At 71.4% G+C, this 55472-nt stretch carries 55 protein-coding genes and 1 pseudogene (2 of these 56 running past the window's edge); 27 read left to right on the top strand and 29 right to left on the bottom strand.

Features of this window, described 5'->3' with window-relative positions; genetic code table 11:
• The 4 genes from ACQEV1_RS14525 to ACQEV1_RS14510 all read left to right on the top strand — a co-directional run.
• On the top strand, positions 1-368 hold the 3' portion of the coding sequence (locus tag ACQEV1_RS14525) for an ABC transporter permease (protein WP_285618129.1). 289 nt of this gene lie to the left of the window's left edge; 368 of the gene's 657 nt are visible here — the last part of the coding sequence; its start codon lies beyond the left edge, outside the window; the stop codon is at positions 366-368.
• The gene (locus tag ACQEV1_RS14520; protein ID WP_285618130.1) at positions 352-1356 is read left to right on the top strand and encodes an ABC transporter ATP-binding protein; all 1005 of its coding nucleotides are present in this window, start codon (positions 352-354) and stop codon (positions 1354-1356) included. The genes ACQEV1_RS14525 and ACQEV1_RS14520 overlap by 17 nt, the downstream gene beginning before the upstream one ends.
• Positions 1349-2137, top strand: coding sequence for an ABC transporter permease (locus tag ACQEV1_RS14515; RefSeq protein WP_285618131.1), 789 nt, complete (start codon positions 1349-1351; stop codon positions 2135-2137). The genes ACQEV1_RS14520 and ACQEV1_RS14515 overlap by 8 nt, the downstream gene beginning before the upstream one ends.
• A 96-nt stretch (positions 2138-2233) precedes the next feature.
• On the top strand, positions 2234-3154 hold the full coding sequence (locus tag ACQEV1_RS14510) for a glycine betaine ABC transporter substrate-binding protein (RefSeq protein ID WP_285618133.1): 921 nt from the start codon (positions 2234-2236) through the stop codon (positions 3152-3154).
• Positions 3155-3158: 4 nt separating this feature from the next.
• On the opposite strand, the gene ACQEV1_RS14505 is transcribed toward ACQEV1_RS14510, so the two are convergent.
• Positions 3159-3803 (bottom strand): response regulator, encoded by a 645-nt coding sequence (locus ACQEV1_RS14505; protein ID WP_285618134.1) that lies wholly within the window; start codon positions 3801-3803, stop codon positions 3159-3161.
• A complete protein-coding gene (locus tag ACQEV1_RS14500) occupies positions 3800-4954 on the bottom strand; it encodes a sensor histidine kinase (protein ID WP_433394303.1) in 1155 nt (384 codons plus the stop codon). The genes ACQEV1_RS14505 and ACQEV1_RS14500 overlap by 4 nt, the downstream gene beginning before the upstream one ends.
• 162 nt (positions 4955-5116) lie before the next feature.
• Here ACQEV1_RS14500 and ACQEV1_RS14495 point away from each other — a divergent pair, with 162 nt between their 5' ends.
• Both ACQEV1_RS14495 and ACQEV1_RS14490 read left to right on the top strand, forming a co-directional pair.
• A complete protein-coding gene (locus ACQEV1_RS14495) occupies positions 5117-5830 on the top strand; it encodes an ABC transporter ATP-binding protein (protein WP_433394301.1) in 714 nt (237 codons plus the stop codon).
• Positions 5831-5895: 65 nt separating this feature from the next.
• The gene (locus ACQEV1_RS14490) at positions 5896-6627 is read left to right on the top strand and encodes a hypothetical protein (RefSeq protein ID WP_433394299.1); all 732 of its coding nucleotides are present in this window, start codon (positions 5896-5898) and stop codon (positions 6625-6627) included.
• Positions 6628-6640: 13 nt separating this feature from the next.
• Here the strand turns inward: ACQEV1_RS14490 and ACQEV1_RS14485 are convergent, their stop codons facing one another.
• Positions 6641-8533 carry a glycine betaine ABC transporter substrate-binding protein gene (locus ACQEV1_RS14485; protein ID WP_433394297.1) on the bottom strand — a complete coding sequence of 631 codons (1893 nt, stop codon included), beginning with the start codon at positions 8531-8533 and terminating at the stop codon, positions 6641-6643.
• A 364-nt stretch (positions 8534-8897) separates the two neighbouring features.
• Here ACQEV1_RS14485 and ACQEV1_RS14480 point away from each other — a divergent pair, with 364 nt between their 5' ends.
• From ACQEV1_RS14480 to ACQEV1_RS14455, 6 genes are all read left to right on the top strand, one after another.
• On the top strand, positions 8898-9692 hold the full coding sequence (locus tag ACQEV1_RS14480; RefSeq protein WP_285618142.1) for a DeoR/GlpR family DNA-binding transcription regulator: 795 nt from the start codon (positions 8898-8900) through the stop codon (positions 9690-9692).
• Complete coding sequence (locus ACQEV1_RS14475) at positions 9689-12415, top strand: family 78 glycoside hydrolase catalytic domain (protein WP_433394295.1); 2727 nt, start codon at positions 9689-9691, stop codon at positions 12413-12415. Before ACQEV1_RS14480 ends, ACQEV1_RS14475 begins: the two co-directional genes overlap by 4 nt.
• Entirely contained in the window at positions 12412-13692 is a 1281-nt protein-coding gene (locus ACQEV1_RS14470; RefSeq protein WP_433394293.1) for an ABC transporter substrate-binding protein, read from the top strand. The genes ACQEV1_RS14475 and ACQEV1_RS14470 overlap by 4 nt, the downstream gene beginning before the upstream one ends.
• Positions 13689-14627 (top strand): carbohydrate ABC transporter permease, encoded by a 939-nt coding sequence (locus ACQEV1_RS14465; RefSeq protein ID WP_285618147.1) that lies wholly within the window; start codon positions 13689-13691, stop codon positions 14625-14627. Before ACQEV1_RS14470 ends, ACQEV1_RS14465 begins: the two co-directional genes overlap by 4 nt.
• Before the next feature lie 67 nt (positions 14628-14694).
• On the top strand, positions 14695-15525 hold the full coding sequence (locus tag ACQEV1_RS14460) for a carbohydrate ABC transporter permease (RefSeq protein ID WP_285618149.1): 831 nt from the start codon (positions 14695-14697) through the stop codon (positions 15523-15525).
• Positions 15522-19247 (top strand): glycosylhydrolase-like jelly roll fold domain-containing protein, encoded by a 3726-nt coding sequence (locus tag ACQEV1_RS14455; protein WP_433394290.1) that lies wholly within the window; start codon positions 15522-15524, stop codon positions 19245-19247. Before ACQEV1_RS14460 ends, ACQEV1_RS14455 begins: the two co-directional genes overlap by 4 nt.
• Here the strand turns inward: ACQEV1_RS14455 and ACQEV1_RS14450 are convergent.
• Entirely contained in the window at positions 19237-19326 is a 90-nt protein-coding gene (locus ACQEV1_RS14450) for a DUF397 domain-containing protein (protein ID WP_433405901.1), read from the bottom strand. The two genes, ACQEV1_RS14455 and ACQEV1_RS14450, sit on opposite strands and share 11 nt — an antisense overlap.
• 2 nt (positions 19327-19328) lie before the next feature.
• A complete protein-coding gene (locus tag ACQEV1_RS14445; protein WP_433394288.1) occupies positions 19329-20135 on the bottom strand; it encodes a Scr1 family TA system antitoxin-like transcriptional regulator in 807 nt (268 codons plus the stop codon).
• A gap of 103 nt (positions 20136-20238) precedes the next feature.
• Between ACQEV1_RS14445 and ACQEV1_RS14440 the strand changes: the two genes are divergently transcribed.
• Positions 20239-20637 carry an ATP-binding protein gene (locus ACQEV1_RS14440; protein ID WP_433394286.1) on the top strand — a complete coding sequence of 133 codons (399 nt, stop codon included), beginning with the start codon at positions 20239-20241 and terminating at the stop codon, positions 20635-20637.
• On the top strand, positions 20561-21007 hold the full coding sequence (locus tag ACQEV1_RS14435) for a helix-turn-helix domain-containing protein (protein ID WP_433394284.1): 447 nt from the start codon (positions 20561-20563) through the stop codon (positions 21005-21007). The genes ACQEV1_RS14440 and ACQEV1_RS14435 overlap by 77 nt, the downstream gene beginning before the upstream one ends.
• Before the next feature lie 105 nt (positions 21008-21112).
• On the opposite strand, the gene ACQEV1_RS14430 is transcribed toward ACQEV1_RS14435, so the two are convergent.
• On the bottom strand, positions 21113-21871 hold the full coding sequence (locus ACQEV1_RS14430) for a TetR family transcriptional regulator (protein WP_433394282.1): 759 nt from the start codon (positions 21869-21871) through the stop codon (positions 21113-21115).
• A gap of 82 nt (positions 21872-21953) precedes the next feature.
• Between ACQEV1_RS14430 and ACQEV1_RS14425 the strand changes: the two genes are divergently transcribed.
• The 3 genes from ACQEV1_RS14425 (at position 21954) to ACQEV1_RS14415 (ending at position 24474) form a co-directional block, all read left to right on the top strand.
• Complete coding sequence (locus ACQEV1_RS14425) at positions 21954-22865, top strand: NmrA family NAD(P)-binding protein (protein ID WP_433394280.1); 912 nt, start codon at positions 21954-21956, stop codon at positions 22863-22865.
• A gap of 77 nt (positions 22866-22942) precedes the next feature.
• A complete protein-coding gene (locus ACQEV1_RS14420) occupies positions 22943-23599 on the top strand; it encodes a CatB-related O-acetyltransferase (RefSeq protein WP_433394278.1) in 657 nt (218 codons plus the stop codon).
• Positions 23596-24474, top strand: a complete 879-nt coding sequence (locus tag ACQEV1_RS14415; protein WP_433394276.1) for a Vgb family protein — start codon at positions 23596-23598, stop codon at positions 24472-24474. The genes ACQEV1_RS14420 and ACQEV1_RS14415 overlap by 4 nt, the downstream gene beginning before the upstream one ends.
• Positions 24475-24505: 31 nt before the next feature.
• On the opposite strand, the gene ACQEV1_RS14410 is transcribed toward ACQEV1_RS14415, so the two are convergent.
• Together ACQEV1_RS14410 and ACQEV1_RS14405 are read right to left on the bottom strand one after the other, a co-directional pair.
• Positions 24506-25969 (bottom strand): WGR domain-containing protein, encoded by a 1464-nt coding sequence (locus tag ACQEV1_RS14410; protein ID WP_433394274.1) that lies wholly within the window; start codon positions 25967-25969, stop codon positions 24506-24508.
• Between the two features lie 98 nt (positions 25970-26067).
• A complete protein-coding gene (locus tag ACQEV1_RS14405) occupies positions 26068-27027 on the bottom strand; it encodes a LysR family transcriptional regulator (RefSeq protein ID WP_433394272.1) in 960 nt (319 codons plus the stop codon).
• A gap of 91 nt (positions 27028-27118) precedes the next feature.
• On the opposite strand from ACQEV1_RS14405, the gene ACQEV1_RS14400 reads away from it, so the two are divergent.
• Complete coding sequence (locus ACQEV1_RS14400) at positions 27119-27862, top strand: glucose 1-dehydrogenase (protein ID WP_433394270.1); 744 nt, start codon at positions 27119-27121, stop codon at positions 27860-27862.
• Between the two features lie 15 nt (positions 27863-27877).
• On the opposite strand, the gene ACQEV1_RS14395 is transcribed toward ACQEV1_RS14400, so the two are convergent.
• Positions 27878-29104, bottom strand: coding sequence for an MFS transporter (locus tag ACQEV1_RS14395; protein WP_433394268.1), 1227 nt, complete (start codon positions 29102-29104; stop codon positions 27878-27880).
• 73 nt (positions 29105-29177) lie between these two features.
• On the opposite strand from ACQEV1_RS14395, the gene ACQEV1_RS14390 reads away from it, so the two are divergent.
• Positions 29178-30263, top strand: coding sequence for a DUF5937 family protein (locus ACQEV1_RS14390; protein WP_433394266.1), 1086 nt, complete (start codon positions 29178-29180; stop codon positions 30261-30263).
• Here ACQEV1_RS14390 and ACQEV1_RS14385 read toward each other — a convergent pair.
• Positions 30144-30743 (bottom strand): GDSL-type esterase/lipase family protein, encoded by a 600-nt coding sequence (locus tag ACQEV1_RS14385; RefSeq protein ID WP_433394264.1) that lies wholly within the window; start codon positions 30741-30743, stop codon positions 30144-30146. The genes ACQEV1_RS14390 and ACQEV1_RS14385 overlap by 120 nt on opposite strands.
• A complete protein-coding gene (locus ACQEV1_RS14380) occupies positions 30740-31594 on the bottom strand; it encodes a maleylpyruvate isomerase family mycothiol-dependent enzyme (protein ID WP_433394262.1) in 855 nt (284 codons plus the stop codon). Before ACQEV1_RS14380 ends, ACQEV1_RS14385 begins: the two co-directional genes overlap by 4 nt.
• A gap of 132 nt (positions 31595-31726) precedes the next feature.
• On the opposite strand from ACQEV1_RS14380, the gene ACQEV1_RS14375 reads away from it, so the two are divergent.
• Complete coding sequence (locus ACQEV1_RS14375) at positions 31727-32245, top strand: hypothetical protein (protein ID WP_433394260.1); 519 nt, start codon at positions 31727-31729, stop codon at positions 32243-32245.
• A 78-nt stretch (positions 32246-32323) separates the two neighbouring features.
• Here the strand turns inward: ACQEV1_RS14375 and ACQEV1_RS14370 are convergent, their stop codons facing one another.
• The 4 genes and pseudogenes from ACQEV1_RS14370 to ACQEV1_RS14355 all read right to left on the bottom strand — a co-directional run.
• A complete protein-coding gene (locus ACQEV1_RS14370) occupies positions 32324-33253 on the bottom strand; it encodes an ABC transporter substrate-binding protein (RefSeq protein ID WP_285618171.1) in 930 nt (309 codons plus the stop codon).
• 29 nt (positions 33254-33282) lie between these two features.
• Complete coding sequence (locus ACQEV1_RS14365; protein WP_285618173.1) at positions 33283-33969, bottom strand: ABC transporter permease; 687 nt, start codon at positions 33967-33969, stop codon at positions 33283-33285.
• Positions 33966-34658: an ABC transporter permease gene (locus ACQEV1_RS14360; protein ID WP_285618174.1), complete on the bottom strand. Its 693-nt coding sequence runs from the start codon at positions 34656-34658 to the stop codon at positions 33966-33968. The genes ACQEV1_RS14365 and ACQEV1_RS14360 overlap by 4 nt, the downstream gene beginning before the upstream one ends.
• 71 nt (positions 34659-34729) lie before the next feature.
• Positions 34730-35473, bottom strand: a pseudogene (locus ACQEV1_RS14355) (ABC transporter ATP-binding protein); the annotation flags it as partial.
• Between the two features lie 108 nt (positions 35474-35581).
• On the opposite strand from ACQEV1_RS14355, the gene ACQEV1_RS14350 reads away from it, so the two are divergent.
• Entirely contained in the window at positions 35582-37027 is a 1446-nt protein-coding gene (locus tag ACQEV1_RS14350; protein WP_433394257.1) for an aromatic amino acid ammonia-lyase, read from the top strand.
• A 4-nt stretch (positions 37028-37031) separates the two neighbouring features.
• On the opposite strand, the gene ACQEV1_RS14345 is transcribed toward ACQEV1_RS14350, so the two are convergent.
• Both ACQEV1_RS14345 and ACQEV1_RS14340 read right to left on the bottom strand, forming a co-directional pair.
• Positions 37032-37574, bottom strand: coding sequence for a hypothetical protein (locus ACQEV1_RS14345; RefSeq protein ID WP_433394255.1), 543 nt, complete (start codon positions 37572-37574; stop codon positions 37032-37034).
• 13 nt (positions 37575-37587) lie between these two features.
• Positions 37588-37965 (bottom strand): MerR family transcriptional regulator, encoded by a 378-nt coding sequence (locus tag ACQEV1_RS14340; RefSeq protein WP_285618185.1) that lies wholly within the window; start codon positions 37963-37965, stop codon positions 37588-37590.
• Positions 37966-38070: 105 nt separating this feature from the next.
• Between ACQEV1_RS14340 and ACQEV1_RS14335 the strand changes: the two genes are divergently transcribed.
• A complete protein-coding gene (locus ACQEV1_RS14335) occupies positions 38071-39144 on the top strand; it encodes an alkene reductase (RefSeq protein WP_433394253.1) in 1074 nt (357 codons plus the stop codon).
• Positions 39145-39563: 419 nt separating this feature from the next.
• Positions 39564-39719: a hypothetical protein gene (locus ACQEV1_RS14330; protein WP_433394251.1), complete on the top strand. Its 156-nt coding sequence runs from the start codon at positions 39564-39566 to the stop codon at positions 39717-39719.
• A gap of 17 nt (positions 39720-39736) precedes the next feature.
• Here the strand turns inward: ACQEV1_RS14330 and ACQEV1_RS14325 are convergent, their stop codons facing one another.
• The 9 genes from ACQEV1_RS14325 to egtA all read right to left on the bottom strand — a co-directional run bounded on the left by ACQEV1_RS14325 (position 39737) and on the right by egtA (position 49105).
• Positions 39737-40342, bottom strand: a complete 606-nt coding sequence (locus tag ACQEV1_RS14325) for a response regulator transcription factor (protein ID WP_433394249.1) — start codon at positions 40340-40342, stop codon at positions 39737-39739.
• Positions 40339-41457, bottom strand: coding sequence for a sensor histidine kinase (locus ACQEV1_RS14320; RefSeq protein WP_433394247.1), 1119 nt, complete (start codon positions 41455-41457; stop codon positions 40339-40341). The genes ACQEV1_RS14325 and ACQEV1_RS14320 overlap by 4 nt, the downstream gene beginning before the upstream one ends.
• 53 nt (positions 41458-41510) lie before the next feature.
• Complete coding sequence (locus tag ACQEV1_RS14315) at positions 41511-43022, bottom strand: FAD-dependent monooxygenase (protein WP_433394245.1); 1512 nt, start codon at positions 43020-43022, stop codon at positions 41511-41513.
• Positions 43019-43639, bottom strand: coding sequence for a VC0807 family protein (locus ACQEV1_RS14310; protein ID WP_285618196.1), 621 nt, complete (start codon positions 43637-43639; stop codon positions 43019-43021). The genes ACQEV1_RS14315 and ACQEV1_RS14310 overlap by 4 nt, the downstream gene beginning before the upstream one ends.
• 227 nt (positions 43640-43866) lie before the next feature.
• The gene (locus ACQEV1_RS14305) at positions 43867-44880 is read right to left on the bottom strand and encodes a LacI family DNA-binding transcriptional regulator (protein ID WP_285618197.1); all 1014 of its coding nucleotides are present in this window, start codon (positions 44878-44880) and stop codon (positions 43867-43869) included.
• 9 nt (positions 44881-44889) lie between these two features.
• Positions 44890-45843, bottom strand: coding sequence for an L-histidine N(alpha)-methyltransferase (gene egtD / locus ACQEV1_RS14300; protein WP_433405899.1), 954 nt, complete (start codon positions 45841-45843; stop codon positions 44890-44892).
• 45 nt (positions 45844-45888) lie between these two features.
• Positions 45889-46623, bottom strand: coding sequence for an ergothioneine biosynthesis protein EgtC (gene egtC / locus ACQEV1_RS14295; RefSeq protein WP_285570043.1), 735 nt, complete (start codon positions 46621-46623; stop codon positions 45889-45891).
• Positions 46623-47912, bottom strand: a complete 1290-nt coding sequence (egtB, locus tag ACQEV1_RS14290; protein ID WP_285618201.1) for an ergothioneine biosynthesis protein EgtB — start codon at positions 47910-47912, stop codon at positions 46623-46625. Before egtB ends, egtC begins: the two co-directional genes overlap by 1 nt.
• Positions 47903-49105, bottom strand: coding sequence for an ergothioneine biosynthesis glutamate--cysteine ligase EgtA (egtA, locus tag ACQEV1_RS14285; protein ID WP_433394242.1), 1203 nt, complete (start codon positions 49103-49105; stop codon positions 47903-47905). Before egtA ends, egtB begins: the two co-directional genes overlap by 10 nt.
• Positions 49106-49288: 183 nt before the next feature.
• Between egtA and ACQEV1_RS14280 the strand changes: the two genes are divergently transcribed.
• The 4 genes from ACQEV1_RS14280 to ACQEV1_RS14265 all read left to right on the top strand — a co-directional run bounded on the left by ACQEV1_RS14280 (position 49289) and on the right by ACQEV1_RS14265 (position 53403).
• Positions 49289-50179, top strand: coding sequence for an amidohydrolase (locus ACQEV1_RS14280; protein WP_433394240.1), 891 nt, complete (start codon positions 49289-49291; stop codon positions 50177-50179).
• Positions 50180-50183: 4 nt separating this feature from the next.
• Positions 50184-50681: a cysteine dioxygenase gene (locus ACQEV1_RS14275; protein ID WP_285618205.1), complete on the top strand. Its 498-nt coding sequence runs from the start codon at positions 50184-50186 to the stop codon at positions 50679-50681.
• A gap of 87 nt (positions 50682-50768) precedes the next feature.
• On the top strand, positions 50769-52019 hold the full coding sequence (locus ACQEV1_RS14270) for an RNA polymerase sigma factor (protein ID WP_433394238.1): 1251 nt from the start codon (positions 50769-50771) through the stop codon (positions 52017-52019).
• Positions 52020-52095: 76 nt separating this feature from the next.
• Positions 52096-53403, top strand: coding sequence for an MFS transporter (locus ACQEV1_RS14265; protein WP_433394236.1), 1308 nt, complete (start codon positions 52096-52098; stop codon positions 53401-53403).
• A 79-nt stretch (positions 53404-53482) separates the two neighbouring features.
• Here the strand turns inward: ACQEV1_RS14265 and ACQEV1_RS14260 are convergent, their stop codons facing one another.
• The 3 genes in view from ACQEV1_RS14260 to ACQEV1_RS14250 are tightly spaced (each overlapping or abutting the next) and all read right to left on the bottom strand, a layout consistent with a single transcriptional unit that may run on beyond the window.
• Positions 53483-54718, bottom strand: coding sequence for an ABC transporter permease (locus ACQEV1_RS14260; protein ID WP_285618210.1), 1236 nt, complete (start codon positions 54716-54718; stop codon positions 53483-53485).
• A complete protein-coding gene (locus ACQEV1_RS14255; protein ID WP_285618211.1) occupies positions 54715-55458 on the bottom strand; it encodes an ABC transporter ATP-binding protein in 744 nt (247 codons plus the stop codon). Before ACQEV1_RS14255 ends, ACQEV1_RS14260 begins: the two co-directional genes overlap by 4 nt.
• Positions 55455-55472 carry the 3' portion of an efflux RND transporter periplasmic adaptor subunit gene (locus ACQEV1_RS14250; protein ID WP_433394233.1) on the bottom strand. 1146 nt of this gene lie beyond the right edge of the window, so 18 of the gene's 1164 nt are visible here — the last part of the coding sequence; the start codon falls outside the window, past its right edge; it ends in the stop codon at positions 55455-55457. Before ACQEV1_RS14250 ends, ACQEV1_RS14255 begins: the two co-directional genes overlap by 4 nt.

Below are 55472 nucleotides of genomic sequence, written 5' to 3'. Positions count from 1 at the left end.
GGAACACGGTCGTGGGCCTGCGCGGCGTCGACTCGGCGGTCATCGAGGCAGGGCGCGGCATGGGGATGAGCTCCTTTCACGTCCTGTGGCGCCTTCAGCTCCCCCTCGCCTGGCCGCTGATCCTCAGCGGGATCCGCGTCGCCACACAGATGATCATCGGCATCACCGCGATCGCGGCGTATGTGGCCGGTCCGGGGCTGGGCCAGCAGATCCTCGACGGGCTGGCCCGGCTGGGCTCGGCGAACTCGCTGAACGAGGCGCTGGCCGGAACGCTGGGCGTCGTGATCCTCGCCCTCCTCTGCGACCTGTTCTTCCTCATCGTCCGCCGTCTAACCAGTCCGAGGGGTCTTCGTGTTCGAGAACAGTGACGGTGGCGTCCGGATCGAGCTGCGCGAGCTCACCAAGCGCTATCCGGGACAGACCGCTCCCGCCGTGGACGCGGTCTCGCTCGACGTGCCGGCCGGGGAACTCGTCGTCTTCGTCGGCCCCTCCGGGTGCGGAAAGACGACCACGATGAAGATGATCAACCGGCTGATAGAGCCGACCTCCGGCGAGATCCGCATCGGCGACGAGGACGTGCTGCGGATGCGCCCGGACGACCTGCGCCGCCACGTGGGTTACGTGATCCAGCAGATCGGGCTGTTCCCGCACCTGACCATCGCCCAGAACGTCGGCGTGGTGCCGAAACTGCTCGGCTGGTCGAAGGCCAAGATCAACGACCGGGTCGACGAGCTGCTCGGCCTGGTCGGGCTCGACGCGGCGGACTTCCGGTCGAGGTATCCACGTCAGCTGTCCGGCGGACAGCAACAGCGGGTCGGTGTGGCTCGCGCGCTCGCCGCGGACCCGCCGGTGATGCTGATGGACGAGCCGTTCGGCGCCACCGACCCGATCACCCGCGAACACCTGCAGAACGAGTTCCTGCGCCTACAGCGCGAACTCCGCAAGACCATCATCTTCGTCACGCACGACTTCGAGGAGGCCATCAAGCTCGGGGACCGGATCGCCGTACTACGGGAGGGGTCGCACATCGCCCAGTACGACCGGCCGGCGCGGATCCTGAGCGCTCCCGCGGACGACTACGTCGCCGGTTTCATCGGCACGGCGGGGACGCTGAAGCGCCTGGCCCTGATCACCGTCGAGGAGGCCCGCACCGCCGGCGACGGCCCGGAGGGGACGGCCGGACTGCCGGAGGTCGAGGCGACGGCGACCCTGCGCGAAGCGCTGGACGCCATGGTCGCGCACGGGACCGAGGAGGTCGCCGCCGTCTCGGGGGACGTGCGTCACCGCCTGACCTACCAGGACATCTGTCAAGCGATCAACAGTGAGAGCCGGGAGGTCGAGCCGAGTGGTGGCTGACACGCTGCCCGTCACCGGCGGGGTCGGTGACACCGGGGCACCACGGCGCGGCCGGGCGCGCGTCCTGTTCCGGCACCTGGGGACGCCGATCGCGATCGCCGCCGCGCTCGGCGTGCTCTACCTGTGGGTGCACGGGCTCAAGCTCGATTCGATCGAGCGGCGCACGCTGAACTACACGTACATGCACGACCGGGTGATCGAGCACTTCAAACTCACGCTGATCGCCAGCGTGATCATCGTCGTCATCGCGATCCCTCTCGGCGTCGTCGTCTCGCGGCCGAGGGCCAGGTGGGTGAGCCCGGTCATCCTCGGCCTCTCCAACCTGGGCCAGGCGATCCCCTCCATCGGCGTGCTGGTGCTCCTCACCATCAAGTTCGGAGTCGGGTTCAAGATCGCCATGATCGGCCTGGTCGCGTACGGCGTGCTGCCCGTGCTCCGCAACACGATGGTCGGCATCCAGCAGGTCGACCCCGCCCTGGTCGAGGCGGCACGCGGCATGGGCATGACGCGGCTGCAGGTACTGCTCTCGGTGGAGCTGCGGCTGGCCGTGCCGGTGATCCTGGCCGGTCTGCGGACGGCACTGGTGCTCACCGTCGGCGTGGCCACGCTCGCCACCTTCGTCAACGCGGGCGGCCTCGGCGACATGATCGTCAACGGCATCAAACTGTCACGCCATCCGGTCCTGATCACTGGAGGCGTTCTCACCTGCTGCATCGCGTTCCTGGTCGACTGGCTCGGCAGCCTCGCCGAGGACGTACTACGACCTCGCGGTCTCTCCTGACCGCTTCCTCCCGACCACGCCCCGACCGATCGCCATGACCGGCCGGGAGAGAGAAAGGTTCACATGCGTCTTCGCGCCATCGGAGCGACTTTCGGAGTGCTCACTCTTGCGGCCTCGCTCGCGGCCTGCGGCGGATCGAAGTCCGAGGTCGAGCAGGGAAGCGCCGGCCAGGAGCTCAAGGGGGCGTCGCTGCGGGTCGGCTCCAAGGAGTTCACCGAACAGCTCGTGCTCGGGCAGATGACCCTGCAGCTGCTGCGCGCGCACGGCGCGAGCGTCACCGACAAGACCAACATCCAGGGTTCGACCAACACCCGTAACGCCCTGACCTCGGGCCTCGTCGACCTGTACTGGGACTACACCGGGACCGGCTGGATCACCTATCTCAAGCACGCCAAGCCGATCGCCGACCCCACCGAGCAGTACCAGGCGGTGGCCAAGGAGGACCTGGCCAAGAACAAGATCGTCTGGGAGCCGCCCGCTCCGCTGAACAACACGTACGCGTTCGCGATCCGGCAGGCGGAGGGGCAGCAGCTCGGCGTGAAGACCATGTCCGACCTGGCGAACCTGCTCAAGACCAAGCCCGCCGAGGCGACGTTCTGTATCGAGAGCGAGTTCTCCACCCGTGACGACGGCTGGCCCGGCCTGAAGAAGGCGTACGGGATGAACGTGCCGGCGGGGAACGTCAAACAGCTCGACACCGGGGTCATCTACACCGAGACCGCCAAGGGCTCGACCTGCAACTTCGGTGAGGTCTTCACCACCGACGGCCGCATCCCCGCCAAGCACCTGCAGGTCCTGGAGGACGACAAGCACTTCTTCCCCGTCTACAACGCGTCGCTCACCCTGCGCCAGCAGATCGCCGACAAGTACCCGCAGATCCAGAAGATCTTCGCACCGGTGGCGCAGAAGCTGACCAACGACACCATGAGCCGACTCAACGCGAAGGTCGACGTGGACGGCTACGAGCCGAAGCAGGTCGCCCACGACTGGCTCACGCAGCAGGGCTTCATCAAGTAGGCGGTCAGAGGAGGCCGGCGTCGCGGACCTTCATGGCGACGTGGACGCGGTTGTCGGTCTGGAGTTTGGCGAAGATCCGGGTGATGTTGGCCTTGACGGTGGCGACGCTCATGTAGAGGCTCTGGGCGATCTCGGCGTTGGAGCTGCCGCGGGCCACCTCGACGGCGACCTCGCGCTCACGGTCGGTGAGCCTGGCCAGTTCGCGTCGCGCGTGCGTACGCGGGAGATCGTGCCGCGTGGCGGCCGCGATCAGCTGGCGGGTGACACTCGGCGAGAGCGCGGGCTCGCCGTTGGCCACGTTACGGACCGCCTCGACCATCTTGGGGGGCGAGGTGTCCTTCAGCAGGAAGCCCGCGGCGCCCAGCTCCAGGGCCCGCAGCACCATGTCGTCCGCGTCGAACGTGGTGAGCACGAGGATCCGGGGCGGAGCCGGGCGCGTCACCAGGAGCTCGGTGGTGGCCAGGCCGTCCTGGACGGGCATCCGGATGTCCATCAGCACGAGGTCGGGCTTGAGATCGTCGATCACGTGCACGGCCTCCCGGCCGTCGCCGGCCTCGCCGACGATCTCCAGGTCGGGCTCGCCGCCCAGGATGAGGCGCAGCCCGGTCCGCACCATCGGGTCGTCATCCACGATCACCAGTCGGATCACGAGCTCGGATTCTCCCAGGGCAGGCGGGCATCGAGAACGAACCGTCCGTTCCGGAAGGCGTGGTCGAGGGTACCGCCCGCCATGCGGGTCCGCTCGGCCAGGCCGACCAGGCCCAGCCGCCCGCCCGGTCCGGGGGACGCTCCGGACGCCGGGTTGCTCACCCGGATCCGCAGGCCCTCGCCGGGCCGTCCGTCGAGCTCGGCGGTCACCCGGCTGCCCGGTGCGTGTTTGCGCGCGTTGGTGAGGGCCTCCTGGAGGATCCGGTAGGCGTGCCGGCCGGTCTGTTCGGGGAGCAGGTCCCGGTCGGCGATGGCGTCGGCCACCTCGACCCGCTGGCCGGCGGCGCGTACCTCGTCGAACAGGGCGCTCAGATGGGCCAGGGTCGGCTGCGGAGCCGCGACGGCGCCATCGGACCGGAGAGTCCCGAGCACGGTGCGCAGCTCGTTCAGCGACAGGTGCGCGTTCTCCTGGATCGCCTGCGCGGCACCGCGGATCTCCTCGGCGGTGAGATCGGTCCGATACGCGAGGCCGCCGGCGAGCATCGACAGCAGCGAGAGCCGGTGCGCGAGGATGTCGTGCATCTCCTGCGCGATCTTGGCGCGTTCCGCCAGTCTCGCCTGCTCGATCCGGGCCAGCTGCTCGCGTTCGGCGGTCGCCTCCGCCTCGCGGCGTGAGGCCGCCAGGTCGCGGCGTCCGCGCAGATAGAGGCCGAAGACGGTGAGTCCGCCGAGGATGGCGGTGCCGGTCGTCAGGGAGACGACGGTCGCCTGGCCGACGCCGAACCGGACCGAACGCGCCACCAGGCACAGCCAGGACACGATCGCGACGGGCACGATCTCACGCCGGCGCCGATGGGTGCACAAGGACACGTAGGCCACCTGTGCCGGGCCGGTCGCGATGTCGGAATAGCCGGTGAGCAGTGCGGTGGCCAGCGCGATCTGCCAGGGTCGGCGTCGTCGCCGGCGCATCAGGACCAGCCCGATCAGGCCCAGCGTCAGGTCGACCAGTGCCGGACCGAGCCGGTCGTGCCGGCGGGACACGGTCGCGGCCCAGGTGCTCGCGTAGAACGCCATCGGAAGGACGGCGCACAGGTAGCGCAGCGCGACGCCCTCGCGATCGAGGGGCGGCTGGTTCTGCGAGCGGTCCTCCACAGCCCGCAAGCCTAAGGACGCCCCCGCCGGTCGCGTTAGCGACCCAGGTCGATCCATGGCCGACGCAGGTCCATCCGGGCGAGCGGTGAGCCGGGACCCGCGTCCGGCCGCGCTCGACCCGAGGCCGATGATCTGCCGGATCGCCTCCGGTGGACTGAACACGTGATCGAATTCAGCCACGTCAGTAAGACCTACCGAGGCGTGCGGGCGCTCGACGACGTGTCCTTCGCCGTCGGCCCGGGAGGCGTCACGGGTTTCCTCGGGCCCAACGGCGCCGGGAAGTCGACGGCTCTGCGCATCCTGACCGGGCTCGCCCGCGCCACCTCCGGCTCGGCCACCGTGTTCGGCCTTGCGTACGCGGAGCTGGCCAACCCCGGAGCGCGCGTCGGCACGCTGCTGGACGCCGGCGCCCTGCATCCCGGACGTACCGGGCGCGAGACCCTCACGCTCGGCGCGATGATGATCGGCCTGCCGAGGACACGGGTCGGCGAGGTCCTCGATCTGGTCGGGCTGACCGGCCGGGAGGCCGACCGCGTGGTCGGCGGCTACTCGCTGGGCATGCGGCAACGCCTCTGCGTCGGTCATGCGCTCCTCGGCCGGCCCGAGGTCCTCGTCCTCGACGAACCCGTCAACGGTCTCGACCCCCAGGGCATCCACTGGATGCGCGTGCTGCTCCGCGGGCTCGCGGACTCGGGCTGCTCGGTGCTGCTCAGCTCGCACCTCCTGCACGAGATCGAGCAGGTGGCCGACCGTCTCGTGATGATCGGACGCGGCCGGATCCTGGCGCAGGGCACCGTCGCCGAGCTGTCCCGGGGCCGAAGCCTCGAAGAGACCTTCCTCGACCTCACCGCGAACGCCGATCGGAGCGGCTCATGACCGAGCGCACTGAGGGAATCAGAAAGCGCGCCCCAGTGGTCACGCCCTCCGACGAAGGAGGACTCATGACCGAGATTCCCTTCCACCGGCTCCTGCGGGTCGAGACGCGCAAGCTCTTCGACACCCGCAGCGCCAAGATCATGATCCTGGTCCTGGCCGGCCTCACCGTCGCGGCCATCGTCGCGCGCGGCGTCGTGGCCGGTCCGCGTCCGCGAATGCTGGCCGGCACCGCGGGGGTCGGCTTCGGGACGCTGCTCCCCGCGCTGGGCATCCTCGCGGTGACCGGCGAATGGGGCCACCGCACCGCCTTGACCACCTTCGCGCTCGAACCTCGGCGCCACCGGGTGCTGGCGGCCAAGTGCCTGCCGCCGTTGCTCACGGCCGTGGCCGCCTCGCTGTTCGCACTGCTGGTGACGGTGCCGGTGACGATGATCGTCGCCCGGGTCGAGGATGTTCCGGTCGACGGGGGTTTCGGGCCGCTCGCCGTGCTGGGCTGGACCGCGACGAACGTTCTGCTGGTCGCGATGGGGCTGGCCATCGGCATGCTCCTGCTGAACGCCCCGCTCTCGATCGTCCTCTACCTGTCGACCCCCGCCCTGGGGACCTTCGTCGGCCGGCTCGGCGGCACCGGCGAGCTCCTGGTCCGCTGGTTCGACCTGAACACCACGGTCGGGCCCCTGGCGAAGGGCGACCTGTCCGGAGCCGACGCCGCCCGGCTGGCCGCGTCGATCACCTTCTGGATCGTCGCGCCGATGACGGCCGGCTTCGCACGAGGGATCCGCAGGGAGGTGACCTGAACCGCACGACGGGTCAAGGCGTCGTGACCAGGCCCACCTGGCGCAGCCAGTCGGCGGCCACCGTGCGAGCCGGGGTCCGGTCGGCCAGCACGCGGACGTTCATGCGCAGCAGGGCGTCCGTCGTCAGCTTGGCCGAGACGGCGTCGAGCGCGGTGCGGCCGGTGGCGCTCAGCGACGAACGGTAGGCGAGCGGTGTGACGTTCTGCGCGCTGAACACGTGCTTGGGATCCTGGAGCACCACCAGCCCGCCCTCGGCGATCGCCGGTTCGGTCGCGAACAGGTCCGCCGCGTCGATGCGGCCGTCCTCGAGCTGCGCGACGAGCGTGGTCCGGTCGTCGGTCTGGAACGGCTGGTAGCTCCGGAAGTTCAGCCCGTACGTGCCGCGCAGCCCGACGAGCCCCTGGTGCCGGGTCTGGAACTCCGGCGGGCCGCCCATGACCAGGTCGCCGGCCACCGGCCTGAGGTCGGCGATCGTGCGCAGGCCGTACCGCTCGGCGGTCTTCCTCGTCACCGTCACCGTGTCCTTGTCCTCGGCCGGCGCGGAGCGCAGGAGTTCGAGCTGCGGTGGGAGCGTACGGGCGAGGACGGCGTCGACCTGCGCCGCCGTGGCCGCGGTGCTGGTCCGGTCGAGCGACACCGCGAGCGCGCCGGTGTACTCCGGGATCACGTCGATCTGCCCGGACCGCACCAGCGGGAAGTACGTCTCGCGGTCACCCAGGTTGAACCTCCGCGTCACCCGGTACCCCTTGGCCTCCAGCGCCTGCGCGTACACCTCGCCGAGCAGGGAGCTCTCGGCGAAGTTGGCCGAGCCGACGGTGACGGCGGGCGGCGGGACCGAGGGCGGCCCGCCGGCGTGCCGTGCCCCGCCGTCCGGCCACAGCGCGAACGCCAGCGTCACAGCCCCGACCGCCACCGCCGCGGCCCCGGCCGCCAGCAGCGTCCGGACCCGCCGCCGGCGCCGTAACACCGGCGTGCGGTCCGGGCGGGTGAACCGGTCCGGGCGCGTACGGTCGCGGTCGCCGCCCCGCTCGGGCCGGTCGACGGTGAGGTGGTCGGCGGGCCGTACGCCCTCGGGCAGCCTGATCGCGGCCGCCGCCTCCTCGACGTCCTGGTAGCCGAGGAGCCGGAGCAGGATGTCGGGCGCCTCGGGACGGTCGCGCGGATCCTTGGCCAGGCAGCGGCGGATCGTGTCGCGGTACGGCGGGGGCACGGCGGCGATGTCGGGATCGTCGCGCAGGATGCGGTTGAACACCGCGGCGACCGAGTCGATGCCGAACGCCGGCCGGCCGGTCGCCGCGAACGTCATCGTCACGGCCCAGCCCCAGATGTCGGCCGCGGGCGTGTGGTGCTCGCCGCGCAGCAGCTCCGGCGCGGTGTACGCGGGCGTGCCGACCAGGCCGCTGGTCACCGTGGCGCCGGCGTCGAGCACCCGCGCGATGCCGAAGTCGATCACGCGTGGTCCGTCCGGGCCCATCAGCACGTTGTACGGCGTGAAGTCGCGGTGCAGCACCCCGGCGCGGTGGATCGCGGCCAGCGCCGACGCCGTGCCGACCATCAGCCGCGCCAGCGCGCCGCCGGTCAGCGGCCCGCCGGCCTCGGTGAACTCCTGGAGCGAGGGCCCGTCGACGTACTCGCTCACCAGGTAGGACCGGTCACCGTCGCTGCCCAGCTCGATGATCCGCGCCGTGCAGAAGTCGGCCACCCGGCGTACGGCCGTGATCTCGTCCCGCAGCCGGTCGTACGCCCGCGCGCCGCGCAGCAGCCGCGGATGCAGCACCTTCAGCGCGACGGGTGTGCCGTCGTCCTGTTCGGCGCGGTAGACGACACCCTGGCCGCCTTCACCCAGCCGCCCGGCGAGCCGGTACGGGCCGATGTGATCGGGATCCTCCGGTCGTAATGGCTGCATGAATCGTGTCGCCTTCTCCCTGACAAGCATCGTCTCGCACTGAAACGCATCACAACCAGGCAGTTTTCGGACAAAGCGAAAGCCCCCAGCCGGCCGGTGGAGGCCGGGAAGAACCCGAGCCGATCATGGGAGGTTCGACGTTAAAACAACGCTACAAGGTGTGAACTTGGTATCAATCTCACACCCTGGACACCCCGCCGGTCCCGGCCGTGCACCGGCGTGCACTCCACTACCTGCATGCTCCGCCGATTCGCCGAGAGGGCTTGACGCCGACCGTGTGCATGTCCCAAGATCCGGGGACACGATATCTCTCGTGTGAATTTCACAGTTTCGGGTGTTCGAATTCAAGCCGTCGGAGGTAGTGATGGCTGCTGCCAGAGCGCGCGACGGCAGGAACGGCCCTGCGCTACGGCGGGGGATGCTCGCCGAGCACGTCCTGACGCAAGGCTCCGCTAGCGCCGCTGAGCTGGCCGAACGTTTCCAGGTCAGCCTCATGACGATTCACCGGGACCTTGACGAGCTGGAGCGCCAGGGCGTCGTGCGCAAGTACCGGGGCGGGGTCACCGCCCAGCCCTCCGGCGTGTTCGAGAGCAACGTCGCGTTCCGCATGAGGACCATGCCGGCCGAGAAGGACGCGATCGCCGGCCGGGCGGTCGAGATGATCGAGCCCGGCATGGCGGTGATGCTCGACGACTCGACCACGAGCCTGGCACTCGCCCGGCGGCTGGAGAACATCACGCCGCTCACGGTCGTCACCAACTTCCTGGAGGGCATCAACCTGCTCGCCCAGATGCGCGACGTCCGGCTGCTGGCCCTCGGCGGCGACTACGACCCCCTGCACGACTCCTTCCTCGGCGTCTCCTGCATCGAGGCCATCGAGCTGTTGCAGGTGGACCTGTGCTTCGTGTCCACCTCGGCGGTCACCGCCGGGTTCGCCTACCACCAGGAGCAGCACATCGTCTCGGTCAAGCGCGCGATGCTCGCCAGCGCGGCACGCAAGATCCTTCTGCTCGACCACACCAAGCTGAGCCGGACCGCCCTGCACCGGGTCGCGCCGCTCAGCGGTTTCGACGGCGTGATCATCGACGCCGGCGCCTCCGAGGAGGCGCTGCGCGAACTCGACGAGCACAAGGTCGCCTACGAGGTGGCCGCCCCATGAACGGCACCGCGACTGGGCTGCGGCCGTACGCGCTGCGGTGCGACCACCGGACGACGCCGCTCGGCATCGGCGGGCGGACGCCGTTCCTGTCCTGGCGGCTGGCCGCGGACGACGACGCGCCTCGCGGTACGGCCCCGGCGGCCTACCGCGTCGAGGTCACGCCGGACGACGACTCGCACGCCGGCTGGGACACCGGCCGGGTCGAGGACCCCGAGGCGATCGGTGTCGTCTACGCCGGCCCGGCGCTCCGCCCTCGCACGCGCTACCACTGGCAGGTCACGGTGTGGACCGCGGACGGGGCGGAGGGACGGGAGCGGTCGTGGTTCGAGACCGGGCTCGACGCCGGTGAGTGGCGCGCGTCCTGGATCGCGAACGACTGGACGGCCGTCGAGGTCGTCGACCCGCCGGAGGAGGGCGAGCGGGCCCTCGACGCCCACGGCCTGCTGCCCTGCCCGCTGCTGCGCCGCGAGTTCTCCGCGAGCACCGCCCCCGTACGGGCCCGCCTGTACGTGAGCGCCCGCGGCCTCTACGAGATGCGGATCAACGGCCGGCGGGTGGGAGACGGCGAGCTGACCCCGGGCTGGACCGACTACCGGCACCGCGTCCAGTACCAGACGTACGACGTCACCGCGCTGGTCCGCGAGGGCGGCAACGTCCTCGCCGCCACGCTCGCGGACGGCTGGTGGAGCGGCTACGTCGGGTTCGAGCCGCGCCGGCCGGGCGCGCACTACGGAGGCTTCCCGCAGTTCATCGCCCAGTTGCACCTCGACTACGCGGACGGGTCGTCGCAGGTCATCGGCACCGATGAGCGGTGGCGAACGAGCGACGGGCCGATCCGGTACGCCGACCTGCTCATGGGCGAGTGCCACGACGCGCGGCGTGCCGCCGGCGGCTGGGACGAGCCGGGCTTCGACGACCGCGACTGGCCGGCCGCCCGCGTGGCCGACACCGACACCGCCACGCTCGTCCCGTCGGTGGACGAACCGGTGCGCGCGCTCGGTGAGCTGCCCGCCGCCGCCGTCACACGTATCGGCCCCGAGGCGCACATCGTCGACTTCGGGCAGAACTTCGCCGGCCGCGTCCGGCTGACCGTCCGCGCTCCGCGGCGCGGGCAGCGGATCGTGATCCGGCACGCCGAGACACTCGACGACGACGGCGGTCTCTACACCGCCAACCTGCGCACCGCCGCCGCCACCGACACCCTGATCACCGGTGCCGACACCGTGGTCTTCGAGCCGCGCTTCACCTACCACGGCTTCCGGTACGCCGAGGTGACCGGCCTGGCCGAGCTGAACCCCGGCGACGTCACCGGTGTCGTCCTGCACAGCGACACGCCCCGGGCGGGGACGTTCGACTGTGCGGACCCGGCGATCCGCCGGCTGCACGAGAACATCACCTGGGGGCAGCGGTCGAACTTCGTGAGCGTGCCGACCGACTGCCCGCAGCGCGACGAACGCCTCGGCTGGCTCGCCGACGCCCAGGTGTTCCTGCCGACCGCCTGCCTGGGCGCCGACGTCGCCGCCTTCTTCACCAAGTGGATGCACGACGTGCGCGACGCGCAGGGACCGGACGGCGGCTTCTCCAACGTCGCGCCGCGCCTGGCCGGTGTCGCGGACGAGGGCGCGCCCGGCTGGGGCGACGCCGGTGTGCTGGTCCCGTGGCACCTGTACCGGGTGTACGGCGACCAGCGGTTCCTCGCCGACTCCCTGGACGCGATGTGCGCGTGGGTCGACTTCGTCCACCGGCACAACCCCGACCTGGTCTGGCGGCACAAGGTGGGTCCGCACTTCGCGGACTGGCTCTCCATCGGCCGCCCGACGCCGCGCGAGGTGGTCGCCACCGCGTACTTCGCGCACAGCGCGGAGCTGACCGCGCGCGCCGCCCGCGTGCTGGGCGGCGACCAGGCCGACCGGGCCGAGCGGTACGCCGCGCTCGCCCGCGACGTGCGCGCGGTCTTCACCGCGCGGTTCGCCGGACCGGACGGCCGGATCGAGGGCGACACGCAGACCGCGTACCTGCTCGCCCTCGCGTTCGACCTGCTCCCCGACGACCTCGCGAGCCACGCCGCCCGGCGGCTGGCCGCTCTGGTCGAGGAGGCCGGGCCCGGCCTGACCACCGGCTTCCTCGGAGTCGGGCTGATCGCGCCGGTCCTGGACCGCTGGGGCCGCGCCGACCTGGTCCACGCCCTGCTGCGGCGCACCCGCCGGCCGTCGTGGCTCTACCCGCTGCGGCACGGGGCCACCACCATCTGGGAACGGTGGGACGGCTACACCGAGGAGCACGGCTTCCAGGCGCCCGCCATGAACTCCTTCAACCACTACGCGCTCGGGTCGATCGGGGAGTGGCTGTACCAGGGGCTGGCCGGGCTCGACCAGGCGCCCGCCTCGGTGGCCTACCGCGAGCTGGTCGTCCGGCCGCGGCCGTTCGACGGCGAGCCGTTCTGGGCGGAGGCGGCGTACGACTCGGCGCGCGGCCGGATCGCGGTGCGCTGGCGGCAGGACGACGACGGGTTCCGGCTGGACGTGACCGTCCCTCCGGGGGCGACGGCGACCGTGCACGTACCCGGCGACGATCACGCCGCCGTACGAGAAGGAGAACACCCGGCCGGCGAGAGCCCCGGGGTCGAGTTCGTCGGTATCGAGACGGCCGCCACAGGCGGAAAGACGCTCGTATACCGCGTGGAGTCGGGGGACTACCGATTCTTTGCCAGGAGGACAGGATGACACTCCGATTCGAGCGGAACCGCAGAGAGTTCCTGCGTGCGGCGGGAGGGCTCGCCGCCGTGGCGGCGCTCCCGGTCTCTCTCGCCGCGTGCGGCGGATCGTCCGGCGGGGGCGGCGGCAAGACGCTGCGCCTCGTGGGCGTCGCCGACCAGCAGAAGGCGCTGGACGAGCTGACCAAGCTGTACACGCAGGCGAAGTTCTCGACGTCGTACGCGCCGACCGACCAGGTGCAGACGTCGCTGCGCACCCAGCTGGGCGCCGGCAACGCGCCCGACGTCCACGTCGTCTACCCGGGCAACGGCAGCGCGATGTCGATGGCGCAGATCGCGCAGGCCGGTCTGCTCGCCGACCTCAGCGGCCAGAGCTGGACGCAGAGCATCCCGGCCAACTTCAAGTCCGCGTTCCAGCTCCAGGGCAAGACCTTCATCTACTCGGCCGGGTCGAGCGTCATCGGCGCGATCTACAACAAGAAGGTCTTCGCCGACGCGAAGGTCGAACCGCCGAAGACCTGGAGCGAACTGCTCCAGGTGTGCGACAAGCTCAAGAAGGCCGGCAAGATCCCGATCGCGCTCGGCGCGCAGACGCCGTGGGTGACGCAGCTCATCTCGTACGCGCTCGTGCCCTCGACCGTGTACGCGAAGAACCCGCAGTTCGACAGCCAGATGCAGGCCGGCTCGACCAGCTTCGCGCAGTCGGGCTGGCGCGACGCCTTCACCATGTACCTGCAGCTCCAGCAGCGCGGGTTCTTCAACGACAACCCCAACGGCACGACGTACGAGCAGCAGACCTCCATGGTCGCGACCGGCAAGGCGGCCATGGCCGTGCAGGTGTCGGCGGTGCTGCCCGACTTCCGCAAGGCCGCCGCGAACGCCGACGACCTGGCGATGTTCCCGTTCCCCGGCGCGGACACCGCGGCGAACGTGTGGATCCCGGCGGGCGTCGTCGTCGGCCTGGGCGTGAGCGCGCGCAGCCGCAACGCGGACGCGGCCAAGGCCTTCATCGAGTTCCTGGGCCGGCCGGAGAACATCAACCGGTGGGCCGAGGCGGTCGCCTGCGTCCCGCTCAAGCGCGACGCGAACTCCAAGATCGACCCGGTGCTGAACCCGTTCCTGCCGTTCATCGACGACAACAAGGCCGTGCCGTTCATGGACCAGGCCTGGCCGAACGCCGAGGTGCAGCCGACCCACTTCGCCGTGGTCCAGGAGCTCCTCGGCGGCAAGACGACGGTGGACAAGGCGCTGGCGAAGATGGACGAGACATACCGGAAGAAGTCATGACATTGACCAGCCGCCGCCCGGCCGGCACGGCGACCGCGCGACCCGCGGCCCGTGCCCGCCGGGCGGGCTTCCTCACCCCGCCGTGGTGGTTCGTCGCCCCCGCGCTGCTCGTGTACGCGGCCATCGTGCTCTACCCGAGCGTCTCCGGCATCGTGTACGCGTTCACGGACTGGAGCGGCATCGGCGACAAGTCCTTCAACGGCCTGGCCAACTTCCAGCACCTGCTCAGCGACGACCAGGCGAGGAGCGCACTCCTCCACACGCTGCTGCTGACCGTCACGATCGTCATCGTCCAGAACGGCGTCGGACTGCTGCTCGCGCTGGGCGTGAACGCGCGCATCAAGTCCCGTACGGTGCTGCGCGTCGTCTTCTTCGCGCCGGTCGTGGTCAGCCCGGTGATGATCGCGTTCCTGTGGAAGTACGTCTACAACCCCGACCCCAAGGCGGGTATCAACGGCATCCTGGGCATGCTCGGCCTGAGCGACCTGCGCCAGGACTGGCTCGGCAACCCCTCGCTCGTGGTCTGGTCGATCGCCGGCATGGTCGTCTGGCAGTACGCCGGGTACTCCATGGTGATCTTCCTGGCCGGGCTGGAGGGCATCCCGGCCGAACTGCGCGAGGCCGCGATGATCGACGGCGCGGGACGGTTCCAGCAGTTCCGCTACGTCACCTGGCCGCTGCTCGCGCCGTCGCTGACGATCAACGTCATGCTCTCCACGATCGGCGGGCTGAAGCTCTTCGACCAGGTGTACGCCGCGACCGGCGGTGGCCCCGGCTACTCCAGCGAGACGCTCTCGACGGTGCTCTACAAGCAGGCGTTCGTCTTCGGCAAGTACGGCTACAGCACCGCGATCGCGCTCGTCCTCGCCCTGTTCGTCGCGGCGGTCTCCCTCGTCCAGATCTACTACCTGCGCGGCAGGGAGGTCGGCGTATGAGCGAACGAAGTGAGCGAATCGACAAGCACAGCACCCCAGTGGTCTCTCCCCCGACGAAGGAGGGCTCATGAACCATCTCCGGTATGGGCTGCGGACGTTCGCGCTCGAGATCGTGATGATCGTGGTGGGGCTGGCGTTCCTGTTCCCGGTCTACGCGCTGGTCGTGCTGTCCCTGAAGGACAGCAAGCAGATCGCGAGCTCGCCGCTGTCGCCGCCGACCTCCCCCACGCTGGGCAACTTCTCCCGCGCGTGGTCGTCGGCGTCGCTGGGCTCGGCGCTGCTCAACAGCACGCTGATCACCATCGCGAGCCTGGTCTGCCTCATCGCGCTGGGCTCGTTCGCGGCGTACTTCCTGGCCCGCTGCGCCTCCCGGCTCGGCTACGGACTGTACGTCCTGTTCCTGCTCGGCATCGTGCTGCCGTTCCAGCTCGGCATGATCCCGCTGTTCAAGCTGGTCGACCACCTGGGCCTGCTCGGCACGTACCAGGGGATCATCGTGTTCTACACCGGCATCCAGCTGCCGTTCACGGTGTTCCTCTACACGGGCTTCATCCGGGCGCTCCCCCGCGACTACGCCAACGCGGCGCTCATCGACGGCGCCTCGCACCTGACGGCGTTCACGCGGGTGGTGTTCCCGCTGCTGCGGCCGATCACCGGCACCGTGCTGATCCTCAACGCCGTGTTCATCTGGAACGACTTCTTCACCCCGCTGCTCTACCTCGGCGGGTCCGCGAAGGAGACGGTCCCGGTGCGGATCTTCTCCTTCGTCGGCCAGTACGTCTCCGACTACGGTCTCGTCTTCGCCGGTCTCGTCCTGGCCGCGCTGCCGATCATCGTGGTGTTCCTGGTGCTCCAGCGGTACGTCATCCGCGGCTTCGCCAGCGGGCTGAAGGGATGACCGGGCTGCCGCCGCGGCTGGCGGAGGTCCTGGCGGAGCCGCCCGCCGCGTTCTCCCCCGCCGCGATCTGGTGGTGGAGCGGTGAGCCGCTGGACCGCGCCCGGCTGCGCCGGCAGCTCGAACGGTTCGCCGCCGGCGGGGTTTACAACCTCGTCGTGCTGAACCTCGCGCCGTCGGGGCCGATGTTCGGCTCCGACGCCGACGACCCGCCGTTCTTCTCCGAGGCGTGGTGGGAGCTGTTCGACGGCGTCTGCGCCGACGCGCACGAGCTGGGCGTCTTCCTGTGGTTCTACGACCAGCTCGGCTTCTCCGGCGCCGACGTGCAGGCACGGCTCGTGGGGGAACACCCCGCGTACGCCGGGCGCTGGCTGGAGCGTTCCGGTCAGGTCGTGCGCCGCGGCTTCGACTACCTGTCGCGGGACGCGTGCGCCACGCTCATCGACCGCGTGCACGGGGAGTTCGAACGCCGGCTGCCGCACTGGCTGGGCACCGTCATCGCCGGGTCGTTCCAGGACGAGCTGCCGGCGCTGCCGACCTGGTCACCGGAGTTCGCCGCGGAGTTCGAACGGCGCCGCGGCTACGACCTCGTCCCGCACGTGGCCGCGCTCTGGACGGGCGGCGACGGCGACCCCGCCGTTCGCCGCGACTACCACCGCACCCGCGCCGAACTGGCCGAGGAGGCCTTCTTCCGTCCGCTCGCCGAATGGCACGCCCGCCACGGGCTGCTCCACGGGTGCGACCAGCAGGACCCGGCGCGGGCCGGTCTCCCGGTGGACGGCGTGCGGCTGTACGCCGACTACGCGCGTACGCACCGCTGGTTCGGCGCACCGGGCTCCGACCACCACGGGGACGCGAGGATCCACTCGTCGCTGGCCCACCTGTACGACCGGCCGCGTACCTGGATCGAGGCGTTCCACTCCACCGGCTGGGGCGGCACGCTGGAGGAGACGTTCGACTGGCTGCTGCCCTGGCTGCGCTCCGGTGCGACGCTCTACAACCCGCACGCGGTCTACTACACGACCAAGGGCGGCTGGTGGGAGTGGGCGCCGCCCGCCACCGACTGGCGCCAGCCGTACTGGCCGCACCACCGGGTCTTCGCCGACGCGGTCACCCGGCTGTGCGCGGCGCTCTCCCTCGGCCGGCACGTGTGCGACGTCGCGGTGCTCCTGCCCACCGCGACCGCGCAGACCGGCGCCCGCCTCGACGGCGTCGACGCCGACGCCGAGCGGGCGCAGCTCCTTTATCGCGAACTGGTCGGCGACATGGCCTGGTTCCGGGTGGTCCCCGGCGTCCTCGACCGGCTGCGGGTCGACGCCGACGTGATCGACGATGACTCCGTGCAGCGCGCCACCGTGACCGGCGGGCGGCTCACGGTCGCGAACGAGGCGTACACCACGATCGTCCTGCCCGGCTGCACGGTGCTGGAGGCGGAGACCGCCCGGCTGCTGGAGGAGTTCGCCGCGAACGGCGGACGGATCGTCGCCGTCGGCGCGCTCCCCGCCCGCGTGGTCGGCGGCACGTACGACCTGTCCCGGCTGCGCCGCGCGGTGCGGTTCGTCGGCACGGCCGACGCGCTGACCTTGAAGCACACGGGGCCATTGCGGGTGGAGGCGCCGGTGCCCGCGCTGGTCCGTGAGGTCGGCGGGGCGACGCTGGTCTTCCTCACCGCGGCGTTCCCGCGCGCCACCGACGCCTCGGTCGGCCGGCCCGACGAGCGAGGGATCGAGCTGGGCTGGCTGGACGCCTCGTACGACTTCGACCCCGGCCGGTACGCGACCGAGATGCGGGTGCGGGTGCGCGGCGTACAGGGCCGGCCGCTGCTCGCCGGCCCGTTCGGCGGGACGGTACGGCCGCTCGCCGCCCGGCGCGACGGTGACGTCACCGAGGTCGTGGTGCCCTTCTCCGACGGTCCGGCCGCGCTCCTCATCTTCGACGGGTCGGATCACGATGTGGTCGAGCGGCCGTCGGCGGCGGAGACCCGGCTCGACCTCGGGTCCACGTGGGACATGGAACTCGTCCCCACCATGGACAACACGTGGGGCGACTTCGGCCCTCGTGACGAGCCGCCCGGCCTGGCGCGGTGGGCGTTCCGGCACCGGGTCGAGACCGCGGGCGACGACGGCGTACGCGACGGCTGGGCGGCGGCGGCGTACGACGACGCGAGCTGGGCGACCGCGCACGCGACCTTCGGCCCCCACGCCCTCGCCGCCGGGCCCGATGACCTGCCCGGGGCGGGTACAGGCTGGAAGCCGATCGTCTACTCGACCTCACGCGGGATCTTCAAGGATCCGATCCACCGCGAGACCCTGGGCCCGAAGGGACACGTGCCGGAGGAGTTCATCGACCTCGGCGACGTGCGTGCGGACCAGGCGGTTCGCCTGCGGACCGAGCTGAGTGTCCCCGAGGCCGTGGACGCGACGCTGGCCGTGGGAGCCCCGGCCGCCAAGACCGCATGGCTCGACGGTGCCTCACTCCCCCTGGACGACCACGGCCACCTGGCGACCGCTCCGGTGCGCCTCTCTGCCGGGCCGCACCTGCTCGATCTGCTCCTGAGACCGGAGGAGACCGTACGGCTGCGCGCCCACATCGCGCTGGTCCGGGACCCGCTGCGCTACCGGCGGCCCGAGTGGATCGCCCCGGCCGGCCCCGCCCGGCCCGGCGCCCAGGTCGCACTCAGCACGACGATCGCTGTCGGGGACGTCCCGTCGAACGCCATTTTGCAGGTCGCGGCCGTGGAACCCTGCCGCGTGCTGGTCAACGGCGTGGAGGTGGGACGGCAGGGCGGCTTCGACCCGTACGCCGAGCACGCCGCCCCGCGCGTACGGCGATATGAGGTCGCGGCGGCGCTGCGGCCGGGGCCGAACGAACTCACCGTGGAGCTGACCGAACGCGACACGCCCGCGGCCGTCCTCGCCGACTGGGCCGTCGGTTCCCGTGCGGAGCCGTGGCGGGCGACGCGAGACGGAGAGCCGGTACCGGTCGCGCCACAGCGCCGGCAGTACGGCGATCCGGCGGCGCTGCACCTGTGGCGGCGTCCGCATCCGCTGCCGGAGACCGCCTGGCTGGAGGGAACCGACGCGGACGACTGCGTGATCCCGGTGATCTTCGCCGTGCCGCGCGCCGAGGCGGAACGGGTGGAATGGTTCCGCTTCGCGATCCCACCGGGCGCGACGCGCATGACGGTCCAGACCTGCGGGGAGACACACGTCTTCGTGGACGGTGCCGAATACCCGCTTGCCGACGACGCGTCAGTGGACCTGTCCGGCTCGGGTACCGGCGTACGGTGTGGGGCGCTGCGAGTCCGCACCCGACCGGGACACGAGGGCGGCGCCGCGTTGGCCGCACCGGTACGTTTCACCGTCGGTCCGGGCCGCATCGAACTGGGCGACTGGGAGGCCGCAGGTCTCGCGGAGTACAGCGGAGGAGTCCGTTACCGCCGCCGGATCGACCTGCCGGAAGCCGCGCCGGTGACCCTCGACCTGGGCCGCGTACGCGGAACGGCCGAGGTCACCGTGAACGGCCACCCGGCCGGCACCCGCGTCTGCTCCCCGTACCGCTTCGACCTGACGGACGCGGTCCAGCCGGGCGAGAACGAGATCGAGATCCTGGTGTACGGCACGCTGGCGCCCTACCTGGACGCGGTGAGCCCCACCCATTTCGTCTTCCCAGGCCAACGCGTGTCCGGCCTCTTCGGCCCGGTCCACCTTCTGGTCAGGCGCTGATCTCGAACTCCACAAGCTTGACCTCGACACACTCACCGTTCGGATCGCTCAAGGAGCTCTTGACCCAACCGTTCTCCATTGTCACAGCGCCTCCATGACCTTCTCAATCATCTGCCGAGATAGTCCGGTGGGCAAAGCCACCTGGCCAATGCGGTCGTAACGGTTCGCATAGGACTCTACCTCGGCGGTCGCCGGTACCAGCCGACCACCTCCCGGAGAATCGGTGTAAGCGACTGCTCCGGTGTCACCGGAGATGATGGAGAAGCTTCCGGAGAGGCCTGCGTATGCCCCGGTCGACTTGGGCACGACACGGATGTTGACGTTATCCCGCTCGGACATATCCAGAAGGTGCGCCAGTTGCCTGCGCATCACGTCACGTCCGCCGACCGGCCACTCCAGAACACTCTCGGTGGTTAACGCCCACAGGACCGGACACGACGGGTCATCAAGGATCGCCTGCCGCTGCATCCGTTCTTCCATGCGCTCCTCGACGTTGGGATTGTCTCCGGCCTTGATCACGGCGTAGGCGTACTCCGGAATCTGCAGGAGACCGGGGATCACGAGCGCCTGGAAGGTCTTGGCGACCTTGGCCCGCCTTTCGAGGTGGACGTACTGCTTGAGCCAGTTGGGGTCGTGGCCGAGTTGGGCGAAGTGGAGCAGGCGTAGGAAGTGGCCGCCGGTCTTGAAGCGGGCGTCCAGGAGTTTGGCCTCTTTGTCCGTGATTCGGCGGCGGTTCGCCTCGCAGTTGGAAAGATTTGTCGCACTCCGACCGATGATCCTTCCCATCGCCGATTGCGACAATCCGTACTTCTCCCGGTAGAAGCGCAGGTCGTGCGCCAGCCATGCCCACAGCGACGAGTCGGGGTCGATCGCGGGGTGCGGTGCCATAGGAGTCTCCCTGACTTTCCAAGGGCGCGGGAATCCTTACGCCCGTCGATGCGCAAGCTACAGACTTCCGTCATCAACGAATCGACGGATCGGGTTAGGTGGAATGGATGAATCAGGAATAGCACAGAAGCAAAAGTATCGTCTACCGCTACCGCCCCATCCCGTCGCCTCACGACAAGCCCACAAGGTGCTGGAATGGGCGCTTTCGGAGTGGTGTGTCCAGGGCCCTTGCGCCGACGACGCGCATATTGTGCTGAGCGAGTTGGTGACCAATGCGGTCATGCATTCCATGGACGTGTTCACACTCGCTCTTGATCTGCGCGAAAACCAAATAGTGATCGAAGTGTGGGACTGTACCGATGCGACACCTGACGTCACGCTGCCCGACGCCCTCGCGGTCAATGGTCGAGGGATGTTCCTGGTAGATGCGCTCTCAAAAGAATGGGGAGTCCGGCCCGCCGAACGGGGCGGCAAGACCGTATGGGCCACGATCCCCCGATGACCGGCCCGACCTGCTACTCACGCCGAAGGAGGTGGCGGCGATGTTCGGAATCTCGGTCCCGACACTGGCGACCTGGGCCCGGGATGGCGCGCTGCCGTACGTGCCGACCCCGGGCGGCCACCGCCGCTACCGCCGCGCGGACGTCCGCGCGCTGCTGGAGAAGAAGAACACCGCCGACCCCGCGCGTACGGAAATGGAGGAGGACGCGGTACGCCTGTACGAGCAGGGATGGTCGATCCGTCAGGTCGCCGAACGCTTCGAGTGCGGCTACGGCGCCATGCGCCGCATCCTGGCCCGCCACGGGGTCCTCAGATCGAGGAAGCAGGCTGCCGACGACAGGGAGGGACCTTCGTTGGGGACGTTCTCCTGACAGGAGAAAATTCCACTCACAGAAGAACACCGCCACCGAACCACCCCCGCCTCGCGGTCTTCAGGCCGAGGAGGCAGGCGAACGGAAGCGCGATCCCCGCGAAGGTCAGTCGGCGGTGCGGCGGCGGCGGGCGCGCTGGCGACAGGTCGGCCCGCAGTAGCGGGGCGGGCGCCCGGTGGGCCGGACCCGCAGCCGAGCGCCGCATTCCTCGCAGTACCTCACGTCGGAGGCGGCGGTTTCGTGACGCTGAAGGGACGTCGCGTCACGGAACGCCGCTTCTTTCGTGACGGCCGGAGTGCGCAGTCCGTCGAGCAGCAGCCGCACCAGCCGCGTGCCGCGTGCCCGGTCCCGGTGGGCCGCGCGCAGTGCGGCACCGCCGGCGATCAGCGCGGTCAGGTCGTCGACCCGCACGTCGGCGCGTACGGCACCGGCCTGTTTCGCGTTGGTCAGCAGGTCGTCCAGCGCCTCGCGGAACCGCCGCACCGCCGCGGTCAGCAGGGCGTGCGGCCAGCCGCGGTCGGCCGTGAGCGCGTCGCAGACACGTTGGCGGCCGGCCGTTTTCTCGATCACGTCGATGAGGAACCCGAACAGTGCGTCACCGGGCGTGGCGCGGGCGGGCCATCGGCCCGCGGCCGTCACCAGGCCTTCGAGGTGTTCGGCGAGCACCGCCTCGAGCAGGATCTCCTTGCTCGGGAAGTGCCGGTAGACGGTGCCGGCCCCGACCCCGGCACGCTGCGCGATCCGGCCGAGCGACGCCTCCAGCCCCTCCTCGGCGAACACGCGCATCGCGGTGCGCAGCACGACCTCCCGGTTGCGGCGGGCATCGGCCCGCCCGGCCGGCGCGGCGACGGGTACTGCTGCCATGTCACGTAACCCTTTTCGTGGCGGTGAAGCGGGTGGAGCATTCCGGATCGTGCCAGTATCCACCGACCCCGGAACGGACGCCATGACCGCTGTGAAACCGGCCGAATCCGACCACCCGATCGTCGTCACCGGCGCCACCGGCAAGCAGGGCGGCGCCACCGTACGGCGGCTGCTCGCCGAGGGGCGGCCGGTGCGCGCCCTGGTACGCGACACGACCGCACCCGCCGCTGCCGCCCTGGCCGAAGCCGGCGCCGAGCTCGTACGCGGTGACTTCGACGATCCGGCGAGCCTGCCGCCCGCGCTCGACGGCGCCGCCGCCCTGTTCGGCATCCCACCCGTGGCCTTCGGGCCGGCCGGGCCCGAGACCGACCTCGAAGTGGCCCGCGGCCGGGCGCTGATCGACGCGGCGGCCGCGGCAGGGATCGAGCAGGTGGTGTTCAGCACCGTCGCCTCGGCGTCGAGGGCGTCATTCGGCTCGGCGGGGAAGGCGCTGATCGAGGAGTACCTGCGCGACCACATCGCGCTGCCCACCGTGCTGCGCCCGGTCCGGTTCATGACCAACTATCTCGGCGTCGGGTCGAGGATCGACGGCATCTCCGGCGGCGTGCACCGGCACCTGTTCCCACCGCACGAGCCCATGCAGGTCATCGCGCTGGAGGACGTCGCCGAGTTCGCCGCGCTCGCGTTCGCCGATCCGCCCCGGTTCGCCGGACGGACCCTGGAACTCGCCGGTGACGAACCGACCCCGGTCGCGGCCGCCGCCGCGATCAGCGAGGCCACCGGCGTCCCGGTCCGGTACGAGCGGCTCAGCGACGACGAGGCCGCCGAGATCGGCCCGGAGGTCGCCGAGACCAGGAAGCGCTGGCAGGCCGGGCACCGCTGGCACGCCGACATCGAGGCACTACGCGTGATCCACCCGGGACTGCGCACCCTCACCGACTGGCTCACCGAGTCCGGCGCCGCCGCCCTCCGCGCCCATCTCAGCACCGCCTGACCCGGCAAAAGCATTCGAAGTCCCGCGGCTCCGCCGGTAGCCTCTCCGGTCGAACCCCCCGCCCGAAGGATCTTCGTTTGTCTCCTGATCCGGCCACCGTTCACCCGCTCCCGGCGCACGACCGTGTGGTGTTCCTCAAACCGCTGGTCACCTCACCGAAGATCGTCGTGGGTGAGTACACCTACTACGACGACCCCGAGGGCGCGACCCGCTTCGAAGACCGCAACGTGCTCTACGCCTACGGGCCGGAGCGCCTGATCATCGGCAGGTACTGCGCGATCGCGGCCGAGACCAGGTTCCTGATGGCCGGTGCCGACCATCCGGCGATGGGCGTGTCCACGTTCCCGTTCACGATGTTCGGCGGCGAGTGGACCGAGCGGACGCTCGACATCGTCACCGGCATGCCCAGCCGGGGCGACACCGTGGTCGGCAACGACGTCTGGTTCGGCTACCGGTCGACCGTCATGCCCGGCGTACGGATCGGGGACGGGGCGATCGTCGCGGCCGGGGCGGTGGTGACCGCGGACGTGCCGCCGTACACGATCGTCGGCGGCAACCCGGCCCGGCCGATCCGGCGGCGCTTCGACGACGCCGACATCGACCGGCTGCTCCGCGCCGCCTGGTGGGACTGGCCCGCCGACCTGGTCACCGAGCACGCCCGCACCATCATGGCCGGCTCCCCGGCCGACATCGAGCGCATCGCCGCCGAACACCACCCGGAGGAGACCCGATGACGTCCATCGAGGAGTACGACGTCGCCGGCGCCGACGACGGGCCGTACGCGATCACGACCGGCCCGGACGGCGCGCTGTGGTTCACGATGGTCCACAGCGGCCGGATCGGCCGGTTCGTCCCTGGCGGCGAGCCCGTGAGCCATCGGCTCGATCCGGCGTCCGGACCGACGATCATCGTCACCGGGCCGGACCGCGCGCTGTGGTTCACCGAGTACCAGGCACACCGCATCGGACGGATCACGACCGACGGCGCGGTCACCGAGTTCGAGCTACCGGCTCCGGACCGCGGGCCGTTCGGCATCGCCGCGGGACCGGACGACGCGCTGTGGTTCACCGAGACCACCGCCGACCGCATCGGCCGGATCACCACCGACGGCCAGGTCACCGAGTTCGCGCTCCCGGTCACCGGCGCCTTTCCCTCCGCGATCACCGCCGGCGCCGACGGCGGCATGTGGTTCACCCTCAACCAGGGCAACGCGATCGCCCGCATCGGCATGGACGCGGAGATCACCATCCACCCGCTGCCGACCGAGGCCGCCGGGCCGGTGGGCATCACCACGGGCGGGGACGGCGCGCTGTGGTTCGTGGAGATCGCCGCCGGCCAGATCGGCCGGATCGGCACCGACGGCGCGATCACCGAGTTTCCGCTGCCCGACCGGACCGCCCGGCCGCACGCCATCACCCCTGGCGACGACGGCCGGCAGTGGTTCACCGAGTGGGGCGCCAACCGTGTCGGCTCGATCACCCCGGACGGCACGATCGAGGTGCACGACCTGCCCACCCCGAACTCCGAACCGCACGGCATCACCCTCGGCCCGGACGGCGCGCTGTGGGCGGCACTCGAGATCGGCGCACTCGCCCGGCTGACCGGCTGACCGGCTGAGGCCTGATGCCACGTCCGGGCCGTCAGGCGAGGCGGTGGATGTCGCCATAGGCGCGGTAGAAACCGCCACGGCCGGACTCGCGCACCTCGCTGACGACGTAACGGGCACCGCGCTCACGGATCCCCTTCGGGAACTGCACCCGCCAGCTCCGGTCGAATCCCGGGGAGACCACGCGGACCCGAAGGTGGCCGTGCTCTTCGAAGCACTCCACGACGATGCCCCCGCTGCTGTCGTCAACGACGTCGACAGTGGTCGACGGGGTGAGCGTCTCGACCATGGCCGGTGCCTTGACGTCGACGACGTCGGGGACCGAGCCCCGCTCCGCCGACCTGATGGCCTCCTCACTCGCGTCGACGCAGGCCAGTGAGCCGTCCGTGGTCACGATGTACAGGCGCTGGTCGTGGTACTGCATGGAGTAGGCGGCGCCGCAGCCGGTGCCGAGCTTCCACAGGCGCGTGCCCGCCTCGTCGAAGCAGTAGATCGACGCCTGGTTGTCCCCGGCGAAGACGTAGCGGCCGTCCTGTGCGGTCGCGCAGGAGAAGACCGGTGCGTCGCAGTCGTAGGTCTGCTCCCTGCCACCGTCCTTGCGCAGCCGTACGACCGTCCGGGTGGCGGTGCCCGCGTAGACCGTCGATCGCTCCTGCCAGCCGAAGAGCACCGGCCCGGTGGACTGGTGCCACAGCTCGTTGCCGGTACGCCAGTCATAGCTGGTGACACCGCCGCTGTGACCGTGGTGAACGGCGGCGGCGTCACAGCGCACCATCCAGCCCGACGTCCCGCGGCCCTGCCGGCGCCACAGGAACTCGTCCTCGTGGTCGATCGCGACGACGCCACCGCCCGCGTCGGACACACCGAGGATGCCATCGTGGATGTCGAGCCAGTAGATGTCGATGTCCGGGGAGATCTGGTAGGCCAGCCTGGGCACCTTTCCGGACAGGTCATAGACGTTGCCGTCGTCGCAGCCCGCGTAGAGCCAGGCGTCGTCGGCGACGATGCACTTCACCCCGTCGGGCAGCCGGACCTGCTGCACCACCTGGGCGTCGTGCGTCAACGACGTGATCACACCGGCCTCGTTGCCCACCATGCACAGCCGGTCATCGATGAAGATCCCGAACGCCGCGGAGCCCGAGGCGTACCGCCACAGGACCGGAGCCCGTCGCGTCGCCGCGCGGCCGACCGGAGCCGACGCGCCACCGGCCTGGGCGCTCATGACCTGTCGCCGGGAAACGCTCCGCTTTTTCCGGGCTCCGCGTACGGCGGGGGTGTAGCCCTTACGTACCTTTTCCCCGATCTTCTTCGAGGCCATCTCCTTCGCCTTCGCCTCATCGGGGAACGTGCTGGCCTTCCGCTGCCCGGCGTCGCCGATTCGGCCGTACCGGATGGTCATCGTCGTGCCGTCGACCGTGACCTCGTAGAACTTGTGCGCTCTACCGCCCTCTTCGGAAAGTTCGAGATAGGTGGTCTCTTGGGTCGTTTCCACGGACATCGGACCTTCCAAAGGGGGCGGGAGACGAGGGCGCGAGAAGGCGAACAAGCGTCGCCTTTCAGATCGACATCCCAAACCGTACAAGCCGGGTACGACATTTACCTTCTGAAGTGCGGACCGACGATCGCGCCCGCGTCACCCACCTGGCCGAGCGTTCGCTCCGCTATTTCGCGGAAGGCGGTGACCAGGGGGTTGTGGTCATTGGCGTGGGTGACGACCACGACCTGACACGGGTCGATCCCCGTGATGGGAATGGTGGCGAGGTCGTCGCGTAGGGTGCTGCGCCGGTCGCCCGCGGGCAGAATGGCGATGGAATGGCCGCCCGCGACGAGTTCGAGCTTGTCCTCGAAGCTGTCGTCGGCGCTGGGACCGGCCGGTGCGGTGCCGCCGGGGCCTGGCCCGAGGGGCCGGGGCGTACTCCAGATCGTCGGTGTGCTGGTGCAGGCGACGAGCTCCTCGTCGGTGAGGTCGTCGATGCCGATGGACTCCTTGCCCGCCAGGCGGTGCGAAAGCGGCATGACGACGACCCGCGGCTCCTCGTAGAGCACGGTCACGCGAAGATGGTCCGCTTCGAACGGGAGCGGCAGCCGGGCGACGAGCACGTCCACCTGACGCTGCGGGAGGGCATGAGTGTCCTTCCAGTCCAGATGGCGGGTACGGACCTGGGCGTCGGGATGGCGACGGCGCAGCTCCCCCACCGCCGGAGTGACGACCAGGTCCGCGACGTACCCGATGGTGATCGCGCGCGGTGGCGCGGCGGCACGCGCGGTGAGCGCCGCCTGGTTCGCCGCCCGCAGCAGTGCCCGCGCCTGCGGCAGGAACGCCTGGCCCGCCTCGGTGAGGCGGCTGCCCTGCGGGGTGCGATCGAACAGGCGCACCCCCAGCTGGTCCTCCAGGCGCTGGATCTGACGGCTGAGGGACGGCTGAGCCACGTGCAGTGCGGCGGCCGCCCGGCCGAAGTTCAGGTGCTCCGCCACGACCGTGAAGTACCGCACCAGCCGCAGCTCGAGGTCCAGGCGGAGGTCGGGCCCCGCGGGTGGCGAGGGATCGTCGGGCACGCATCCAGCCTACGTCGTCATACGCCGGCCGCATGACGAGGTGCGGAACAGGTCTTGGACAGTGATCTTGGATTGTCATTGACTGTTTTGCATGGGCAAATACGAAGGAAAAAACATCGTTGTCACGGGCGGCAGCAGTGGCTTCGGTTTCACGACGGCGAAGCTTCTGGTGGACGGCGGAGCGCGCGTTCTGATCACCGGACGCAACGAGAGCGCGCTCGACTCCGCACGCGAACGGCTCGGCGAAAACGCCGTTTCCATCCGGAGCGACACCGCGTCACTTTCCGACATCGACGCTCTCGCCGATCACGCGAAAAGGGAATTCGGCACGCTCGACGCCCTTTTCGTGAACGCTGGCATCACCCGGTTCATGCCTTTCGAGGCGATGACCGAAGAGGTGTACGACGAGCTGTTCGCGATCAACACCAAGGGCGCCTACTTCACCGTGCAGAAGCTCGTCCCGCTGCTGAGTGAGGGCAGCGGCGTCGTCCTCACCACCTCGGTCGCGAACGTCAAGGGCATTCCGATGATCAGTGCCTACTCCGCCGGCAAGGCCGCCCTGCGTTCCATGACCCGTAGCCTCGCCCGCGAGCTGCTCCCCCGGAAGATCCGCGTCAACGCGATCAGTCCCGGCCCCATCGACACGGGAATCCTGGACAGGGCCATGCCGAAAGAGGCCGCCGAGCAGACCAAGGCGCAGATGACCGCGGACAACCCCATGCTGCGTTTCGGCGACCCCGAAGAGATCGCCAAGGCGGTCGAATTCCTGGCGTTCGACGCGACTTACACCACCGGCGCCGAGCTCGCCGTGGACGGAGGCGCCTCTCAGCTCTGAGCCCGGCCTGGACGCTCATTTCGTGAAACGAACGCGGAAAAGCGGAAGCCAGGCGAGACTCATGACGATGGCACCGGCCCACAGCGCCGTACGAGTGCCGGCGAATTCGCCGAGCAGACCGGCCAGTCCGGACCCCAGCGCGAGGGCGCCGAAGAGCAGGAATCGCATGGTGGCGTTCATCCGGCCGAGCAACGGGTCGGGCGTGATGCGCTGCCGGAAGCCCACCAGGATCACGTTGTTGACTCCCAGCTGCGTCATGGTCAGCAGCCACGCGCCCCCGGCGATCCACAGCGCGGGGCCGTGATCCACGAACGGGATGGCCAGTGACGCGGGGCCGAGCACGGCGCCGAGGATCCAGGGCGTACGGCCCGGCCCGAGGCGCCGTCCGACGGGTTCGGCGAGCCGGGCGCCGAGGAACAGCCCGATGCCGCCGGCGCCCAGATACGCGCCCAGCGTCCGGGCCGGCAGGTGCAGGTCCCGTACGAACAGGACCGGCAGCAGCGTCAGGATCAGCTGGAGGGACAGGTTGACCAGCGCGCCGGAGAGGGCGATCGCCCGCAGAAACGGCTGGCCTACGACGAACCGCAGGCCCTGGGCGATCTCCTGCCACAGACGGGCCGGGCCGCCGCGCGGCGACGCGGTCTCCCGGCGGCGGACCCGCCACAGACACGCCGCAGACCACAGAAAGCTCGCGGCGTCGACGCCGACCGCGACGGGCGCCGACAGGGCCTGCACCATGAGCCCGCCGAGACCGCGGCCGACGACGTCACTGACGGCGTCGGCGCTGACCAGAGCGGCGTTGGCGGCGGTCAGCCGGTCCCGGCCGACCACGTGCGGCAGGTAGCTCTGGGACGCCACGTCGAAGAAGACGGTGCCGACCCCGGTGAGGAACACGACGACGTCCAGCTGGAGCAGGGAGAGTTCGCCGGTCCACCAGGCGACCGGCACGGACCCGAGGAGGACCGTGCGGGCGAGATCGGCTGTGATCATGACCGGGCGTCGTCGCAGCCGGTCCACCCACGCGCCCGCCGGCAGGCCGACGAGCAGGAACGCCACCGTGCTCAGCGTCGCGAGGAGACCGACCTGCCCCGGCGAGGCGCGCAACGCCGACACCGCGACCAGCGGGATCGCGACGAAGCCGATCTGCGTGCCCAGCAGGCTCACCACGGCCGCGGCCAGGACCAGCCGGAACTCCGGCTGACCGCTCCCGCCCGCCACCGGGTCGGACTGGTCTGATGTCATGCGACCACCGTGCTGGGCGGCGCGGATCGTCTCGACTGATTTAGCCTGGACTGAATCGGAAGGGCGGTCACGATTGATCGAGCTCGGATTCACCGTCCCGGACCTCGCCCAGACCCGCTTCGCCGTCTCCCCGCTCTGGGAGGTGGTGGCCGCCGTACGGGTCCTCAAGAGCGCGGCCGAGCATCCGCTGCACCGGCCCTGGATCGAGCAGGTACGCCATCGCCTGGCAGGGCTGGACCTGCGGCCGCTGACGGAGCTGGTGCCGGTGCCGACGCGGGTCATCCCGGCGTTCGTCTGCCCGCCGCCCACCACCCCGATGCCCGACCTCGAGGTGGAACTCAGTGTCCTGCGTGCCACACCGGCGGAGGTGGTGCGGGACGAGCTGGACCAGTTACCCGGAGCGCGCGCCGCGCCGCTGTCCGGCCTCTACGCGAACCCGGCCGGCGGGCTGGACCGGCTGGCCGACGCGGTCAGAGCGTTCTGGGAAGGCGCCCTCGCGGCGTACTGGCCGCAAATTCTCACGCTCCTCGAAGACGACATCCGCTATCGCGCCCATCGGCTCGCCGAGGGCGGCGCCGGCCGGGTGTTCGCCGACCTCGACCCCGCCGTCGGCTGGGACGAGGACACCCTCCGCGTCGCACACCGGCACATCCGGGGCGCCAGGTCGCTGGGCGGACGCGGCCTGCTTCTCGTTCCCTCCGCGTTCATCTGGCCCCGCCTCTTCTCCGTCACGAGCCCGCCCTGGCAACCCACCCTGCGCTATCCCCCACGAGGGATCGCCACTCTCTGGCAGACCGACGTCCCCAACGTGCCCGAGGCCCTGGCCAAGGTCCTCGGCCATACCCGCGCGCTGCTCCTGTGCCGGCTCCACACTCCCGCCACCACCCAGGACCTGGCCCGGCGCACCGGTCTCACCGCGGGCGGCGTCTCACAACACCTCACCGCCCTACGCGCCGCCGGGTTCCTCGCCGCTCACCGCAGCGGCCGGTACGTGCTCTACCGCCGCACCGCCGTCACCGAAGCACTGCTCGCCGGCTGTTCAGGGAAGGGCCAGCCATTCGAGCCAGGGACCGCCCAGGAGCAGGTCGGCCATCCGGCGATAACCGCCGGCGCGGGGGTGAGCGCCGTCATTGGCCATGGCCTCGGTGGTCCAAGTTGAGTCGTGGGCGAGTTCTTCGGTGACCGCGACGAACGGCACCTCTCTCCGCAGGCACAGCCCCGCCATCTCGTCGGCGAGTTCCCGGGTGCGTCGCAGGTGGCCGGCGCCCGCGTCGACGACCGGCGGCGGGCCGACGACCAGCGCGGAGATCTCCTGGCTCCTGCTCTCCTCCAGCACCGCCGTGAGGTTCTCCAGGCAGCGCGCCGGGTCGACGCGGAGAGCTCCGTCCTCCTCGACCATGTCGTTGCTCCCGAAGGAGACGACCAGGCGGTTGTCGGCGTCGGGCTTCGTCCGGGGAAGGACCTCCCGCCGGCAACGGCGCAGGACGTCCTCGGACGTCTCCCGCCGGATCCCCAGGTTGAACGCCGTGACCTCGCCGGGAGTCCGCTGCAGCACCCTCCCGACCCAGCCCAGATATTCCGGATCCCCGATGCCCTGGACGAAAGAGTCACCGATGAAACAGATCCGTACGTCCTTCATCGGCCGGCCGGCCCCGACCAGATGATCGAAACGATCCGGAGAGCCGCCGCCGCGAGGCGCCGGTCGCCGTCGACGCGGGAACGTTCGGCCGCCTGTTCGGGCGTGATGCCGCGGGTGCACAGCCGCCAGGTCGTGTCGACGTCCAGTTCGAGCCGCGCGGCGGGCCGGGGATGCGGTCCGCGTCGCAGCCGCCAGCGGTCCGGGCCGCGCGTACAGGTCCAGTCTCCGCCGCCGGGTCCGGTGACGGTCAGCTGGAAGCCGGTGCCCTGCGGCGCGGCCACGTCGCGCAGCGTGTACGGCAGGCCCCGCAGGAAGGTGTCGATGACCGGACCGACGTAGTGCGGGTCGGTGAGCCCGGGCCGGCCGGTGGCCTCGCAGATCTGCTGCTGGTGCGTCCAGAACTCGGTGTACTCGCGGGCGACGTCCAGCCAGTACGGGTGCGGCTCGGGCCCGGCCCAGCGCACCGGGCCGCCCAAGGCGTCCAGGTCGACGGTCCGCCAGAACGCGATGATCTGGTCCGCGACGGCCGCCAGCAGCTCGACGAGCAACGGAGGGCTGATGCGGCGTGCGGCGTCGACCCACGCGTCGTTGATGCGGTCGAGGAAGACGGGGAACGCCTCGCCGTCTCGTGGATGCAGCGCGTGGAAGCCGTCACGGTGGATGGACAGGCGGCCGACGTGGTCGCCGAGCACGTGCGCGGCGACGTCTTTGACGCTCCAGCCGGGACAGACCGTCGGCCGGTCCCACTCGTCGCCGTCGAGCCGTCGCAGCAGATCGATGAACGCGGCCTGCTGCTCGGCGAACACGGGCCGGAGGTCGACGGGCGGTCCCAGCCACGAGGTGTCGGTCATCGCTTCTCCTGGATGTCTCGCCTGACGGGGAACGCGTCGCGGCCAGGGCGCGTCCGTCTGAGCATGGCCGCATACGCGCATCCTTCGCCGCATCCTGCCGCGTCCGACCTCCGCCCGCGACGCCTTTGGTACGTGGTCGCGGCGCTGATCCTGGTGGCCGGCCTGGCGACCGCCGCTGTGATCTTCTTCAGGCTGGTCTCCGGGGCGGGGCCGGCGCGGACCTTCGGCCCCGGTGAGACGGTGACCGTTCACCTGAACAAGGACCCGCGGCCCGGCTTCTACGTCACCGACGCGGGCTCCCCCGACGACCGGTGTTACGCCCGCGACTCGGCCGGACGAGGGTTCGCGGCCGAGCCGATCTCCGGCACCGCCACCATCACCGAGAACGGCACCCGCTGGCACGTCCTGTCGCACTTGCGCCTGCCGGCCGACGGCACCTACCAGGTCGGCTGCGCCCCCACCTCCGCCAGCGCCGGTGTGCGATACGGCATCGGCACCCCACCTGGCGCGGGCCGGATGGTGGGAGACATCTTCGCCGTGATCCTGATCCCGATGGCCGCGTTCGCGGCCGCCATCGTGATCATCATCGTCGTCACCGTACGGCGCTCCTCACATCGCCGCCGCCTGACCCCGCCGCCCAGGCCGTTCTGAACTCCGCCCGGAGAAAGCGCGAGGCGGGCGCGGTGGTCGATCCACCGTGCCCGCCCCGGGTTCGGGCGATCGAGCGCGTCAGCCGAGGCCGGCCTTGCTCAGCCAGTCCTTCGCGACGGTGTCCGCGTCGTCCTTGTCGGAGACCACGCGCGTCATCATGGCGAGCAGGTCCTGAGTGGTCAGCTTGGCCGAGACGGCGTTGAGCGCGGCCTGGGCGTTCGCGTCGACACCGGACTTGTAGACGAGCGGCGTGACGTTCTGCGCGCTGAAGACGTTCTGCGGGTCCTGGAGCACCACGAACTTGTTCGCCGAGATCGTCGGGTCGGTGGTGAACAGGTCGGCCGCCTGGATCGTGTTGTTCTTCAGCAGCTTGACCAGCGTGGTCTGGGCGTTGGCGTCGAACGGCTGGAACTTCTTGAACTTCAGGCCGTACTTCTTCTCCAGCCCGACCAGGCCCTGCTCACGGGTCTTGAACTCCGACGGGCCGCCGATCGTCACCTGGCCGGCCGCCGACTTGAGGTCGGCGATCGACTTGAGGTTGTACTTCTGCGCGGTCTGCGGGTTGACCGTCACCGAGTCCTTGTCCTCGGCCTGGGAGGAGTCGAGGATCGCCAGGGTCGCGGGGAGCTTGGCCTTGAGGGCGGCGTTGACGTCGGCGGTCGTCACGGCGGTGCTGGTCTTGTCGACCGAGGTCGTCAGCAGGGCGCCGTTGTACTCCGGCATCACGGTGATGGCGCCGGACTTGACCTGGTCGTAGTAGACCTCGCGGCTGCCGATGTTGAACTTCCTGGTGACCTTGACGCCCTTGGCCTCCAGCGCCTGGGCGTACAGCTCACCGAGGAGCTGGCTCTCGGGGAAGTTCGCCGAGCCGACGACGACGTTGGCGCCGCCGGCGGGCTTCTGGTTCAGGGGGTTGTCGCTGCCGCCCTTGTCGCTGCTGCCGCCGCAGGCGCTGAGGGCCAGCGCGGCGACGACGCCGAGGACGGCGCCACGGACTATCCGGATCATTTTCTGTCTTCCTCTTCTCATCCGAGGTCTTACGAGGTGCGGGACGAACCGCGCAGGCCCGGGGACACGAGCGCTCTCCGGAGTCCGATGAACGCGACCTGCACAATGACGGCCAGGAGCACAACCAGTACTGAACCACCCACCACTGACGGATAGTCCTTACGGGAGAGCCCGTCGACGATGTAGCGGCCGAGGCCGCCGATGCCCGCGTACGCCGCGATGGTCGCCGTGGCGACGACCTGGATCGCCGCCGTGCGCAGGCCCAGGAGGATGAGCGGCATGGCGACCGGGATCTCGGCCTTGAGCAGGACGCCGGGGCCCTTCATGCCCATCCCCTCGGCGGCGTCCTTGATGTCGGCGTCGACGCCGCGGATGCCCTCGTACGTGTTGACGAGGATCGGCGGCATGGCGAGCGCGATCAGCGGAATGATCACCGGGGTGAGGCCGATCGAGGTGACGGTCACCACCAGCAGGAGCAGGCCCAGCGTGGGCACGGCGCGCGCGAGGTTGGCGAAGCTGACGACGAGGAAGCCGCCTCGGCCGGTGTGGCCGACGAGCGCGCCGAGCGGCAGGGCGATCACGGCGGCGATGACCAGGGCGAGCGCGCTGTAGCCGAGGTGTTCGAGCAGGCGGTGGGGGATGCCGTCGGAGCCGCTCCAGTGCGCGGAGGCGGTGAGCCAGTTCCAGGCGGCGTTGATCTGGTCGGTGAGGTTCATCCGTTGCTCCTCCGGGTGCGCGCCCAGGGGGTGAGCAGGCGTTGTGCCGTCACGAGAACGCCGTCGCTGAACAGCGCCAGCACGATGATCAGCACGCAGGAGACGATGATCGGGGTGGTGAAGTCGCGGGAGTAACCGTCGATGAACAGCTGCCCGAGCCCGCCGTTGCCGATCAGCACGCCGACGCTGACGAGGCTGATCGAGGCGACCGCCGCGACCCGCGCGCCGGCGATGATCACCGGCACCGCGATCGGGAGTTCGACCTGAACGAGCCGCCGGAGCGTGCCGAAGCCCATCGCGGTGGCCGCCTGCCGTACGGGCTCGGGGACCGACCGCAGCCCGTCCACGACGTTCGGCACCAGGACCGACAGGGAGAACAGCGTCAGCGGGAGGATGATCGTGAAGTCCGCCTGGCCGCCGCTGCCGATGCCGAAGTACGGGATGAACAGCATGAACAGGGCGAGCGACGGGATGCCGTAGAACACGTTGGCGACACCGAGCGTCGGCGGGTAGAGCCAGCGCCAGCGCACGCACATGATGCCGAGCGGGATCGCGACGATGAGGCCGAACAGGATGGGCAGCAGCGCGAGCTTCAGGTGGTGGAGCGTCAGGGTCGTCAGCTCGTCACTGTGGTCGCCGATCCAGTTCCAGCGGATCAGCGGCTCGCCGTCGGCGGCGAGTACGCTCATCGCTCCGCCGCCTCGACGTCGTCCTCGATCTCCGGCTGAGCGGGCTCCTCGGTGGCGTCCAGCTCGCGGTTGAAGCGCAGCCGCTTGAGGCCCTTCTCGCCGCCGAGGAACTCGGTGACGAAGCCCTCGGCCGGGTTGGTCAGCAGCTCGTCGGGGGTGGCGTGCTGGGCCAGGACGCCACCGACCTGGAAGACCGCGATGCGGTGCCCGAGCTTGACCGCCTCGTCGATGTCGTGCGTGACGAAGGCGATCGTCTTGCGCACCTCGGACTGGAGGCGCAGGAACTCATCCTGCAGGCTGTTGCGCACGATCGGGTCGACCGCGCTGAACGGCTCGTCCATCAGCATGACCGGGGGGTCGGCGGCGAGCGCCCGCGCGACGCCGACGCGCTGCTGCTGCCCGCCGGAGAGCTGGAACGGATAGCGCTTGGCCATCTTGGTGTCCAGGCCCACGCGCTCCATCAACTCCAGGGCGGTGGCACGCGCCTTCTTCTTGTCCCAGCCGAGGAGGTACGGCACGGTCGCGATGTTGTCGATGATCGTCCGGTGCGGGAACAACCCCGCGTGCTGGATCACGTAACCGATGCCGCGACGCAAGTCGGAAGCATCCTTTTTGCGGATATCCTCCCCATCGATGCTGATGGTGCCCGCGGTGGGCTCGATCATCCGGTTGATCATCCGTAGCGACGTGGTCTTGCCGCAGCCGGACGGGCCGACGAACACGGTGATCTGTCCGGAGGGGATCTCCAGGGTCAGATCGTCAACGGCCACGGTGCCGTCCGGGTATCGCTTGGTGACGCCGTCAAACCTGATCAAGAGTGACTCTCTCCCTAGAGGCGGCCCTATAGTCCGGGACGACCGCGACTCGTTTCCAAGTTAAGAGGTCAAGATAGTGGAATTCGTTCCCTCTATGCCGGTCCGGCCATGAGTCAAACGGCCATAGCGGTCAACGGTAGCGGGTTGAACTGCGACGTTGTTAGCGCTGTAGCCCGAGACGGCGCCTTCGTTACCGTTACTCCACAAGCGGTGGAGAATGCGCGGCAAGCGTGGGAGGTCGTACGCGAGGTCGCCTCTCGGCGGCCAGTGTACGGGCGGACCACCGGAGTGGGCGCCAACCGCGACGTCACGATCGAGGACGACGACACCCATGGCCTGCGGCTGCTGCGGAGCCACTCCGGCGGCGCAGGCCCCCTGATGTCGGCCGAGAACGTCCGCGCGATGCTCGTCGTGCGTCTCAACCAGATCGCCGCGGGCGGCTCCGGGGTCGACCCGGACGTGCTCGGCGCCCTCGCGGACGTGATCAACCGCTGGCTCATCCCCCCGATCCCAGCGTACGGGGCGATCGGCACCGGCGACCTGACCGCCCTCGCGTCCACCGCCCTGTGCCTGATCGGCGAACGCCCCTGGCAGGGCGGCGCGTCCACCGCGCGCTTCCCGTTGCGTCCCGCCGACGCGCTCGCCTTCATCAGCTCCAACGCCGCGACGCTGGGCGAGGCCGCGCTGGCGTGCCGGGACGTGCTCGAACTGCTGCGGGCGTCGATCCCGGTCACCGGCCTGGCGCTGCTCGCCGTACGCGGGTCGGCGGAGCCGTACGCGGCGGCGGTGCACGAGAAGTGCCCGCATCCGGGCCGCCGCCGGGTCGCCGACACCGTACGGGGGCTGCTCGACGACGTCGAACTCGTCCCGTCACGCATCCAGGACCCGTACGGCTACCGGGCGTTCCCGCAGGTCCACGGGCCGGCCGTGGACGCGGCGGAGAACGCCGAGACGATCGTCACGCGGGAGATCAACGCGTCGTCGGAGAACCCGTTCGTGGACGTCGCGGGCCGTACGGTGTGGCACAACGGCAGCTTCCACACCGCGTACGTCGGCCTGAGCCTGGACTCCGTACGGGCCGCGATGTTCCAGACGGCGGCGCTGTCGGCGGCGCGCCTGGGAACACTGGTCGAACCGGCCTTCACCGGCCTCGCGCCGTTCCAGGCCGCTCCGGGCGAACCGGGCTCCGGCATCATGATCCTGGAGTACGTCGCCCACTCGGCGATCGCCGACATCCGGCGCCTGGCGACCCCGTCGGCGCTGGGCAACGCGGTGCTGTCGCGCGGCGTGGAGGAGCACGCGGGCTTCTCCACCCAGTCGGCACGGGCGACGACGGAGGCGATCGGGGCGTACCGGACCGTCCTCGCATGCGAACTCGTCGCGGCCGTACGGGCCCTGCGCATGCAGGACCGCATGCCGCCGGGCCGCCTGGGCGAGGTCTTCGCCTCGGCCGCGGCCGTACTGGACCCGCAGGTGGAGGACCGCCCCCTGGACGGCGACATCTCCACCGCCACCGACCTGCTCCCTCGCCTCGCCGCGTACGGGGTGTACTGACGCGTCAGCGTTCGTTCGCGACCGTGCGGTTTCCTGCGATGTTCCGGATCTTTCGCGTCCTGCCCGTTTCGGCGAGCAGGGCGAGTACGGGCGGGGACGTCGATTCGGTCGCGAGCTTGCGTTGCATCCAGTCCGTGACTCCGGCCAACTCGGCGGCGGCCGGAGCACGGCCGGCCATGACGGCCAGGTAGACCGTCCAGTCGTGGACGCGACGGTGCAGGAACTCCCGATGCCCGTCCGCGAGCCGGTCTACTTCCGGCATCAGCCCGGCCGCCCAGTGCCGGAATTCGGCCGCGTCACCCGTCTTCATGGCGATGTCGTCCACGAGGGCGACCACCGCCGTCTTGGCCACCGACCCGGCCGGGTCGCGCAGAATCGCTGACACTACCTCGCGGTCATCGTCACGCCGCCGCGCTGCGGCGACCACCGCGACGACCCGGAGATACGCGGAGCACCGCACGTGCTCGTCCGCGACGGCCTCGTCGAGGTCCACGTCGGCGATGCCGGCGTGGGCGAGCAGTGCGGTCAGGTCGGCGTGCAGGGTCATCGTGTTCGACCGGTCAGCCGGCCACCGGCAGGCGCAGCGTCTCCCGGTGCGCCCGGGCCGTGGCCATCAGGCCGTCGAGCGCGTCGCGGGTACGGCTGAGCTCGGCGATGTGCGCGGAGAGCCGGTCGCGCTCCTGCGCCATCCGCTCCAGGGCGGCGTCGGAGTTCTCCTCGCTGGGCGCGTCGACGCAGGGCAGGAGCTCGACGATGGTGCGGCTGGACAGGCCCGCGGTGTACAGGCGCTGGATGAACGTGACCCGCTCGACGTCGTCGTCGGTGTAGTGCCGCTGTCCGCTGGCGCTGCGGGTGCTGGCGAGCAGCCCCTGCTCCTCGTAGTAGCGCAGGGACCGGATGCTGGCTCCGGTCCGTGCCGCGAGTTCGCCGATGCGCACGTCACCCTCCCCGATGTGACCTGGGACACAAGACTTGCCTCTGACATTGATGTGAGCTTTTAGCGTAGCCGCCGTACGCGACATCCACGACGCCTGGAGGATGACATGACGACCCTTTTCGACGGCTACCGGCTCCGCGACCTGGCGCTGCCCAACCGGGTGGTGATGGCGCCGATGACGCGGGTCCGGGCCGCCGCCGGCGGTCTGGCGACGCCGTCGATGGCGGCCTACTACGCGCAGCGGGCGACGGCCGGGCTGATCATCTCCGAGGGCGTGCAGCCGAGCCTGGTCGGGCAGTCCAACCCGGGCACGCCGGGACTGCACACCGATGAGCAGGTCGCCGCGTGGCGGCCCGTGACAGCCGCCGTGCACGCCAACGGCGGGCGGATCTTCGCCCAGATCATGCACGGTGGACGGGTCTCGCACCCCGACACCATCGGTACGCGGCCGGTCGGGCCCTCGGCCGTCCCCGCGGTCGGCGACGTGTTCACCCCCGCCGGCCCCCGGCCCGCGCCGACGCCGCGCGCCCTGGAGACCGCCGAGGTGCCCGAGCACGCCGCGTCGTACGCCCGGGCCGCCCGCCGCGCCGTCGAGGCCGGCTTCGACGGCGTGGAGCTGCACGGCGCCAACGGCTACCTGATCTCGCAGTTCCTCTCGTCGAACGCCAACCTGCGCACGGACCGGTACGGAGGATCGGTGGCCGGCCGGATCCGGTTCGCCGTCGAGGCGGTGTCCGCGACCGTCGACGCCGTCGGCGGGGCCCGGACCGGGATCCGCCTCTCCCCGGGCGGGACGTTCTGGGGCGTGGAGGAGACCAGGGTTCCCGAGCTGTACGGCGCGCTGCTGACCGAACTGGCCCGCCTCGACCTGGCCTACATCCACCTCGAGGCCACCGCGGAGGAGGAGGTGCTGGTGGACCTGCGCCGCGCGTGGCCGGGCACGCTGATCATGAACCCGGTGCCGCCGATGGGCGCGAAGCAGACCGGCCGGACCGACGCCGACCACTGGCTCGGGCTGGGCGCCGAGCTCATCAGCTTCGGCCGCGGCTTCCTCGCCAACCCCGACCTGGTCGAACGGCTCCGTACCGGCCTCCCGCTCGCCCCCGTCGACGAGGCCACGTACTACCAGGGCGGCGACGCGGGCTACCTGACCTACTCGGCGTATCAGTACACCGCCTGATCCGGGGGCAGGATCCGGCACAGCGCTTCCCGCGCGGGTCCGTAGCCGTGGTCGGGCGGGCGGCGTAGCCGACGACCAGGCAATCCATGGCGGGGATGGTGGCGGCCGGATGACGGAAGTCGGCGAGTCCGTCCAGGGCGACGGACCGCCGGGCGGCGGCCGCGACGGCGGAGGGCTCGGTTCCGGGAGGCAGGCGCAGGACCGCGTGCAGCCCGGCCGCGATGCCGGTGGGGGCGATGTGCGGGGCTCGGGCGGTGAGGGTGGCGACGAGGCGGTCACGGCGGTCGCGGTACCGCTGCCGCATGCGGCGGATGTGCCGGTCGTAGTGGCCCGAGCCGATGAAGTCGGCGAGGGTGGGCTGCCCCCGTACTCCCCTGACCTCCAGACCTTTGAATTACTTCAAAAACCGAGGTTTCCTGGTGGAACTGGTCGAAACCGCGAACGCATGCGCCGACCTGGACTCGATGGCACCGCTACGACCGGTGATCGACGCGTGGAAGGACACCGCCTTGATCCACGCGGATCCCGAGCTACGCGACCAGCTCAAGCGAAGAAGACCGAGTAACCGGCTGTAACCCACCTACTCGGCGGGTTACAGCCAGCCGTTGCGTTCGGCGATGCGGACGGCTTCGGCGCGGGTGGTGGCGTTGGTCTTGGTGATGGCGGCGGAGAGGTGGTTGCGGACGGTGCCGCCCGACAGGTGGAGGGCGGCGGCGATGTCCGCGACCGTGGCGCCCTCGGAGGCTGCCTGGAGGACCTCGCGTTCGCGTTCGGTGAGGGGGTTCGGGCCGCTGGTGCGGGACTGGGCGGCCAGGACCGGGTCGACGACGCGCAGACCGGAGTGGACCCGGCGGATCGCGTCGGCCAGGTGCTCGGGCGGGGCGTCCTTGACCACGAAACCGGCGGCGCCGGCGGCCATGGCGCGGGTGTAGTAGCCGGGACGGCCGAACGTCGTGCACATCACGACGCGGCAGGTCGGCAGGGCGTCCCGCAGCGCGGCGGCCACGGTGAGGCCGTCGGTGCCGGGCATCTGCACGTCGAGCAGTGCCACGTCCGGCCGGGTCCGCCGGGCGGCGGGCAGCACCTCCTCGCCGGTTCCCACGTCGGCGACCACCTCGATGTCCCGCTCCAGGCCGAGCATCGCGGCCATCGCGCCCCGGACCAGCGCCTGGTCGTCCGCGAGCAGTACGCGGATCACGGCTCGACCGCCACGGCCGCGAGGCGGAAGCCGCCGTCCGGGAGCGGGCCGGCCTCGATGCGGGCGCCGGCGGCGGCCAGGCGTTCGGCGAGGCCGGTGAGGCCGATGCCCGGCTGGGCCGGGGCGGCCGGAGGGCCGTCATCGCGGATCTCGATGGACGTCGGGGTCATGCGGACCTCGCAGGTGGTGGCGCCGCTGTGGCGGATCACGTTGGTGACGCCTTCGCGGAGTACGTGGGCGAAGGGTTCACGCAGGTCCACGCGTACGTCGTCGGCGGATCGCGGCAGGCGCGCGCCGATGCCCGCGCCGCGCAGGGCGGACCGGGCGCCGGCCAGTTCGGCGGTCAGCGAGGCCCGGCGGTACCCGGACACGGTCGCGCGGATCTCGTCCAGCGTCTCCCGGGACAGCCGCTCGGCGTCGTGGATCTCGGCGACGGCCCGCGCCCGGTCCGCGCCGCTCTCCAGCACGCGCCGCGCCAGGCTCGTCTTGACGGTGATCGTGGTGAGGCTGTGCCCGAGCACGTCGTGCAGGTCGCGGGCCACGCGGGCGCGTTCGGCGGCCACGCTCAGCGTGGCGATCTCGTCGCGGGCGGCGCGCAACTCGGCGACCGTACGGCTGAGCTGGTTGATGCCGGTCAGCACGTACGCGACGAACATGAGCAGCAGGGCGACGTCCCAGCGCGGCGCGCCGCGAACCCACCAGCTCAGCGCCACCTCGACGACCGCGGCCACGGTGCCGATGACGCGGGTCCACAGCGGCGGGAGCAGCATGACCGAGGCGATGATCGGGTACGCCAGCACCGCGAGTGCGCGTGGATCCCCGGCGAGCACCGCGAACGCGGACCCGGCCAGGTACAGGCCGGTGAGGGCGGCGATTCGCGCGGGCGGGCGCAGGCGCGGCCCGGCGTACACGGCCGCCAGGAATCCGGCGCCGACCAGCACGCCGTCGGCCGTCATCAGGGCACGGTGCGGGGCGTGTCCGTACCGCGCTCCGGCCGCCGCCGTCGCCAGCCCGATCAGCGCCACCACCGGCCCGAGTGCCCGCCGGATCGGCCGCCGCCACCGGGGCGAACCCGCGTACGTCGGCCACGCGGTCGCGTCCGGCCCGTCCTGCATGGCGATGAGTGTACGTAGCCCCCACCCGCCGGCCACGCTAACGCCGTCGTGCGTCACCGGGCCAGGACCCGGTCGAGGTACGCGGCGCGTTCGGGGCCGGAGGTGCGCGCGACCAGGCCGATGTAGCCGTCCGGGCGGATCAGGACGGTGGTGCCCGGGCGGACGCCGAACGCGCCGCGGGCCGTACCGTCGGGGTCGTCGTAGGTGTCCGGCGTCGCGCCGCCGGCGGTCTCCACCCGGACCCGTCGCTCCGGGTCGAAGGACAACGTGGTGAAGCCGGGAGCCCGGTAGAGGTCGTACAGGTGGATCCGGTCGCCCCGGGGCGTGGTGAGGACGCCGTCGGGGGCCGGGTCGCCGGCCCGGACGCGGCCGCGGCGGATCGCCTGCACGCTGAGCGGCCCATCGTGGTACGTCGGATGGTCGTCGCGGCCGTCGGAGCGCATGCGGGACAGGAGAGCGCCGATCACGAGGCGCAGCACCGGACGCAGGACGCGGGGCGGGGTGACGGCCGAGGAGAGGCCGCGGTCGCTGGCGTCCAGGGCCGCCTTCCCGGCGGGCCGGCGTTCGGCCTCATAGGTGTCCAGCAGCCCGGGCGCGGCCCGGCCCTGTACGGCCAGGGCGAGCTTCCAGCCGAGGTTGTAGGCGTCTTGGACGCCGGTGTTCATGCCGTACGCCCCGAACGGGCTGTGCACGTGCGCGGCGTCGCCGGCCAGAAAGGCCCGGCCGGAGCGGTACCGGTCGGCGAGCCGCAGGTTGTACCGCCACACCGACAGCCAGGCCGGCGTGCCGAGCCGGATGTCGTCGCGGCCGCTGTGTTCGGCGACCAGCCGGGTCAGCTCCTCGACGGACGGCTCCACGGCCTGCCCGGGCGCGATCGACACGACGACCTGGCTCGTCGCGGCACCGGGCCAGGGCCGTACCGCCATCATCCGCCGCTCCCCCAGCCACAGGTGCACGGCGTCGCGGGGTTCCAGGCCCCGCACCTCGACGTCGGCCAGCAGCGCCCGCGTGTCCTCCTCCGTACGGCCGGGGAAGCCGATGCCGAGTAGTTTCCGCACCGTGCTGCCCCCGCCGTCGCAGCCGACCAGGTACGCGGTGCGCAGTGTCCGCTCCTCCCCGTCCGCGGCGATCGTGGCGGTGACGCCGTCCGCGTCCTGGTCCAGGCCGGCGAGGCTCGCGCCGAAGCACACCTTCTCGCCCAGCTCGGCGAGCCGGGCGCGCAGGATGGCCTCGGTGCGCCACTGGGGCAGCGAGACCGAGTCGGGGTACGGCGTGTCCGCGGTCGGCGTCGCCGGCTCGCGGCGGCCGGTGTGGATCGGGTCGGTGCCGAGGTAGACCCGCAGGTGACCGTCGGCCCGGGCCGCCTCGAGGACGGTGCCGGCGATGTCGAGCGCGTCGAACACCGCCAGCGTGCGGGGCTTGACGCCGAACCCGCGTGATCCCTCCTGCGGGCCGGGCGACCGGTCGATGATCCGGCAGGTCACACCGCGCCGCAGCAGGTCGCACGCCAGGGTGAGCCCGGTCGGCCCGGCTCCGACGATCAGGACGTCGGCCTCCGCGCTCATCGGAGGGCCACCTGGCGCCGCACCAGGCGCGCGTACCCGATGCTGCCCAGCACCCCCAGGCCGATCGCGGCGAACTGCAGCGCGTGGGACAGGCCGACCATGACGTCCACCGGCAGGCTGTAGACGAGCACGATGCGCACGAGCGCCTCACCGAGCAGGATGACGCCCCACATGAGGGAGAGCACGACGAGCCGGCTCCGGTAGCGCGGGTCGTTGCGCCACCGCTCGTCGGCCTCGGCCTGCCGGGCTTCGGGCAGTATCCGCCTGGCCATCGCGAACATCAGCGGCCGTCCGAAGAGACAGCTGCCGAGGAAGGCCAGGCCGGCGACGCCGGTCGTGACGGAGTCCTTGGCGAGCGCCACGCGGGGGTCGCCGGTGACCAGCGTCAGCACCAGCCCGAGGCCGAACATGACGCCCATCAGCGCGGCCAGCCCGTCGAGCCGCCGGTCGCGGGCGGCGACGAACAGGATCCGGCCGAGTGAGACGGCCGTGGCCGCGGCGAAGGAGAGCAGAGAGGAGGCGCCGAGCAGGTGCAGCGCGTAGTAGACGAGGAGGGGAGCGCCGATCTCCCAGATCAGCGTGCGGACGAGGTTGCGGTGATCTCGCTTGTCGGTCATGGACCGAGCGTCGCGCCGCACGGGCCGCGGCACCCACGACAGATGTCATGGTTCGCCGAGAAAGCTAGGGCCTGTCTCGAAGTCCCCGTCCGTAGCGAGCGGTGTCCAGGCGGCGCGTCGCAAGGCGGAGGAGGGAGTCAGCCTGGTGTTGGCTGGCGACCGACGACAACGCGGCGAGGCGGCGCCTGGGCGCCGCGCAGTAGGACAGCGGGGCTTCGAGACAGGCCCTAAGAGCCGACGCGAACGGGGCCGGTGGACTCGCGTTCGAGCAGGCTCGGCTCGCAGACGATGCGTCGGCGGCGGGGCTTGCCGTCGATGGCGCCGATCATCACCCGGACGGACGAGTGGACGATGCCCTCGATGTCCCAGTCGACGCTCGTCAGCGGCGGAGTGAGCAGCGCCGACATCGGGTGGTTGTCGAAGCCCGCCACCGAGACGTCGCCCGGGACGGCCAGGCCCAGCTCGCGGGTTGCCGCGTAGACGCCGTAGCCGATCGAGTCGGAGAAGCAGAACACCGCGGTCGGCCGGGGGCTGCGGCCCAGGACGTCGAGGGCGACGTCGGTCGCCGCGCCCAGCGCCTGCGGCGAGGGGACCACGTCGACCTTGACGCCCAGCCGCTCGGCCTCGGCGTTGACGTGCACGTCGGCCGGGCGGTCGGGGGTGCGGGCCATCGTCGGGGTGAGCACCGCGATGTGCCGGTGGCCGAGGGCGTGCAGGTGCTCCAGGGCCGCGGTGACCCCGGCGCGGTTGTCGAAGACGACCTCGCCGTAGGCGTGGGCGCCGGGCAGCGAGTCGCCGATCGACACGATCGGCAGGCTCTCGCCCAGCTCGGCCCACAGCGCCGCCGACGGGTCGAGCGGCTGGACGATCAGCCCGTCGACCCGCTGGTCGCGCAGCTGCCGGGCGAGCATCAGCTCGCGCTCGGGGTCGCCCGCGGCGTCGAGGATGATGGCGTAACGGTCGCGGGCGAACAGCGCCCGGCCGATGCCCACCGCCAGCGCCTGCTGCCACAGGTCCTCCAGGGAACCGCAGAGCAGGCCCACCATGCCGCTGCGACCGCTGGCGAGCGCCCGCGCGATCGGGTGGGCCTCGTAGCCGAGCTCCTCGGCGGCGCGGCGGACCCGCTCCTGCGTCTCCTCCGACGTCTGGATGCCACGCAGCGCGTAGGACACGGCGGCCGGCGAAAGCCCGGTCGCCTTGGCCACCTCACGGATGGTCGCGCGCTTCCGCTGCTGCGTCACGCTCCAACCCTATAGAGCGGGCCGGACAAGACTGAGGACGAAATCACCGTCCTGGTCGGTCCACCATCGGTCAATTCGCAGACCCGCCGTCGTCGCCGCCTCCTCGAAGCGCTCCCGGCGGAACTTGGCGGAGATCTCCGTGCGCATCTCCTCCCCCGCCGCGAACTCCACGACCAGGTCCAGCGCGCCGACCCGTACGGTCTGGGCCCGGGTCGAGCGCAGCCGCATCTCGATCCGCTCCTCGGCGCCGTCCCAGATCGCGACGTGCTCGAAGCGCGACACGACGAAGTCGGCGTCGAGCTCGCGGTTGATCACTCGCAGCACGTTGCGGTTGAACTCCGCCGTCACCCCGCGCGCGTCGTCGTAGGCCCGTACGAGCCGATGCGGCGCCTTGACGAGGTCGGCGCCGATCAGCAGCGCGTCGTCCTCGCCCATCGTGGCGCGCAGCCCGGCGAGGAACGAGACGCGTTCGGCCGGCGTCATGTTGCCGATCGTGCCGCCGAGGAAGGCGACCAGCCGTCGCGGCCCGCCGGGCATCTGGTGGAGGTGCCGCTCGTAGTCGGCGACGATCGGCTGGACCGACAGCGACGGGTACTCCGACGCGATCCGGTCGGAGGCGTCGGCGAGGAAGTCGCCGCTGACGTCGACCGGCACGTACGTCGTCAGCGTGCCGCCCAGCGCGTCGAGCAGCAGCCGGGTCTTCTCCCCCGATCCGGCGCCCAGTTCGAGCAGCGTACGGGCGCCGGTGAGCGCGGCGATCTCGGCCGCGCGCTCGGTGAGGATCGCGCGTTCGCGCCGGGTCGGGTAGTACTCCTCCAGCCTGGTGATCTCCTCGAACAGCTCGCTCCCCCGCTCGTCGTAGAACCACTTGGGCGGCAGGGTCTTGGGGAACGTGGTAAGGCCGTCGGCGACGTCCCGCCGGAGCGACTTTCCGAGGTCGTCGGGCGTGAGATAGCTCTTCAGGGTCGGCACTGGTGATCTCCTCATCGAGTCATCGGTCGGCGGCGGTCAGATCGGGCTGATTCCGACCCCTCCTGGACCGGCGGTCACGAGTGATCGGTCGGGCACCTCCTCCCATCCCGGTTCGTCGTCGTACGGTTCGGAGGCGATCACGACGCCGGGGCCGCTGCGGACGAACAGCGTGTCCCCCCAGGTCGTGGCCGCCAGCCGGGTACCGTCGGTGGCCAGCAGGTTGAACCGGCCGCCCGTGAGCGGCGTGACGCTCCGCACCACGTGCGCCAGCCCCTCGCCCAGCGAGGCGCCGGTCCGCCAGGCGGCCGCCGCCATCGCGAACAGCAGCGCCGAGTCGACCGGGGCCCGCGCGTCCGGCACCGGCGACAGGTCGCCGGCCAGCTCGCGCAGCTTGGCCTCCACCCCGGCGAACCCCTCGACCGCGCCGTTGTGGCTGAACAGCCGCTGCCCGTCGGTGAACGGCTGGGCGCACGACTCGTCCACGGGGAACCCGACCGTCGCCGACCGCACGGCGGCCACCGCGCAGCGCGTCCGTACGACGTCGGCGACGTCGGCGAAGGACAGGTCGGTCCACATCGGCTGGGCGCGCCGGTAGCGGACCGGGGCGTCACGTGCGGCGTCGTACCAGCCCGCGCCGAACCCGTCGGCGTTCAGGATGTTGCTGCGGTTCATGCGGGGCGCGTACGCCTGGGTCAGCAACCCGTACTCCGGCGCGAACAGGAGCTCGTGCAGGGTCCGTGAGTCCCCCAGGTAGCCCAGGTGGCGGCACATCAGGCGTCCCTCGCGCAGCGGAAGCCGGCGAAGATCTGCCGCCGGATCGGGAAGTCCCAGTTGCGGAAGGTCGGCCGGGCCGACAGGGGGTGCGTCGCCCAGGAGCCGCCCTTCAGCACCTTGTACTCCGCGCCGAAGAACACCTCGGAGTACTCCTTGTACGGGAAGGACCGGAAACCCGGATAGCCGTGGAAGTCGGTCGAGGTCCACTCCCAGACGTCCCCGATGAGCTGGCGCACGCCGTAGGCCGACGCGCCCTCGGCGTGGGAGCCGAGCGGCGACGGGCGGTGCCGCCGCTGCCCGACGTTGGCGTGCGCGCCGGCCTCGCCGGAGTCGCCCCAGGGCAGCCGGCGCTTGCGGCCCGCCACGGGGTCCCAGCTCGCCGCCTTCTCCCACTCCGCCTCGGTCGGCAGCCGCCGGCCGGCCCACCGGGCGTACGCGTCCGCCTCGTACCAGCAGACGTGCTGCACCGGCTCGTCCATCGGCACCGGCTCGACGTGGCCGAACCGGCGCCGCATCCACTGGCCGCCCTCGCGGTACCAGAAGGCCGGGGCCTCCTTGCCGGTACGGGACCGCCACTCCCAGCCCTTCGGGTCCCACCAGCGCGGGTCGCGGTACCCGCCCGCCTCGATGAACGCGGCGTACGCGGCGTTGCCGACCGGGGTCGTGTCGATGTGGAAGGACGGCACGTCGACCATGTGACCGGGCCGTTCGTTGTCGTAGGCCCACGGGTCGTCGGAGGTGCCCATGAGGAACGGCCCGCCGGGTACCAGCACCTCCGCCGGCGCCGTCCCTCCCGCGCCCGAGCCGGGGTCCGGCGGGTCGAGCAGCGCGGGCGCGCCCTTGCGGAGCTGGTGGGTGGCCAGCATGGTCTCGTCGTGCTGGTGCTCGTGCTGGATCACCATGTGGTAGACGAAGCCGTCCCCGGCCAGGGCGCCGACGAGCGGCACCTTCTCCAGGGAGTCGAGCACGCGGTCGCGGACCGTCGTGACGTACGCGCGGCTCTCGGCGGGGCTGAGCAGCGGCAGGGAGGGCCGCTCCGCGCGCGGATGCTCGAACGCGTCGTAGATGTCATCGATGTCGGGCCGTACGGCGGCGGCTCCGGCGGCGGCGCGCAGCAGCCACTGTTCCTCGTAGTTGCCGATGTGCGCCAGGTCCCAGACCAGCGGGGACATCAGCGGCGAGACCTGCGCGGTCAGCTCCGGCGCCTCCAGCGTCTCGACGGTCAGCCCGAAGCTGCGGTCGCGCGCCGCGGTCAGCTCCGCGACGATCCGTTCCTTCACGTCCATCGTGGTTCCTCCTTGCCGGCGGGCACCGTCGCACCGCCGGGCGTGCCGTCGAGGGGTTCGTCGTCGGCCGGGCAGCGGCCGCGCCGCACGTAGCGCTCCGCGTAGCCGTCGACGAGCGGGACGAGCGCCTGGGCGCCGATGCGGGGCAGCGCGTCGCACGCGGCCTCGAAGCAGCGGCGGGCGGCGCGCGCGAGTACGGGGTCGCCGAGGCCCTCACGCGCGGCCTCGCGCCAGCGGTCCGCGGCCGGTTCGGTCGCCTCGGCGGCGATCTCCGCGGCCAGGGGGTCGTCGATCAGGGCCCCGACCACGGCGATCGGCACGGGCCAGTACGGGTCCGGCAGTGCGTCGATCATCCGCAGCTCCAGCCAGCCCTGCGGCCGTACCGGCGGGAACAGCGTGGTCAGGTGGTAGGCGAAGTCGGTCAGGTCCGGCCTGCCCCTCCCGGCCGCGCCCGTGAGCCACTCGCGGAACGTCATCCCGGGATCGGGCACCCAGCCGTCCCGCAGCAGCATGACCCGCGCGTCCAGGGCGTAGCGCGCCCACGCCTCCACCGGGTCCGGCCCGATGACCGGGGCCGTACGGCCACGGTCGAGCCCCTCCCAGATGACCTGCCGGGCCGAGCGCGTGCCGTTCCCCGGCGAGTTGGCGAACGCGGCCACCAGCACGGGCCCCAGCGCGTGCGCCAGCCGCCAGCGCCGCGCCGCGTCCTTCTCGTCCGCGCCGATGTCCAGGCAGACCTGGAGCGATGCCGTCGCGCACATCATGGCGAGCCCCGGTTCGCCGAAGTAGGCGCGCATGCAGCGGTAACGGCCCTCGTCGAGCTGGAAGAAGGGCGCACGGAGGCGGCGCGGATCGGTACCGCGTCCCGCCAGTGCCAGCCCTTCGCGGGCCAGGTGGTCCCCGACGTGGGCGAGGTCCGCGGCCAGGGCGGCATGGGCCGCCGCCACACCCCGTTGCGGACGGGAGCTGAGCTCGAGCTGACCGCCCGGCTCGTAGGTGACGCGACTGTCCGCGGGCAGCGGGCCCGCGGCGTCCATCACCGTACGCAGCCGGCCGATCGTGACCCGCGAGTCCGGCGAACGCCGGTCCTCCACGAACCACTCGGTCTCCGCACCCACCTGCCCCGGTGGCCCCGTCTTGAAACAGACACCGCTGACGTGGTCGTACACGTCGTCCAAGGTCAGCCGGGTCATGAGTCCCTCCGTTCACAGTTCGAACGTGGGTGATTCCCTACTGAACCGGATCAATAATCAGAAACTCGGCATATCTCCGGTGACGGGTTCGTGAACGCCCGGGGCCGCCTGAGCTGGTGAATCGGTTTACTTAAGCGGTACAGTGATACGGTTCAGTAAACCGGTTCACTAGACGGGAGACCCGTGGCCACCGACGTACACCAGCACCTGTGGGGGGCCGCGTTCGTCGACGTCCTGCGCGGGCGTGCGACGGCGCCGCGACTCGACGGCTGGACCCTGTATCTCGACGGCGAGCCGCCGTACGACGTCGACCCGGCCGACCACGACCCGGCGGCCCGCGCGGCCCAGGCGGCCGCGGACGGTTTCGACCGGGTCCTCACCTCGCTGTCCTCGCCGCTCGGCGTGGAGTGGCTGCCGCCCGCCGAGGCCGCGCCGCTCCTCGACGCCTACCACGAGGACGCGCTCGCGCTGCCGGCGCCGTTCGGAGCGTGGGCGGCCGCCTGCGTGTCGGAGATCGACCCGTCGCCTCTCGCCGGGTGGCTCGACCGCGGGTTCGCCGGGTTGCAGCTGCCCGCCGACGCGCTGCTCGACGCGGCCGGGTACGAGCGCTGCGCGCCGCTGCTGTCGCTGCTGGAGGCGCGGGGCCTGCCCCTGTTCGTCCACCCCGGGCCCGCGCCCGCGTCCGACGGGCCGTCCTGGTGGCCGGCGCTGGTGCCGTACGTGCACCAGATGCACACCGCGTGGTTCGCCTTCCGCGCGTTCGGCCGGGAGCGGCATCCGCGGCTGCGGATCTGCTTCGCGCTGCTCGCCGGGCTGGCCCCACTGCACGGCGAGCGCCTCGCCGCGCGGGGCGGCGGCCGCGGCGAGGTGGACCGCGACGCCTTCCTGGAGACCTCCTCGTACGGTCCGCGCGCCGTGGACGCGACGATCCGGGCGCTCGGCATCGACACGATCGTGTGCGGCTCCGACCGGCCGTACGCACCACCGCTCGGCTTCGGGCCCGACTTCGGGGAGGCCGCCGAGCACGCCATCCGGGTGAGCAACCCGGGCCGACTACTGACAGGAGAGGAGTGATCCGATGTCCTTCGAGTCACTGCCCGCACGGTGCCTCGACAAGCGCGAGCTGCGCGAGCTCGTGGACGACCTGGCGAACGATACGGAGTCGTGGCGCGAGCACGTGGCCTTCCCCGACGGGCAGCGACACTACGTCTCGCTCTATCGCGACGAGTACGTCGACGTCTGGCTGCTCTGCTGGACCCCGGAGAACGACACCGGATGGCACGACCACGACATCTCCTCCGGCGCGGTCGCCGTCGTGGACGGTGCCCTGAAGGAGTGCAACCCCCGCATCGGCGGCGCCCACGTCGAGGTCACGGTCGAGAAGGGCGCGTCCTTCGCGTTCGGCCCCGAGCACATCCACCGTCTCGTCGGCGAGGCCGGCCAGAGCGTCTCGATCCACGCCTACTCCCCCCCGTTGTGGCGTCTGGGGCAGTACTCGATCGACGATGGCGGAGTGATGCGCCGCGTCTCGGTCAGCTACGCCGACGAGTTGCGACCCCTGGACGCTGTCGCCTGACCGACCCGTCCCGCTAGTATCCGGATTTCTAGTGTTATGCCTGGATTGCGATGATCTTCCGGTGATATGGCGGGACGGAGGAGACCGGTGTCCCTTACCGAGGCCCTGCGGACGGGTGCTCCGGACGCGTTCGGCGCGCTCTACGACGAGTACGCCGGACCGCTCTACGCCTACTGCCACGTCATGGTGGGCGACGAGGCCGCCGACGCCGTACGCGACACCTTCATCGCGGTCGCCCGCCACCCGGGTGAGGCGCCCTCCGACGACGGCGCGCTGCCCGTGTGGCTGCACGCCCTGGCCCGCTCGGAGTGCGTACGGCGCGGCGCGCTCGTACGCCGGCCGGTGTCGGCGCCGGCGACGGACCCGCTGCGGCGCGCGCTGACCGTCCTGCGCCCCGAACACCGCGAGGCCCTGGCCCTGTCCACCGTCCTGGCGCCGGAGGAGGTCGCCCGGGTCGTCGGCGTGGCCCGCGACACGGCCGAGATGCTCGTACGGGCGTCGCAGCGCCGGCTGGAGCAGGCCGCCGCCTCGGTGGGCGGCCGGGAGGCGCACGACGCGGCCATGCTCGCGTCGCTGAGCGGCGAGGCCCTGCACCGGCTGGTGACCCGCGGGTACGAGCCTCCGCCGCGGCAGCGGGAACGGGTGCTGTCCTCCTGCGCGGCGGCCGAGCGCGCGGCGGACGGCGCCCTGCTGTTCGACGCGGAGGGGATGCCGGTCCCGCTGGACGGCCTGTTCCACGACGCCGAGGAGCCGACGCGCCCGTTCGCCCGGGTTCCGGCGGAGGAGCCCGCCGGCCCGGAGCCGCAGGTCGTCCGCGTCTCGCGCGCCGAGGCGAGGGACGGGGCGAAGCCGCGCCGCCGGCGCGACGGACTCGTCGAGGTCGCGGGCCTGGCGGCGTGCGTGGCCGCGGCGACCGGCGTGCTCGTCCTGTGGCCGAGCCCGCACCCGAGTGGAACCTCCAACGTGGACGGGACCAGCCAGCTGATCCACCGGGGCCAGACGGCGAGCCGTTCCGCCCAGCCGGTCACCCCGGTCCAGCCGGGCCCGCCGGACGCGGCGACCTCCAAGCCGGGCACGTCGGCCTCCCCCACGCCGACGACGTCCTCATCCACCGCGCCCGCGACCACGGCGCCGCCGGGCACGTCCGCGCCGGCCGGCCCCTCCCACCCCGGCCGGCCCCCGAAGGGCGGCGGGCCGGGCAGCACCCACCCGACGCCTCCGAAGTCGCCGCCCGGCTCGCCGACGACGACGCCGACGCCGGACCCCACGCCGACGCCGAGCGACTCGCCCACCGACCACGCCCCCGACTCCCCCGTCCCCGACCCGAGCGGCTCCTGAGACGCCTTCCAGATCGGCTCGGGGCGCACCGTACGATCATGATCGGGCGGTGGCGATCTCGCGACGAGGAGGCCGAGTGACGGCGGGGAGCGAGGTGGCCGCGCGCTCCCTTCGAACGGACCGGAACTTCGCGGTCTTCTGGTTCGTGCAGGCGTTGTCCGAGGTGGGCAACGCGTTCGCGCTGGTCGCGGTGCCGCTGCTGGTGCTGGAGGCGACCGGGTCGGTGGCCCGGATGGGCCTCCTGACCGCGACCGCGGGAGCGGCGTCGGTGGTCACGGGGCTCTTCGCCGGGACGCTGGTGGACCGGTTCGACCGGCGGCGGCTGATGGTGCTGTGCGAGGTGGCGCGGGCCGTGCTGTACGGGCTGATACCGGTGTGCTGGGCGGCCGACCCGCAGATGTGGCTCCTGTACGCGGTGATGGGAGCGGCCGCCGTCCTCGAGATGATCTTTCAGGTGGCCTACGTCGCGGCCATCCCGAACCTGGTGGACAAGGAGCGGATCAGCGCGGCGAACGGCCTGCTGCAGACGACGAACTCCGCCGCCTATGTGCTCGGGCCGATGCTGGCGGGCCTGGTCGCCGGGGTGTTCGGCGTCACGGCGGCGCTCTCGATCAACGCGGCGAGCTTCGCCGTCTCGGCGGTGGGCCTGGCGTTGATCAGGTTCCGGCCGCGCGAGGAGCGGGCGGTCGCGGCCCGGTGGTTCGACCTGCGGGAGGGCTTCCTGGCCGGAGCGGGGTTCCTGTGGCGGACGCCGGTGCTGCGGGCCCTGACCCTCCTGCTCACGGTGTTCCTGTTCCTGAGTCTCGGGATGACCGACGTCTTCATCTACCACGTACGGCACGACCTGGGGCAGAACGACCGGGTGGTCGGTTACGTCATGGGAGCGGCGGGCATCGGCACGATCGCGGGCGCGGCGCTGATGTCGCCGCTGCGCAGGTGGTGGGGGTTCGGGCCGTGCTGGCTCGGGTCGGTCGGGCTGTGCGGGGTCGTGGTGGCCGTCGCGGGAGTGGCGGGCAACGTCGTGGTGGCCGGCGGAATGGTGCTGGCGTACTCGCTCGGCGTGGCCCTGGCGGGCCTGTGCTCGATGAGCCTGCGGCAGGAGGTGACGCCCGACCATCTGCTGGGCCGCGTCACCTCGGCGTTCTGGACCATGCACAACGTGCTCGCCCCGATCGGAGCCGTGGTGCTCACCGCTCTCGCGAAAGGCGTCGGCGTCAAGGACACGCTGCTGGCGGCGGGCGCGGCGTTCCTCTGCGTCGCCGGCGTCGGCCTGTTCACCCCGGTCCGGCTCCGCCGCCCGGCGATCGCCGCCGACGCGGCGGCGGCGCCGCCAGGCCGAGGGCGGCGCCCCTCAGGAGCGTCGGGCTCATCGACCACGGGATGAGAGGGCGTGCTTCCGCCCGGCCAGGCGTACGGACCGGCGAGGCCGGCGCGACGGGGTGGCGACGCGCCGGCCTCGCCGGTCAGACCGTGCGCAGTGCCTCGGTCGGCGACAGGCGGGCGGCGCGGAGGGCCGGTAGCAGGCCGGCGAGGGCGCCGATCGCGATGGCCGAGCCGATTCCGCCCGCCCAGGCCTCGGCCGGGATGACCACGGCCCAGTGCTTGGTGCCCGCGTAGACGGCGGTGGCCGCCGCGCCGGACGCGACGCCCGCGGCGCCGCCGAGCAGCGCCAGCATGATCGCCTCCGAGAGGAACTGGCCGCGGATCTGCCCCCGCGTCGCCCCGAGGGCGCGGCGGAGCCCGATCTCCGAACGGCGCTCCAGCACCGAGATGATCATGATGTTCGCCACCCCGACCGCGCCGACGATCAGCGCGACGGCGCCGAGGCCCAGGAACAGGCTGTTGAACGCCCCGCTCGCCGCCGCGCGGGCGGTGAGGGCGTCGGACGGCTGGCTGACGTCGACCTCGTTCGGCGCCTCCGGGTTCGCGGTCTGCCCGAGCACGGCCTGCACGTCGGCGACGTGGTCGGTCCGAGCCCGTACGTAGATCGTGCTGGGCGGCCCGACGGCGAGCTTGCCCTGGGAGATGCTCGCGTAGCCGAGGTAACGCTGGGCGGCCGGGTACCCGATCAGGACGCTCGTGTCGATGTCGGGTGTGAGCACCGCCGGGTCGAGGATGCCGCCGACGTAGAACCACTGGCCGCCGAGCCAGACGCGCTCTCCCGGGTAGACCCGGTCGACGCCCATCCGCTGCGCGGCGACCGCGCCGAGCACCGCGACCGGCTGGGTGGCGGTCGCGGAGTTCAGCCAGCGGCCCTGCGCGACCGAGGTGGCGAGGACGGACGGCAGGTTCAGGCTGGCCGCCCTGACCTTCAGCGCGTTGGTGGTGATCGGCGGGATGAGCGGGCTGCGGTACACCTTGGCGTCCTCGACGGTGCCCACGTGGGCCACCTGCTCGACCGCCGGCAGGTGCGAGATCCTCGACGTCGCCTCGAGCGGCAGTCGCGCGGTCCGCCCGGTGAAGGACTGCCCGTTGTTCGCGGTCAGCAGGTTGGTGCCGAGCCGGTCGATCTCTGACAGCAGCCCCGCCTGGGACGAGGAGGACAGCCCGAGCACCGCGACGATCGCCGCCACGCCGATGGCGATGCCGAGCGCGGACAGCGCCGCCCGCAGGGGCCGGGCGCGCAGCCCGGTGCTCGCCACCCGCGCCTGGTCGCCCAGGGCCAGCCGGGTGGGAACGAGCGTGGTCGCGGCCCTCACGGCACCTCCTCCGGCGTCGGCACGCGCACGCCGTCGACGGCGCTGTCGGAGACGATCCGCCCGTCGAGCACGTGCACCTGGCGCGGCAGCCGGGCGGCCAGGCCGCCGTCGTGCGTGATGATGACGATCGTCGCGCCCTCGGCGTTGAGCTCGTGCAGGAGTTCGAGGATCGACGCGCCGGTCGTGCTGTCGAGGTTGCCGGTCGGCTCGTCGGCGAGCACGATCGCCGGCCGGCCGACCAGCGCGCGGGCGATCGCCACGCGCTGGCGCTGGCCACCGGACATCTTGGCCGGACGGAACCCCGCCCGGTGGGTGAGCCCGACCCGGGCGAGCGCCTCGGCGGCCCGTGCCCGCCGCTCGCCGACGGGGACCCCGGCGTACAGCAGCCCGTTCGCCACGTTGTCCACCGCCGAGCTGTGCTCGTCGAGGAAGAACTGCTGGAAGACGAACCCGATGCTGCGGGCCCGCAGCGCCGCCAGCCGGCGGTCGTCCAGGTCCGCGACGTCGACGCCGTCGATCCGCACGGTGCCGCTGGTGGGCCGGTCGAGAGTGCCCATGACGTGCAGGAGCGTCGTCTTGCCGGAGCCGGAGGGCCCGACGATCGCCACCAGCTCGCCCTCCCGTACGGTGAGGTCGACGCCGCGCAGCGCGGCCACCGGCGGCTGCTCGCCGTAGGTCTTGGTGACCGACTCCAGCTCCAGGACGGGGACGGCCTCATCGGGGGTGGATTCGGCGCTCATGTCGAGGGCACCAC

The organism is Actinoallomurus sp. CA-142502 (assembly GCF_050936355.1).
In the GTDB taxonomy this organism is placed as follows: Bacteria; Actinomycetota; Actinomycetes; order Streptosporangiales; family Streptosporangiaceae; genus Actinoallomurus; species Actinoallomurus iriomotensis.
The sequence above is the reverse complement of the archived record's forward strand: the minus strand, read 5'-3'. Positions and strand labels throughout refer to the sequence as shown.

What these genes read in the sequence shown, in the direction of transcription:
- ACQEV1_RS14490 (WP_433394299.1), top strand. Translation starts at nt 5,896, where the DNA reads ATGACCGAGATTCCCTTCCACCGGCTCCTGCGGGTCGAGACGCGCAAG.
- ACQEV1_RS14380 (WP_433394262.1), bottom strand. Translation starts at nt 31,594, where the DNA reads ATGACCGACACCTCGTGGCTGGGACCGCCCGTCGACCTCCGGCCCGTG.
- ACQEV1_RS14360 (WP_285618174.1), bottom strand. Translation starts at nt 34,658, where the DNA reads ATGAGCGTACTCGCCGCCGACGGCGAGCCGCTGATCCGCTGGAACTGG.
- egtB (WP_285618201.1), bottom strand. Translation starts at nt 47,912, where the DNA reads ATGGACGTGAAGGAACGGATCGTCGCGGAGCTGACCGCGGCGCGCGAC.
- ACQEV1_RS14255 (WP_285618211.1), bottom strand. Translation starts at nt 55,458, where the DNA reads ATGAGCGCCGAATCCACCCCCGATGAGGCCGTCCCCGTCCTGGAGCTG.
- ACQEV1_RS14345 (WP_433394255.1), bottom strand. Translation starts at nt 37,574, where the DNA reads ATGACCCTGCACGCCGACCTGACCGCACTGCTCGCCCACGCCGGCATC.
- egtC (WP_285570043.1), bottom strand. Translation starts at nt 46,623, where the DNA reads ATGTGCCGCCACCTGGGCTACCTGGGGGACTCACGGACCCTGCACGAG.
- ACQEV1_RS14275 (WP_285618205.1), top strand. Translation starts at nt 50,184, where the DNA reads ATGTCCTTCGAGTCACTGCCCGCACGGTGCCTCGACAAGCGCGAGCTG.
- ACQEV1_RS14465 (WP_285618147.1), top strand. Translation starts at nt 13,689, where the DNA reads ATGACATTGACCAGCCGCCGCCCGGCCGGCACGGCGACCGCGCGACCC.
- ACQEV1_RS14425 (WP_433394280.1), top strand. Translation starts at nt 21,954, where the DNA reads ATGACCGCTGTGAAACCGGCCGAATCCGACCACCCGATCGTCGTCACC.
- ACQEV1_RS14450 (WP_433405901.1), bottom strand. Translation starts at nt 19,326, where the DNA reads ATGGAGAACGGTTGGGTCAAGAGCTCCTTGAGCGATCCGAACGGTGAG.
- ACQEV1_RS14350 (WP_433394257.1), top strand. Translation starts at nt 35,582, where the DNA reads ATGAGTCAAACGGCCATAGCGGTCAACGGTAGCGGGTTGAACTGCGAC.
- ACQEV1_RS14385 (WP_433394264.1), bottom strand. Translation starts at nt 30,743, where the DNA reads ATGAAGGACGTACGGATCTGTTTCATCGGTGACTCTTTCGTCCAGGGC.
- ACQEV1_RS14365 (WP_285618173.1), bottom strand. Translation starts at nt 33,969, where the DNA reads ATGAACCTCACCGACCAGATCAACGCCGCCTGGAACTGGCTCACCGCC.
- egtA (WP_433394242.1), bottom strand. Translation starts at nt 49,105, where the DNA reads ATGACCCGGCTGACCTTGGACGACGTGTACGACCACGTCAGCGGTGTC.
- ACQEV1_RS14445 (WP_433394288.1), bottom strand. Translation starts at nt 20,135, where the DNA reads ATGGCACCGCACCCCGCGATCGACCCCGACTCGTCGCTGTGGGCATGG.
- ACQEV1_RS14440 (WP_433394286.1), top strand. Translation starts at nt 20,239, where the DNA reads ATGGATGAATCAGGAATAGCACAGAAGCAAAAGTATCGTCTACCGCTA.
- ACQEV1_RS14415 (WP_433394276.1), top strand. Translation starts at nt 23,596, where the DNA reads ATGACGTCCATCGAGGAGTACGACGTCGCCGGCGCCGACGACGGGCCG.
- ACQEV1_RS14335 (WP_433394253.1), top strand. Translation starts at nt 38,071, where the DNA reads ATGACGACCCTTTTCGACGGCTACCGGCTCCGCGACCTGGCGCTGCCC.
- ACQEV1_RS14395 (WP_433394268.1), bottom strand. Translation starts at nt 29,104, where the DNA reads ATGACATCAGACCAGTCCGACCCGGTGGCGGGCGGGAGCGGTCAGCCG.
- ACQEV1_RS14400 (WP_433394270.1), top strand. Translation starts at nt 27,119, where the DNA reads ATGGGCAAATACGAAGGAAAAAACATCGTTGTCACGGGCGGCAGCAGT.
- ACQEV1_RS14370 (WP_285618171.1), bottom strand. Translation starts at nt 33,253, where the DNA reads ATGATCCGGATAGTCCGTGGCGCCGTCCTCGGCGTCGTCGCCGCGCTG.
- ACQEV1_RS14455 (WP_433394290.1), top strand. Translation starts at nt 15,522, where the DNA reads ATGACCGGGCTGCCGCCGCGGCTGGCGGAGGTCCTGGCGGAGCCGCCC.
- ACQEV1_RS14480 (WP_285618142.1), top strand. Translation starts at nt 8,898, where the DNA reads ATGGCTGCTGCCAGAGCGCGCGACGGCAGGAACGGCCCTGCGCTACGG.
- ACQEV1_RS14460 (WP_285618149.1), top strand. Translation starts at nt 14,695, where the DNA reads ATGAACCATCTCCGGTATGGGCTGCGGACGTTCGCGCTCGAGATCGTG.
- ACQEV1_RS14320 (WP_433394247.1), bottom strand. Translation starts at nt 41,457, where the DNA reads ATGCAGGACGGGCCGGACGCGACCGCGTGGCCGACGTACGCGGGTTCG.
- ACQEV1_RS14475 (WP_433394295.1), top strand. Translation starts at nt 9,689, where the DNA reads ATGAACGGCACCGCGACTGGGCTGCGGCCGTACGCGCTGCGGTGCGAC.
- ACQEV1_RS14430 (WP_433394282.1), bottom strand. Translation starts at nt 21,871, where the DNA reads ATGGCAGCAGTACCCGTCGCCGCGCCGGCCGGGCGGGCCGATGCCCGC.
- ACQEV1_RS14410 (WP_433394274.1), bottom strand. Translation starts at nt 25,969, where the DNA reads ATGTCCGTGGAAACGACCCAAGAGACCACCTATCTCGAACTTTCCGAA.
- ACQEV1_RS14315 (WP_433394245.1), bottom strand. Translation starts at nt 43,022, where the DNA reads ATGAGCGCGGAGGCCGACGTCCTGATCGTCGGAGCCGGGCCGACCGGG.
- ACQEV1_RS14470 (WP_433394293.1), top strand. Translation starts at nt 12,412, where the DNA reads ATGACACTCCGATTCGAGCGGAACCGCAGAGAGTTCCTGCGTGCGGCG.
- ACQEV1_RS14435 (WP_433394284.1), top strand. Translation starts at nt 20,561, where the DNA reads ATGCGCTCTCAAAAGAATGGGGAGTCCGGCCCGCCGAACGGGGCGGCA.
- ACQEV1_RS14485 (WP_433394297.1), bottom strand. Translation starts at nt 8,533, where the DNA reads ATGCAGCCATTACGACCGGAGGATCCCGATCACATCGGCCCGTACCGG.
- ACQEV1_RS14310 (WP_285618196.1), bottom strand. Translation starts at nt 43,639, where the DNA reads ATGACCGACAAGCGAGATCACCGCAACCTCGTCCGCACGCTGATCTGG.